The organism is Microbacterium sp. BWR-S6Y (genome assembly GCF_041379845.1).
In the GTDB taxonomy this organism is placed as follows: domain Bacteria; phylum Actinomycetota; class Actinomycetes; order Actinomycetales; family Microbacteriaceae; genus Microbacterium; species Microbacterium hydrothermale.
Genome location: NZ_JBFECV010000002.1, coordinates 340119 through 395474, shown reverse-complemented (window position 1 = coordinate 395474; position 55356 = coordinate 340119). Strand labels below are relative to the sequence as shown.

Annotated in this window: 59 protein-coding genes (2 of these 59 running past the window's edge); 11 read left to right on the top strand and 48 right to left on the bottom strand. The window is 71.3% G+C overall.

All coding sequences use genetic code 11. From position 1 onward, the window contains the following. The 20 genes from AB1K56_RS05725 to infC form a co-directional block, all read right to left on the bottom strand. On the bottom strand, positions 1-249 hold the beginning of the coding sequence (locus AB1K56_RS05725) for a DUF2510 domain-containing protein (RefSeq protein ID WP_371204932.1). It extends 606 nt beyond the left edge of the window; the window shows 249 of its 855 coding nt (coding positions 1-249); the start codon lies at positions 247-249; its stop codon lies off the left edge, out of view. Between the two features lie 49 nt (positions 250-298). After that, positions 299-1048, bottom strand: a complete 750-nt coding sequence (locus AB1K56_RS05720; protein WP_136587812.1) for a hypothetical protein — start codon at positions 1046-1048, stop codon at positions 299-301. Further along, entirely contained in the window at positions 1045-1692 is a 648-nt protein-coding gene (locus tag AB1K56_RS05715) for a SatD family protein (RefSeq protein ID WP_371204931.1), read from the bottom strand. The genes AB1K56_RS05720 and AB1K56_RS05715 overlap by 4 nt, the downstream gene beginning before the upstream one ends. 51 nt (positions 1693-1743) lie before the next feature. Continuing rightward, positions 1744-3174 (bottom strand): argininosuccinate lyase, encoded by a 1431-nt coding sequence (gene argH, locus AB1K56_RS05710; protein WP_371204930.1) that lies wholly within the window; start codon positions 3172-3174, stop codon positions 1744-1746. A 47-nt stretch (positions 3175-3221) separates the two neighbouring features. After that, the gene (locus AB1K56_RS05705) at positions 3222-4262 is read right to left on the bottom strand and encodes a heparan-alpha-glucosaminide N-acetyltransferase domain-containing protein (protein WP_371204929.1); all 1041 of its coding nucleotides are present in this window, start codon (positions 4260-4262) and stop codon (positions 3222-3224) included. Between the two features lie 56 nt (positions 4263-4318). Beyond that, on the bottom strand, positions 4319-5242 hold the full coding sequence (argF, locus tag AB1K56_RS05700; RefSeq protein ID WP_371204928.1) for an ornithine carbamoyltransferase: 924 nt from the start codon (positions 5240-5242) through the stop codon (positions 4319-4321). Further along, on the bottom strand, positions 5239-6459 hold the full coding sequence (locus AB1K56_RS05695) for an acetylornithine transaminase (protein ID WP_371204927.1): 1221 nt from the start codon (positions 6457-6459) through the stop codon (positions 5239-5241). Before AB1K56_RS05695 ends, argF begins: the two co-directional genes overlap by 4 nt. Further along, positions 6456-7358 (bottom strand): acetylglutamate kinase, encoded by a 903-nt coding sequence (gene argB / locus AB1K56_RS05690; protein ID WP_076674785.1) that lies wholly within the window; start codon positions 7356-7358, stop codon positions 6456-6458. The genes AB1K56_RS05695 and argB overlap by 4 nt, the downstream gene beginning before the upstream one ends. Then, positions 7355-8512: a bifunctional glutamate N-acetyltransferase/amino-acid acetyltransferase ArgJ gene (gene argJ / locus AB1K56_RS05685; RefSeq protein ID WP_371204926.1), complete on the bottom strand. Its 1158-nt coding sequence runs from the start codon at positions 8510-8512 to the stop codon at positions 7355-7357. Before argJ ends, argB begins: the two co-directional genes overlap by 4 nt. Next, positions 8509-9558, bottom strand: coding sequence for an N-acetyl-gamma-glutamyl-phosphate reductase (gene argC, locus AB1K56_RS05680; RefSeq protein WP_371204925.1), 1050 nt, complete (start codon positions 9556-9558; stop codon positions 8509-8511). The genes argJ and argC overlap by 4 nt, the downstream gene beginning before the upstream one ends. Before the next feature lie 529 nt (positions 9559-10087). Then, positions 10088-12595, bottom strand: a complete 2508-nt coding sequence (pheT, locus tag AB1K56_RS05675) for a phenylalanine--tRNA ligase subunit beta (protein ID WP_371204924.1) — start codon at positions 12593-12595, stop codon at positions 10088-10090. Further along, positions 12595-13635 carry a phenylalanine--tRNA ligase subunit alpha gene (gene pheS, locus AB1K56_RS05670; RefSeq protein ID WP_136587956.1) on the bottom strand — a complete coding sequence of 347 codons (1041 nt, stop codon included), beginning with the start codon at positions 13633-13635 and terminating at the stop codon, positions 12595-12597. The genes pheT and pheS overlap by 1 nt, the downstream gene beginning before the upstream one ends. 52 nt (positions 13636-13687) lie before the next feature. Further along, positions 13688-14584: an amino acid ABC transporter permease gene (locus AB1K56_RS05665; protein WP_371204923.1), complete on the bottom strand. Its 897-nt coding sequence runs from the start codon at positions 14582-14584 to the stop codon at positions 13688-13690. Next, on the bottom strand, positions 14581-15237 hold the full coding sequence (locus AB1K56_RS05660; RefSeq protein ID WP_371204922.1) for an amino acid ABC transporter permease: 657 nt from the start codon (positions 15235-15237) through the stop codon (positions 14581-14583). The genes AB1K56_RS05665 and AB1K56_RS05660 overlap by 4 nt, the downstream gene beginning before the upstream one ends. 67 nt (positions 15238-15304) lie before the next feature. Then, positions 15305-16207 (bottom strand): glutamate ABC transporter substrate-binding protein, encoded by a 903-nt coding sequence (locus AB1K56_RS05655; RefSeq protein WP_371204921.1) that lies wholly within the window; start codon positions 16205-16207, stop codon positions 15305-15307. Positions 16208-16352: 145 nt separating this feature from the next. Continuing rightward, entirely contained in the window at positions 16353-17114 is a 762-nt protein-coding gene (locus AB1K56_RS05650) for an amino acid ABC transporter ATP-binding protein (protein WP_136587952.1), read from the bottom strand. Positions 17115-17212: 98 nt separating this feature from the next. Further along, entirely contained in the window at positions 17213-18010 is a 798-nt protein-coding gene (locus tag AB1K56_RS05645; RefSeq protein WP_136587951.1) for an RNA methyltransferase, read from the bottom strand. A gap of 104 nt (positions 18011-18114) precedes the next feature. Continuing rightward, the gene (gene rplT, locus AB1K56_RS05640; RefSeq protein ID WP_058232312.1) at positions 18115-18498 is read right to left on the bottom strand and encodes a 50S ribosomal protein L20; all 384 of its coding nucleotides are present in this window, start codon (positions 18496-18498) and stop codon (positions 18115-18117) included. A gap of 29 nt (positions 18499-18527) precedes the next feature. Next, a complete protein-coding gene (gene rpmI / locus AB1K56_RS05635) occupies positions 18528-18722 on the bottom strand; it encodes a 50S ribosomal protein L35 (RefSeq protein WP_013583375.1) in 195 nt (64 codons plus the stop codon). 48 nt (positions 18723-18770) lie between these two features. Then, the gene (gene infC, locus AB1K56_RS05630; RefSeq protein ID WP_136587969.1) at positions 18771-19436 is read right to left on the bottom strand and encodes a translation initiation factor IF-3; all 666 of its coding nucleotides are present in this window, start codon (positions 19434-19436) and stop codon (positions 18771-18773) included. Positions 19437-19643: 207 nt separating this feature from the next. Between infC and AB1K56_RS05625 the strand changes: the two genes are divergently transcribed. Then, on the top strand, positions 19644-20069 hold the full coding sequence (locus AB1K56_RS05625) for a DUF1844 domain-containing protein (protein ID WP_371204920.1): 426 nt from the start codon (positions 19644-19646) through the stop codon (positions 20067-20069). Between the two features lie 228 nt (positions 20070-20297). On the opposite strand, the gene AB1K56_RS05620 is transcribed toward AB1K56_RS05625, so the two are convergent. The 6 genes from AB1K56_RS05620 to AB1K56_RS05595 all read right to left on the bottom strand — a co-directional run bounded on the left by AB1K56_RS05620 (position 20298) and on the right by AB1K56_RS05595 (position 24696). After that, the gene (locus AB1K56_RS05620) at positions 20298-21122 is read right to left on the bottom strand and encodes an SseB family protein (protein ID WP_371204919.1); all 825 of its coding nucleotides are present in this window, start codon (positions 21120-21122) and stop codon (positions 20298-20300) included. Beyond that, positions 21106-21852 carry a bifunctional 1-(5-phosphoribosyl)-5-((5-phosphoribosylamino)methylideneamino)imidazole-4-carboxamide isomerase/phosphoribosylanthranilate isomerase PriA gene (gene priA, locus AB1K56_RS05615; protein WP_013583379.1) on the bottom strand — a complete coding sequence of 249 codons (747 nt, stop codon included), beginning with the start codon at positions 21850-21852 and terminating at the stop codon, positions 21106-21108. Before priA ends, AB1K56_RS05620 begins: the two co-directional genes overlap by 17 nt. Positions 21853-21898: 46 nt before the next feature. Then, positions 21899-22549 (bottom strand): imidazole glycerol phosphate synthase subunit HisH, encoded by a 651-nt coding sequence (hisH, locus tag AB1K56_RS05610; RefSeq protein ID WP_371204918.1) that lies wholly within the window; start codon positions 22547-22549, stop codon positions 21899-21901. Next, positions 22546-23160 (bottom strand): imidazoleglycerol-phosphate dehydratase HisB, encoded by a 615-nt coding sequence (gene hisB / locus AB1K56_RS05605; RefSeq protein ID WP_371204917.1) that lies wholly within the window; start codon positions 23158-23160, stop codon positions 22546-22548. Before hisB ends, hisH begins: the two co-directional genes overlap by 4 nt. After that, positions 23157-24251: a histidinol-phosphate transaminase gene (locus AB1K56_RS05600; RefSeq protein WP_371205062.1), complete on the bottom strand. Its 1095-nt coding sequence runs from the start codon at positions 24249-24251 to the stop codon at positions 23157-23159. The genes hisB and AB1K56_RS05600 overlap by 4 nt, the downstream gene beginning before the upstream one ends. A 94-nt stretch (positions 24252-24345) precedes the next feature. Next, on the bottom strand, positions 24346-24696 hold the full coding sequence (locus AB1K56_RS05595) for a LysM peptidoglycan-binding domain-containing protein (protein ID WP_136587946.1): 351 nt from the start codon (positions 24694-24696) through the stop codon (positions 24346-24348). A 257-nt stretch (positions 24697-24953) separates the two neighbouring features. Here AB1K56_RS05595 and lexA point away from each other — a divergent pair, with 257 nt between their 5' ends. Both lexA and AB1K56_RS05585 read left to right on the top strand, forming a co-directional pair. Further along, positions 24954-25643: a transcriptional repressor LexA gene (lexA, locus tag AB1K56_RS05590; protein ID WP_013583385.1), complete on the top strand. Its 690-nt coding sequence runs from the start codon at positions 24954-24956 to the stop codon at positions 25641-25643. 104 nt (positions 25644-25747) lie between these two features. After that, positions 25748-27634: a prolyl oligopeptidase family serine peptidase gene (locus tag AB1K56_RS05585; RefSeq protein WP_371204915.1), complete on the top strand. Its 1887-nt coding sequence runs from the start codon at positions 25748-25750 to the stop codon at positions 27632-27634. Positions 27635-27862: 228 nt separating this feature from the next. Here the strand turns inward: AB1K56_RS05585 and hflX are convergent, their stop codons facing one another. Beyond that, complete coding sequence (gene hflX, locus AB1K56_RS05580) at positions 27863-29380, bottom strand: GTPase HflX (RefSeq protein ID WP_136587944.1); 1518 nt, start codon at positions 29378-29380, stop codon at positions 27863-27865. Between the two features lie 85 nt (positions 29381-29465). Here hflX and AB1K56_RS05575 point away from each other — a divergent pair, with 85 nt between their 5' ends. Beyond that, positions 29466-30110: a class I SAM-dependent methyltransferase gene (locus AB1K56_RS05575; RefSeq protein ID WP_371204914.1), complete on the top strand. Its 645-nt coding sequence runs from the start codon at positions 29466-29468 to the stop codon at positions 30108-30110. Between the two features lie 101 nt (positions 30111-30211). On the opposite strand, the gene dapF is transcribed toward AB1K56_RS05575, so the two are convergent. The 4 genes from dapF to miaB form a co-directional block, all read right to left on the bottom strand. Then, positions 30212-31066: a diaminopimelate epimerase gene (dapF, locus tag AB1K56_RS05570; protein WP_371204913.1), complete on the bottom strand. Its 855-nt coding sequence runs from the start codon at positions 31064-31066 to the stop codon at positions 30212-30214. 197 nt (positions 31067-31263) lie between these two features. Continuing rightward, positions 31264-31704: a GNAT family acetyltransferase gene (locus tag AB1K56_RS05565; protein WP_371204912.1), complete on the bottom strand. Its 441-nt coding sequence runs from the start codon at positions 31702-31704 to the stop codon at positions 31264-31266. Next, the gene (gene miaA / locus AB1K56_RS05560) at positions 31701-32633 is read right to left on the bottom strand and encodes a tRNA (adenosine(37)-N6)-dimethylallyltransferase MiaA (RefSeq protein ID WP_371204911.1); all 933 of its coding nucleotides are present in this window, start codon (positions 32631-32633) and stop codon (positions 31701-31703) included. Before miaA ends, AB1K56_RS05565 begins: the two co-directional genes overlap by 4 nt. Continuing rightward, positions 32630-34177 carry a tRNA (N6-isopentenyl adenosine(37)-C2)-methylthiotransferase MiaB gene (miaB, locus tag AB1K56_RS05555; protein WP_264630454.1) on the bottom strand — a complete coding sequence of 516 codons (1548 nt, stop codon included), beginning with the start codon at positions 34175-34177 and terminating at the stop codon, positions 32630-32632. The genes miaA and miaB overlap by 4 nt, the downstream gene beginning before the upstream one ends. Positions 34178-34411: 234 nt before the next feature. Between miaB and AB1K56_RS05550 the strand changes: the two genes are divergently transcribed. Then, a complete protein-coding gene (locus AB1K56_RS05550) occupies positions 34412-34879 on the top strand; it encodes an ATP-binding protein (protein ID WP_371204910.1) in 468 nt (155 codons plus the stop codon). After that, positions 34876-36921 carry a LuxR C-terminal-related transcriptional regulator gene (locus tag AB1K56_RS05545; protein ID WP_371204909.1) on the top strand — a complete coding sequence of 682 codons (2046 nt, stop codon included), beginning with the start codon at positions 34876-34878 and terminating at the stop codon, positions 36919-36921. The genes AB1K56_RS05550 and AB1K56_RS05545 overlap by 4 nt, the downstream gene beginning before the upstream one ends. Positions 36922-37106: 185 nt before the next feature. Here the strand turns inward: AB1K56_RS05545 and AB1K56_RS05540 are convergent, their stop codons facing one another. The 10 genes from AB1K56_RS05540 to dapA all read right to left on the bottom strand — a co-directional run bounded on the left by AB1K56_RS05540 (position 37107) and on the right by dapA (position 47706). Continuing rightward, positions 37107-38039 carry a regulatory protein RecX gene (locus AB1K56_RS05540; RefSeq protein ID WP_371204908.1) on the bottom strand — a complete coding sequence of 311 codons (933 nt, stop codon included), beginning with the start codon at positions 38037-38039 and terminating at the stop codon, positions 37107-37109. Positions 38040-38170: 131 nt separating this feature from the next. After that, on the bottom strand, positions 38171-39223 hold the full coding sequence (gene recA / locus AB1K56_RS05535) for a recombinase RecA (RefSeq protein WP_371204907.1): 1053 nt from the start codon (positions 39221-39223) through the stop codon (positions 38171-38173). Positions 39224-39497: 274 nt separating this feature from the next. Then, entirely contained in the window at positions 39498-39722 is a 225-nt protein-coding gene (locus AB1K56_RS05530; protein ID WP_371204906.1) for a DUF3046 domain-containing protein, read from the bottom strand. A gap of 24 nt (positions 39723-39746) precedes the next feature. Further along, positions 39747-40055: a helix-turn-helix domain-containing protein gene (locus AB1K56_RS05525; RefSeq protein ID WP_108319449.1), complete on the bottom strand. Its 309-nt coding sequence runs from the start codon at positions 40053-40055 to the stop codon at positions 39747-39749. Positions 40056-40228: 173 nt separating this feature from the next. Further along, positions 40229-40756, bottom strand: coding sequence for a CinA family protein (locus AB1K56_RS05520; RefSeq protein WP_371204905.1), 528 nt, complete (start codon positions 40754-40756; stop codon positions 40229-40231). After that, the gene (gene pgsA, locus AB1K56_RS05515) at positions 40753-41340 is read right to left on the bottom strand and encodes a CDP-diacylglycerol--glycerol-3-phosphate 3-phosphatidyltransferase (RefSeq protein WP_371204904.1); all 588 of its coding nucleotides are present in this window, start codon (positions 41338-41340) and stop codon (positions 40753-40755) included. Before pgsA ends, AB1K56_RS05520 begins: the two co-directional genes overlap by 4 nt. Beyond that, positions 41340-44066, bottom strand: coding sequence for a DNA translocase FtsK (locus AB1K56_RS05510; RefSeq protein WP_371204903.1), 2727 nt, complete (start codon positions 44064-44066; stop codon positions 41340-41342). The genes pgsA and AB1K56_RS05510 overlap by 1 nt, the downstream gene beginning before the upstream one ends. 82 nt (positions 44067-44148) lie before the next feature. After that, positions 44149-44640 (bottom strand): GNAT family N-acetyltransferase, encoded by a 492-nt coding sequence (locus AB1K56_RS05505; protein ID WP_136587931.1) that lies wholly within the window; start codon positions 44638-44640, stop codon positions 44149-44151. Positions 44641-44944: 304 nt separating this feature from the next. Beyond that, complete coding sequence (locus AB1K56_RS05500) at positions 44945-46621, bottom strand: ribonuclease J (protein WP_371204902.1); 1677 nt, start codon at positions 46619-46621, stop codon at positions 44945-44947. A gap of 107 nt (positions 46622-46728) precedes the next feature. Next, positions 46729-47706: a 4-hydroxy-tetrahydrodipicolinate synthase gene (gene dapA / locus AB1K56_RS05495; protein ID WP_371204901.1), complete on the bottom strand. Its 978-nt coding sequence runs from the start codon at positions 47704-47706 to the stop codon at positions 46729-46731. Between the two features lie 95 nt (positions 47707-47801). Between dapA and AB1K56_RS05490 the strand changes: the two genes are divergently transcribed. Continuing rightward, entirely contained in the window at positions 47802-48338 is a 537-nt protein-coding gene (locus tag AB1K56_RS05490) for an NUDIX domain-containing protein (RefSeq protein WP_371204900.1), read from the top strand. Between the two features lie 43 nt (positions 48339-48381). Here AB1K56_RS05490 and AB1K56_RS05485 read toward each other — a convergent pair whose 3' ends face one another. From AB1K56_RS05485 to AB1K56_RS05475, 3 genes are read right to left on the bottom strand one after another with little or no spacing between them, the layout of a single operon-like run. Then, positions 48382-49137, bottom strand: a complete 756-nt coding sequence (locus AB1K56_RS05485) for an SDR family NAD(P)-dependent oxidoreductase (RefSeq protein ID WP_371204899.1) — start codon at positions 49135-49137, stop codon at positions 48382-48384. A gap of 1 nt (position 49138) precedes the next feature. Continuing rightward, positions 49139-49636, bottom strand: a complete 498-nt coding sequence (locus tag AB1K56_RS05480; protein WP_371204898.1) for a dihydrofolate reductase — start codon at positions 49634-49636, stop codon at positions 49139-49141. After that, positions 49633-50442, bottom strand: coding sequence for a thymidylate synthase (locus AB1K56_RS05475; RefSeq protein ID WP_371204897.1), 810 nt, complete (start codon positions 50440-50442; stop codon positions 49633-49635). Before AB1K56_RS05475 ends, AB1K56_RS05480 begins: the two co-directional genes overlap by 4 nt. Positions 50443-50628: 186 nt before the next feature. Here AB1K56_RS05475 and AB1K56_RS05470 point away from each other — a divergent pair, with 186 nt between their 5' ends. The 4 genes from AB1K56_RS05470 (at position 50629) to AB1K56_RS05455 (ending at position 53031) form a co-directional block, all read left to right on the top strand. Then, positions 50629-51066 (top strand): TlpA family protein disulfide reductase, encoded by a 438-nt coding sequence (locus tag AB1K56_RS05470; protein WP_371204896.1) that lies wholly within the window; start codon positions 50629-50631, stop codon positions 51064-51066. Further along, a complete protein-coding gene (locus AB1K56_RS05465) occupies positions 51059-51589 on the top strand; it encodes a DUF4395 domain-containing protein (RefSeq protein ID WP_371204895.1) in 531 nt (176 codons plus the stop codon). Before AB1K56_RS05470 ends, AB1K56_RS05465 begins: the two co-directional genes overlap by 8 nt. Positions 51590-51698: 109 nt before the next feature. Beyond that, positions 51699-52124 carry an OsmC family peroxiredoxin gene (locus AB1K56_RS05460; RefSeq protein WP_136587923.1) on the top strand — a complete coding sequence of 142 codons (426 nt, stop codon included), beginning with the start codon at positions 51699-51701 and terminating at the stop codon, positions 52122-52124. Continuing rightward, entirely contained in the window at positions 52117-53031 is a 915-nt protein-coding gene (locus AB1K56_RS05455) for a TIGR01777 family oxidoreductase (RefSeq protein WP_371204894.1), read from the top strand. The genes AB1K56_RS05460 and AB1K56_RS05455 overlap by 8 nt, the downstream gene beginning before the upstream one ends. Positions 53032-53056: 25 nt before the next feature. Here AB1K56_RS05455 and AB1K56_RS05450 read toward each other — a convergent pair whose 3' ends face one another. The 4 genes from AB1K56_RS05450 to AB1K56_RS05435 all read right to left on the bottom strand — a co-directional run. Beyond that, positions 53057-53509 carry a hypothetical protein gene (locus AB1K56_RS05450; RefSeq protein ID WP_371204893.1) on the bottom strand — a complete coding sequence of 151 codons (453 nt, stop codon included), beginning with the start codon at positions 53507-53509 and terminating at the stop codon, positions 53057-53059. Continuing rightward, the gene (gene dapB / locus AB1K56_RS05445) at positions 53506-54318 is read right to left on the bottom strand and encodes a 4-hydroxy-tetrahydrodipicolinate reductase (RefSeq protein ID WP_371204892.1); all 813 of its coding nucleotides are present in this window, start codon (positions 54316-54318) and stop codon (positions 53506-53508) included. The genes AB1K56_RS05450 and dapB overlap by 4 nt, the downstream gene beginning before the upstream one ends. A gap of 76 nt (positions 54319-54394) precedes the next feature. After that, a complete protein-coding gene (locus tag AB1K56_RS05440) occupies positions 54395-54997 on the bottom strand; it encodes a histidine phosphatase family protein (protein WP_136587919.1) in 603 nt (200 codons plus the stop codon). A 78-nt stretch (positions 54998-55075) separates the two neighbouring features. Beyond that, positions 55076-55356: the 3' end of an aldo/keto reductase gene (locus tag AB1K56_RS05435; protein ID WP_371204891.1), read on the bottom strand. Its footprint extends 745 nt past the window's final position; only the last 281 of its 1026 coding nucleotides appear in the window; its start codon lies off the right edge, out of view; it ends in the stop codon at positions 55076-55078.

The window sequence follows — 55356 nt, the reverse complement described above, 5'->3', positions numbered from 1 at the left end:
CGCCGCCCCATCGATGCCGACGCGGTCGTTCCGGATGCGACTGGCCGTCCAGACGCGCCCGTCCCACCACCGCACGACGTCGGGTCGAACCCGATACCATCCCGGCCGAGGCCCGACGGCCTCAGCCGCGGCGGGCGCCGGATGCCGCCGCTCGGGCATCGGAGCCTCGTGGGCCGTCCACTGCGTGCCGTCCCACCAGCGCAGCATCCCCGGCCTGTCGGCCTCGTACCATCCCGGTCCCGCGGTCATCGCGCCCCCTCGCCTCCCATCGACCCTACGCGGTCGGATGATGACGACGTCAGCCGGCGTGCACGCCCCACCATACGAGGAACGCGGCCGCGAGCGAGGTCACCCAACTGACCAGGCTGCCGATGAGGAAGTACTCCGCGCGATCCCCGTCGTCGCGGTCGCGCGAGATCTCGGGGAAACGCACGATGCCCTTCGCCGCGAGCACCGCCGCGAGCAGCGTGTAGGCACCGGCGAGGGTGAGCACGAACACGAGGATCCGCTCGAGCGGACCGATCAGGCGGCCGCCCTTCAGCGTCGGGCGCGGGGCCGACGCGGCGCCGTCGTCCGCGGTCGCGGGGCCGGCCGTCGCCGCGGCGTCGAGGCGCCCACCCATCTCGGAGCGCAGGGCGATGCGCACGACGGCGTTGCCGGACTCGAGGAGGAACACGACGCACCCGGCCACGAGCACCACGACGTCGATCGACACGGCCTCACCCGGGCGGTAGGCCGCCCAGATCTGACCGAGCGGCCCAGGTCGCGCGCGCCCCGGAGCGACGATCACGCACGCGGCCGCGGCGAGGGCGAGGAGGGCGACCGGCCAGAGCCCGGCTCGCGCCGGGCCGTCTTCGGGCACGACCCACGTCCAGATCGCGGCCACCGCGACGGCCAGGAACCCGGCGATGACCGCGTCGAGGCCCGCCGACACGACCACGAGCACCACCGCGGCGACGGTGAAGGCGATCCACCGGCGCGTACGGATCATCTGCCGCAGAAGATCGACCCCGCCGACCGCGAGCAGCAGGAGCCCCGCGGCGATCACGACTTCACCCCCGCCACCAGCACCGCGAACCCCTCGACGACCGCAGCCGACCCGGCCGCCGAGAGAGCCTGCGAGACCGCAGACTGGCTGATGCCCTCCCGGTCGGCGAGTTCGCGCTGGGAACGACCCAGGCAGCGACCGTAGGTGAGGCGACGCGTGCGCTCGCTCATCGCCGAGACCGCCTGGTCGCGACTGAGCGCGTAGGCGGTGGCCAGGGCGATGGCTTCGGTCATCTCGGCATCCTCTCCCTCGGCCCGCTCGATCCACGTGCGCACCGCCGGCGCGGCGCGCTGCTGCAGTTTCTCGACCTGCTCGATCGCGGCGCGGGCGGCCCACCAGGCGGGGCCCTCGGGGATCTCGCGTTCTCCGACGGAGATCGGGCGCACGTCGCCCACCCCCACGCCGAAACGGCACTCGACCCCCTCGGGGAGGGCCAGCCGCACGAGCAGCAGGGAGGCGAGGGCTGCCGCGAGCGACGGGTACTCCCCCTGCAGTTCGTCGCCGACGACGGCCGCGAGGGGCTGCGTGGCGACGGGCAGAACTCGTTCGACCTCGGCGACGACGTCGGAGATGGCTTTCTGCGCTCCGGCGCGGTCGGCGAGCAGCCGCGAGGCGACGATGTCGGCGATGACGGCGACGGTCATGTCATAAGCATAACGCTTATGAAACGCATTTGATAAGCGAAAAGCTGATACTCAGTCGACCAGGGTTCGGGCCGCGGACTGCGCCCGCGCGACGAGCTCCTCGCGCTGCTCCCCCACGCGCACCGGCGCGGTGCCGCCGACGCCCGTGCGGCTCGCGACGGAACCCTCGATCGTCAGCACCTCGCGCACCGCCGGGGTGAGCGACGGCGACACCGAGGCGAGCAGAGCGTCGTCGGCGTCTTCGAGGCCGATCCCGCGCTGCTCGCACGCCCGGACGAGCGCCCCGGAGATCTCGTGCGCGTCGCGGAAGGCGACCCCCTGCCGCACGAGCCACTCGGCCACGTCGGTCGCCAGCGAGAACCCCTGCGGGGCGAGCTCGGCCATGCGCTCGGGGTGGAAGCGCAGCGTCGCGATCATGCCCGAGAACGCGGGGAGCACGAGCTCCAGCGTGCGCACGGAGTCGAAAACCGGCTCCTTGTCTTCCTGCAGGTCGCGGTTGTACGCCAGCGGGAGTCCCTTCAGCGTCGCGAGCAGACCCGACAGGTTGCCGATGAGACGTCCCGCCTTGCCGCGCGCGAGCTCGGCGATGTCGGGGTTCTTCTTCTGCGGCATGATGCTCGACCCCGTCGAGTAGGCGTCGTCGAGCGTGACGAACCCGAACTCGCGCGTGTTCCAGAGGATCACGTCTTCGGACAGGCGCGACAGGTCGACGCCGATCATCGCGGTGATGAACGCGAACTCGGCCACCACGTCGCGCGACGCCGTGCCGTCAAGGGAGTTCTCGGACGGCCGCGCGAGACCCAGGCGGTCGGCGACGAGCTGCGGGTCGAGACCGAGGGTGGCCCCGGCGAGCGCTCCCCCGCCGTACGGCGAGACCGAGGCGCGCACCGACCAGTCGCGCAGACGCTCGATGCCGCGGACGAACGCCCAGCCGTAGGCCTGCAGGTGGTGCGCGAGGAGAACGGGCTGGGCGTGCTGGAGGTGCGTGCGCCCGGGCATGATCGCCGACCCGGCGGACTCGGCCTGCGCCACCAGCGCGTCGATCAGGCGGAGGAGCTCGCGGGTGATCGTACGCGCGTGGTCGAGCAGGTAGAGCCGCACGAGCGTCGCGATCTGGTCGTTGCGGCTGCGGCCGGCGCGGAGCTTGCCGCCGAGGGCGGGCCCGACGGTCTCGATGAGCACCCGCTCGAGCGCGCCGTGCACGTCTTCGTCACCGGGGGACGCGACGAGGGAGCCGTCCTTCACGCGAGCGGCGAGGGCGTCGAGTCCCTCGTGCATGGCGCGCGCCTCGTCGGCATCGAGGTAGCCCGCGGCCTCGAGAGCCGCGGTGTGGGCGTGCGAGCCCTGGATGTCGTAGAGGGCGAGGTCCCAGTCGAAGTGGGTCGAGCGGCTCAGCGCCGCGAGCTCGGGAGAGGGCCCGCCCGAGAAACGGGCGCCCCACAGGGCACCCTCGTTCGTCGCCTGACCGGTCTCGCTGCTCATCCCCCCAGCCTACCGAGGGTCGCCGACGTCGCCGGAGCCCGCCCTCATCACCCTGCCGCGGTCGCGGCATCCCGGCCCACGACCGCCGTGACCACCCGGTCGACGAGCATCTCAAGCGGTCCGCGGCCGATGAGGAGCGTCCACGCGGTGCAGAAGACGATCAGTCCGAGCGTGAGCGGGGTGAACAGACCCGCCTCGCGGATGCCGGAGAGGTCGGACGTGTCGCCGAGGAGGGCGAGCGCCACCACGGCCCACACGACGAGTTGAAGGACGTACGCCGTCAGCGGCATCGATCCCACCGCACGGATGGGGATCGCGATCCACCGCAGCGGGGTCCGGCACAGCAGCAGGCACACGCCGATCGCCGCGATCGCGAACCCGCCCGATCCGATGACCTCCCACAGCCCCGACGAGTGGTCCTCGGCGGTCAGCACGGCCGCAAGGTACGCGTCGCCGGCCGCGGCGGGCGCCGTCAGCAGCGCCGCCCCGTACCCGGCGAGCGCGAGAGCCGCGCCCGCGGTCACGAGAAGGAACTGCTCGGGCAGCGCGCGCAGGTCGAGGCGACCGATCCCCATGCCCGCGAGGAGGAAGGCGATCCAGGTCGTGAAGGGATAGTTCCATCCGACCAGGGCCGCGAGCTCCTCGCCGCCGACGCCCGCCCAGACCGGAGCGGCGTCGAGCACGGGCTGGATCCACGGCATCACCAGCGCGAGGGCTCCGGCGGTGAGGAACAGCCCGCGTGCGCGCACGCCGAGGAACGGCAGGGCCAGCACGAACAGCAGCGCGTAGGCGGGGAGGATGACGTACACCGGCACCCCGGTCATCACGAGCAGCACCCCGATGACCCACAGCAGCGCCCCGCGCATCGCCAACCGCGCGGACGCCCGCGGGCGGCGGGCCGGCTCGAGGGGCCGTGTCCCTCCGGTCACGAGCGAGATCGACACCCCGGCGAGGACCGCGAACAGGATCGACGAGCGGCCATTGACGAGGGTGACCCACGTCGTGGGGTCCGGGGTGAGCACGCGCTCGGTGTCGAGCAGGTGCGCGGCCAGCATCCCCAGCACCGCGAATCCGCGGGCCAGATCCACGCCGGCCAGCCGGCTCGGCCCGTCGAATCGGGTCCAGAGCCGGCCGGATCGCGAGGTCAGTCCTGGCGCAGGAGCCACACCAGCAGCGCCTTCTGGGCGTGGAGACGGTTCTCGGCCTCATCCCACACGACGCTCTGCGGGCCGTCGATGACCTCGGCGTCGACCTCGTAGCCGCGGTCGGCGGGGAGGCAGTGGATGAAGATCGCGTCGGAGGCGGCGCGGGTCATCAGCTCGCTCGTGACCTTGTAGCCGCCGAGGTCGCGGATGCGCGCGATCTTCTCCTCCTCCTTGCCCATCGAGACCCAGGTGTCGGTGACGACGACGTCGGCTCCGGATGCCGCGGCCTCGGGGTCGGTGAGCAGCGTCACCGACCCGCCGGTCTCGGCGGCGATGCGCTCGGCATCCGCGATCACGTCAGCACGGGGCGCGTAATCGGCGGGGGCGGCGACGCGCACGTGCATGCCGGCGGTGACGCCCGCGAGCACGTAGGAGTGCGCCATGTTGCTCTGCCCGTCGCCGAAGAACGACAGCGTCAGCCCCTTCAGCTCGCCCTTGTGCTCACGGATCGTGAGCAGGTCGGCGAGGAGCTGGCACGGGTGGAAGTCGTCGCTGAGGGCGTTGACGACCGGCACGCGGGTGCCGCGGGCCATCTCCTCCAGGCCCGCCTGCGCGTAAGTGCGCCACACGATCGCGGCCACCTGGCGCTCGAGCACGCGGGCGGTGTCGGAGGGGGTCTCCTTGCCGCCGAGCTGGCTGTTCGCGGTCGAGATGATCAGCGGCGACCCGCCCAGGTCGGCGATGCCGACGGCGAACGACACGCGCGTGCGCGTGGAGGACTTGTCGAAGATCACCGCGACCGTCTGGGGGCCCGCGAGCGGCTTCAGCGCCCAGCGGTCCTTCTTCAGCTCGATCGCGAGGTCGAGGATCTCGGCCTGCTCGGCCGGGGTCAGGTCGTCGTCGCGCAGCAGGTGGCGGGTCACGCGGGGGCTCCTTCGAGGATCAGGGCATCGGAGACGGTGGCGAGCGCGGCGCCGAACAGGCGCAGGAACTCCTCGACCTCGGCGTCGCCGATCGTCAGCGGCGGGGCGATGCGGATGGTGTCGTCGTTGGTGGCGTTGACGATGAGGCCGTGCTCCTGCGCCGCGGCCACGACGGCCTTGGCGACGGGGCTCGACAGCGCGATGCCGAGCAGCAGGCCCTTGCCGCGCACGCCGGCGACCAGCGGCGAGCCGAGCGCGGCGATGCCCTCGCGCAGCTGCGTCTCGCGCCGGGCGGCGTTGTCGACCAGTCCGGCCGACTCGATCTCCTGCAGCACGGCGCCGCCGACCGCGGTGCCGAGAGCGTTGCCGCCGAAGGTGGAGCCGTGGGTGCCGGGGAAGAAGAGCTCGCTCGCCGCCCCGAAGGTGATGAGCGCGCCGATCGGGAAGCCTCCGCCGATGCCCTTGGCCACCGTGATCGCATCTGGCACGATGCCGGCGTGCTGGAAGCCGAACCAGGCGCCGGTGCGGCCCGCGCCGGTCTGGATCTCGTCGACGATGAGGAGCGCGCCGTGCCGCGCGGTGATCTCGCGCGCGGCGGCGAGGTACCCCTCGGGCAGCTCGACGACGCCGGCCTCGCCCTGGATGGGCTCGACGAGCAGAGCGGCGACGCGTTCGTCCATCGCGGCTTCGAGGGCCTCGACGCTCGCGTCGATGTGCTCGACCCCCGGCACCATGGGCAGGAAGTCGGCCTGCAGAGCGGGCTTGCCGGTGAGCGCGAGGGCGCCCATCGTCCGGCCGTGGAAACCGCCCTTGAGCGTCAGGATGCGGGTGCGGTCGGTGCCGCGGCCGTGCAGGCGCGCGAGCTTGAGCGCGGCCTCGTTCGCCTCGGCGCCGGAGTTGCCGAAGTACACGCGTCCCGACTCCCCCGTGCCGGCCAGACGCTTCAGGCGCGCGGCCATCGCCAGCTGCGGCGGCGTCGCGAAGTAGTTGGAGACGTGCGCGAGGGTCGCCGCCTGCGCGGTGATCGCCTCGACGAACACCGGGTGCGCGTGACCCAGGGCGTTCACGGCGATCCCGGCGAGGAAGTCGAGGTACTTCTTGCCGTCGCCGTCCCACACCCAGGCGCCCTCGCCGCGCACGAACAGCGCCATGCGGTCGCCGAAGCTGCGGACGAGGTCGCGTCCGGCGTCATCCTGCCAACTCGTGTCCGCGTTCACGCGACCACCTCCGTTCCGATTCCTTTGTTGGTGAAGAGTTCGACGAGCACCGAGTGCGGCACGCGTCCGTCGATGATGGCGGCCGTGGGCACACCCCCGTCGACGGCGTCGAGGCACGCCTGCATCTTCGGGATCATCCCCGACTCGAGCGTCGGCACCATGGCTCGCAGTTCGGTCGAGGTCAGGTGCGACACGAGCGAGTCACGGTTCGGCCAGTCGGCGTACAGACCCGGGACGTCGGTGAGCACGACGAGCTTCTTCGCGTTCAGTGCGATCGCGAGGGCCGCCGCGGCCGCATCGGCGTTGACGTTCAGCGAAGTGCCGGGGTGGTCGAGGTCGGGGGCGATGCTCGACACGATCGGCACGCGACCGGCGGCCAGGTGGTCGAGGACCGGCTGGGGGTCCACCGTGACGACGTCGCCCACGCGCCCGAGGTCGTGCTCGACCCCGTCGACGACGACGCCGCGGCGGCGACCGCCGAAGAGACCGGCATCCTCTCCGCTCAGGCCCGTCGCGAGCGGACCGTGCGCGTTGACCTTGGCCACGAGCTGCGGGTTGATCTGCCCGGTGAGCACCATGCGCACGACCCCGATCGCCTCGGTCGAGGTGACGCGGTAGCCACCGCGGAACTCGCTCGGGATGTCGAGGCGGTTGAGCATCGACGAGATCTGCGGCCCCCCGCCGTGCACGACGACCGGCTTCACGCCGACGTAGCGCAGGTAGGCGATGTCGGCGGCGAAGGCGTCCTGCAGCTCGTCGCTGACCATCGCGTTGCCGCCGTACTTCACCACCACCACCTGGTCGCGGTACTTGCGCACCCAGGGAAGGGATTCGACGAGCGTCACGGCCCGTTCACTGGCGGCGGCGGGATCGGTGTCCTGGAGGTCGACGTGGGTCATGAGGAGTAGGCGCTGTTCTCGTGGACGTAATCGTGGGTGAGGTCGTTGGTGCGGATCGTGGCCGCGGCATCGCCGACGCGGAGGTCGACGACGAGGTCGGTCGCCCGCGGCGTCAGGTCGACGTCGTCGCGCGGGCGGTCGGGCCCTCCGGCGGTGCACACGCGCACGCCGTTCATCCACACGTCGACGTCGTAGGGGTCGAAGGCGGCGTCGGTCGTGCCGATCGCGGCGAGAACGCGCCCCCAGTTGGCGTCGTTGCCGAAGATCGCGGCCTTGAAGAGATTGTTGCGGGCGATCGAGCGCCCCACCTCGACGGCGTCGTCTTCGGTCGCGGCGTTCACGACCCGGATGGTGATGTCGTGACTCGCCCCCTCGGCGTCGCCCTGCAGCTGGGCGGCGAGGTCGTCGCACACCGCGGCGAGGGCGGCGGCGAACTCCTCGGCATCCACCCGCACGCCACTGGCTCCGCTGGCCAGGAGCGTCACCTGGTCGTTCGTCGACATGCAACCGTCCGAGTCGAGCCGGTCGAAGCTCACGCGCGTGGCCGCGCGCAGCGCCGCGTCGGCCTCGGCGGCGTCGAGCACGACATCGGTCGTCAGCACGACGAGCATGGTCGCGAGTCCCGGGGCCAGCATTCCGGCGCCCTTGGCCATGCCGCCGATGCTCCAGCCGTCGCCGTGGTGCGCGGCGCGCTTCGGCTTCGAATCGGTGGTCATGATCGCGAGGGAGGCGTCCTCGCCGCCGTCGGCCGAGAGCGCGGCGACCCCCTGGTCGACCCCCTCGAGCACCTTCGCGCGGAAGACCTCGTCGCCGGTGCCGATCAGTCCGGTCGAGCACACGACAACATCGCCCGCCCCCACGCCGAGCAGCTCGGCGGCGCGTTCAGCGGTCTGGTGGGTCGTCTGGAACCCGAAGGCACCGGTGAAGCAGTTCGCTCCCCCGGAGTTCAGCACGACGGCTTCGATCACCCCGTCCTTCACGACCTGCTCCGACCAGAGGATCGGGTTGGCCTTGGCGCGGTTCGAGGTGAACACCGTCGCCCCGACCTTCAGCGGACCGCGGTTGACCACGAGCGCGACGTCGCGCGCTCCGGACGACTTGAGTCCGACGGCGACGCCCGCCGCTTCGAAACCTGCGGGGACGGTCACACTCACGGGGCGACTCCGTTCACGGGAAGGGCGGTGGTCTCGGCGAGGCCCAGCGCGATGTTCAAGGACTGCACGGCGGCTCCCGCCGTGCCTTTGACGAGATTGTCGACGGCGGCGACGACGGTCACGCGGTTCGCCGCGCGATCGATCGCGAGGCCCATCGAGGCGATGTTCGCACCGAGCACGTCGGCCGTGCGCGGGAAGACGCCCGCCGGGAGCAGCTCGACGAAGGTCTCGTCGGCGTAGGCGTCCTCCCACGCGGCCCGGATCTCGGCATCCGTCGCCCCCTCGACGATCGGAGCCGACGAGGTGGCCAGGATGCCGCGCGCCATGGGCACCAGCACGGGGGTGAAGGAGAGTCGGATGCCGTCGCGCGGAGCCCCCGCGGCGGCCAGCGCCTGCCGGATCTCGGGGATGTGGCGATGCGTCCCGCCGACGGCGTAGGGATTCGCGGTGCCGAGGATCTCGCTCGCGAGGAGGTTCGTCTTGGCGGACTTGCCGGCGCCGCTCGGGCCGACCGCGAGGACCGAGACGATGTCGCCCGGGTCGATGACCCCCGCGGCGACCCCCGGGGCGAGGGAGAGGGCGACGGTCGAGGCGTTGCAGCCGGGGGCGGCGATGCGGGTGGCGCCGCGCAGGTGCTCGCGCTGCTTCACCCCGTCGACGGTCAGCTCGGGAACGCCGTAGGCCCACGGCTCGGGGTGCGCTCCCCCGTAGAACGCGGCCCAGTCCTCCGCCGAGGTGAGGCGGTGGTCCGCGCCGGCGTCGATCACGAGCGGGGTGTCGGCGAGGGCGTCGGTGTACTGCGCCGACTGCCCGTGCGGCAGGGCGAGCACGACGATGTCGTGACCGGCGAGCACCTCGGGGGTGGTCGGCTGCAGCTCGAGGTGCGCGAGCGAGCGCAGGTGAGGCTGGTGGGCGACGAGACGCTGGCCGGCGCTGGAGTGCGCGGTGACCGTGCGGATCTCGACGTCGGGGTGATCGGCGAGGAGGCGGAGGATCTCGCCGCCCGCGTAGCCGGAAGCGCCGGAAACGGCGACCGAGAGGGTCATGTATCCACCTTACGAGTCGGGGCTGATGCTGCACGCAGCGTGAAGCGGGGCGGCGACGCCCGTATGCCCGACCGGTGGCGGGTTACGAGGTCGCCGAGAATCGGCGCGCGACCCGACGTCGACGCTCGTCACCGGTGCTCACGAAGAGCTCCTCGGTGCGTGCGGTGGTCGACGACATAGTGGCGAGGGTATCCGCCGTGGGGCCGACAGGGCAAATCCCCCGCGGTAGGGCTCGCTGCGCGGCCGCGCAGCCTGCGCCGTCGAACCGTGTCCCCCAAATGGGGGACAAGAAACAGGTATGCTGAACCGCCTGCCCTCATCGCCGGGTACTTCCGACTGCCCCCTTTCCGGCGATGAGGGCAGTGCTCTGTCCGCGTGCGCCGTGCCGCCGGGGCGCTCCGCGAGCCTCCGCTCGAGCCGGGCGCGCGAACCCCGTCGGGCGGGGGAGGAACTCCGGGCGCGAGAAGAACGCACGACGCCGGAGCGCCGCGCAGCCTGAGCCGCGCGGCGCTCCTGAACGTCCGGCTGATCAGTCGCGGATGGCCGCGCCGAACCGCTCCGCGGCGACCGCGACCCCGGCGAGCTTCGCCTCGGTCGCCTCCGCCGCGGTGAGCGTGCGGTCGTCCGCGCGGAAACGCAGGGCGAAGGTGAGGCTCTTCGTGCCCTCGGCGAGGCCCGGACCGCGGTAGTCGTCGACGAGACGCGCACCCTCGAGCAGAGGCGCTCCCCCGGCGATGAGCGCGGCGCGCACATCGCCCGCGGCGACCTCGAGCGGAACGGTCAGCGACACGTCCTGTGTCGCCGCCGGGAATCCCGACAGGGATGCCGCGACCACGCGCGACTGGGCCAGCTCGAGCATCGCGTCGAGGTCGAGCTCGGCGACGAGCACGCGACCCGGCAGGTCGGCCGCGGCCGACACCGCGGGGAGCAGCTCGCCGACGTAGCCGATGTCCTGGCCCGACGCGAGGACCCGGGCGGTGCGGCCCGGGTGCAGCGCGGCGCGCTGGGCCTGGACGAGCTCGATGTCGAGCCCGGCCGCCGCCGTCAGCACGCGCACCGCATCGACGGCATCCGCGAGGTCGGCGGCCAGGGCGGGCTGCCCGGGCTGCTTGGCGACGGAGTGCCCGGCCAGCAGGATCGCGACGTGACGCCGCTGCGGCGGGATCGACGCGTCGAGCGCGGCGAGGGTGGCGGCGTCCGGGCGCACGGCGAGCGGCGGCACCGACGCGGTTCCGTACTGCACGCCCGGCTTGGGCAGGAAGACCGTCCCCGCTTCGAAGAGCGCCAGGTCGACGATGCCGCGCGAGACGTTGCGGTGCGCCACCTGCAGCAGCGCCGGGATCAGCGAGCGGCGCAGGAACGGCGCGAGACCGTCGAGCGGGTTCGCGAGCTTGACGCTGGGCAGCTTCTCTCCCGAGGGGGAGCCGTGCAGCGCGTTCTGCTCCTCGGTGGTGAAGGGGAACGACGGCGTCTCGACGAAACCCGCGGCCGCGAGGGCGTTGGCGACGCGGCGGCGACCCTGCTGCGCGGAGGTGAGGCCGCGTCCCGACGGCGGCGTCGGCAGGATCGAGGGGATCCGGTCGTACCCGCCGATGCGCGCGACCTCTTCGGCGAGCGTCCACCGGTCCGTGAGGTCGGGGCGCCACGACGGCGGGACGACCAGGCGCTGCGCGCCCTCGTCGAGCACGCGGCATCCGATCTTCTCGAGCGAGGCGACGACCTCGTCGTCGGGGTAGTCGACGCCGATCAGGCCGGAGACGAACCCGTCGGGCAGCACGATGCCGTCGATGTGCACCTCGGTGCGCAGCGCACCGCCCACGGTCGTGTCGAGCGTGCCGCCGGCGTACTCGACCATGAGGTCGGCGACGCGGCGCGCGGCGGCGAACGGGACGTTGGGGTCGACACCGCGCTCGAAACGGCGCGACGCCTCGGAGGGCAGCTTGTGCCGGCGGGCGGTGCGCGCGATCGTCACCGTGTCGAAGACGGCGGCCTCGATGAGCACGTTGCGCGTCGCGTCGGTCATCTCGGTCGTCCCGCCACCCATGACACCCGCCAGGCCGATGGGCCCGGACTCGTCGGTGATCAGGAGGTCTTCGGGATCGAGGGTGCGCACCTTGCCGTCGAGGGTCTCGAGACTCTCTCCGGCGTGCGCGCGGCGGACGGTGATGCCGCCCTGCAGGCGATCGAGGTCGTAGCCGTGGATGGGCTCGCCGAGCTCGAGCATCACGTAGTTGGTGATGTCGATCAGCACGCCGAGGGAGCGGATGCCGGCCAGCGTGAGCCGCGCGATCATCCACGCCGGCGTCGGCTTGGTCGGGTCCACGCCCCGCACGATGCGTGCGACGAACTCCGTCGCGCCGACGCGACCGCGGATGGGCGCCTGATCGTCGACCGCGACCGGGAACCCGGTCCCGGGGTCGAGGTCGCCCCACGCGCGCTCGGCGGGGTCGCGGAAGGCGGCGCCGGTGGCGTGCGAGTACTCGCGGGCCACGCCGCGCAGCGACAGGGCGTAGCCGCGGTCGGGGGTGACGTTGATCTCGATGGCGACGTCGTCGAGCCCGAGGAGCGCGATCGCGTCGGTGCCGACGGGCGCGTCGAGTCCGAGCTCGACGAGACGCAGGATGCCGTTGTGCTCGTCGCCGAGGCCCAGCTCGCGCGCGGAGGCGATCATGCCGTCGGAGACGTGACCGTAGGTCTTGCGCGCGGCGATCGGGAACGGTCCCGGCAGCACCGCACCCGGGAGGGTCACGACGACCTTGTCGCCGGGGAAGAAGTTGCCCGCACCGCAGACGATGCCGCGCACTCCCCCGTGCTCGGCGCCGACGTCGACCTGGCACCAGCGGATGGTCTTGCCGTTGGACTGCGGCTCGGCCTCGAACGAGACGACCTGTCCGACGACGATCGGCCCCTCGAGGTCGAAACGGTGCACGTCCTCTTCTTCGAAGCCGACCCGCACGAGATCGGCGAGCACCTCTTCGGGCGTGACGTGCGTCGGGAGGTCGACGTACTCACGCAGCCACGACAGCGGAACCCGCATCAGACCACCATTCCGAACTGCTCGCTGAAGCGCACATCGCCCTCGGCCATGTCGCGCATGTCTTGGACGTCGCTGCGGAACATGAGCGTGCGCTCGATGCCCATGCCGAAGGCGAAGCCCGAGTACTCCTCGGGGTCGATGCCGGCGGCGCGCAGGACGTTGGGGTTCACCATTCCGCAGCCGCCCCACTCGATCCATCGCGCCCCGCCCTTGAAGGTGGGGTGCCACAGGTCGAGCTCGGCGCTCGGCTCGGTGAAGGGGAAGTAGTTGGCGCGGAACCGCGTCTTGGCCTCGGGTCCGAACAGCACGCGCGCGGCGTGGTCGAGGGTGCCCTTGAGGTGCGCCATGGTGATGCCCTTGTCGACGACGAGGCCCTCGAACTGCGTGAACACCGGCAGGTGAGTCGCGTCGAACTCGTCGGTGCGGTACACCCGCCCCGGGCACAGCACGTAGATGGGAAGGTCGCGCTCGAGCATCGAGCGCACCTGCACCGGGCTCGTGTGGGTGCGCAGCACGAGGTGACGCGCGACCGGGTCGACGAAGAAGGTGTCCTGCATCTGGCGCGCCGGGTGATCGACGTCGAAGTTCAGCGCGTCGAAGTTGAACCACTCGTGCTCGAGTTCGGGTCCCTCGGCGATCTCCCACCCCATGCCGACGAAGATGTCGGACACCTGCTCCTGCAGGAGGGAGATGGGATGCCGCGCCCCGACGCGCGCGCGCTGCGGCAGCGCCGTGACGTCGATGCGTTCGGCCTCGAGCTGCGCGGCGGTCTCGGCTTCGGCGAGCTCGGCCTCGCGAGCGGCGAGCGCCTGGTTGACCTGCCCGCGCGCCTGGCCGACCAGCTTGCCGAACGCGGCCTTCTGGTCGGGGGCGACGTGGCGCATCTGGGCGTTCAGCCGGGCGAGGGAGGACTGCTCCCCCGTGTGGGCGGAACGGGCGGACTTCAGTTCGGCCGTGGTCGCGGCGGCGGCGATGGCGGCGAGCGCCTCATCGACCGCGGAGGCGACGGCCTCGGGGGTGATCTCGGGTGCGTCGGACACGAGATGAGAGTCTACCGACGGGCGGGGACACTCCCCCGCCCGTCGGTGCGACTCAGAGCGCCGATCCGCCTCGCTGGGCGACGATCAGCGAGGTATCGGTCGCGCCCTGCTGAAGGGGCTGGACGGGCGCGGCGACGTCACCGCGCGCCGAGCGCCGCAGGCGCTTCTCCACGACCGTCGCGACGAACGACAGGATCAGGCACAGCGTGATGTAGATCGCCCCCACCACGATGGTCGCGGGCACGATGGGCGAACCGACCGTCGGCTGCGCACCGATGTACTTCGCGTAGAACAGCAGCTCGGGGTACGTGATGATGAAGCCGAGCGCGGTGTCCTTCAGCGTCACCACGAGCTGGGCGATGATGACCGGCATCATCGCGCGGATCGCCTGCGGCAGCAGCACGAGGCGCATCACCCCGGCCTTGCGCAGGCCGATCGCGTACCCGGCCTCGGCCTGACCGCGCGGCAGCGACTCGACGCCCGCGCGGATGACCTCGGCGAGGACCGACCCGTTGTAGCAGACGAGGGCGATGACCACGGCCCAGTACGGCTCCATGCGGATCCCGATGACGGGGAAGCCGTAGTAGAGCAGGAACATGAACACCAGCACCGGGATCGCGCGGAAGACCTCGATGACGGCGGTGAAGGGCCAACGCACCCACCGGTGGTCCGACAGACGCCCGATCGCGAGCACGAAGCCGAGCAGCAGTGCCCCGAGGGCCGCGGCACCGAAGGCCGCGAGCGTGGCCAGCGTGGCATCCAGGATGCTCGTCCACACGTTGGTGTAGGTGAACGCCGACCACTTCTTGGCGGTGAACTGCCCCGTCTCGGCGAGCCGCCAGACGAGGAAGCCCAGGATGCCGACCACGACGACGATCGTGAGCACGCCCAGGAGGCGGTTGCGCAGGATGGCCTTGGGACCGGGGACGTCGTACAGGACGCTGCTCATCGCGCGACCCTCCATCGGTTCTCGAGCGTCCGCTGCACCCACGAGAGCAGGAGCACCAGCGCGACGAAGGTGACCATCACCCAGAGGATGACGACGAACGCGTTCTCACCGCGTTCGCTGAGGTAGTTGCGCACCGACCCGAGGTTGACGATCGAGAAGCCGGCGGCGACGGTGGTGTTCTTCAGCAGGGCGATGAAGACGCTCATCATCGGCGGGATGACCGAGCGGAACGCCTGCGGCAGCACCACGAGCGACATCACCTGACCGAAGCTCAGGCCGAGGGCGCGGGCGGCCTCGGCCTGCCCGACGGGAACGGTGTTCACGCCCGAGCGGATCGCCTCGGCGACGTAGGTCGCCGTGTAGATGCCGAGGGCGCAGATGCCCAATGTCAGCGACACGTCGCCGGTCAGGCGGAGTCCGAGCAGGGGCGGGAGCGCGAACACGAAGGCGAAGAACACCAGCGTGAGCGGGGTGTTGCGGATGGCGCTGACGTAGAACGTGCCGACGCCGCGCGCGATCGGCACGGGCGAGACGCGCATCGCGCCGACGATGATGCCGAGTACGAGCGCGAGAGCGCCGCCGGCGAAGAACAGCACGAGCGTGCCGACGAGCGCTTGGCTCCAGATGTCGAGGTTGTCGGTGATGACACCCATGCGTGGTCCTTATCTCGAAGGAGGAGGGGCGGGGGCGACGCGCGGTAACGCGCCGCCCCCGGACGGATCACTCGTCGGCGGTGGGCTGCTCGCCCTTGATGCCGGCCGGCGCAAGGTTCTTGTCGAACAGCGCGGTCCAGACGTCGCCACCGTCGTTGAAGAGGGTGTTGATGTGGTCCTTCAGCACCGTGTCGCCCTTCGGGAGGCCCACGCCGTAGCGCTCCTCGCTGAAGGTGTCTCCCGCGATCTTGAAGGTCTCGGGCTCCTGGGCCACGTAACCGGCGAGGATCGCCTGGTCGGTCGTGACGGCGTCGACCGAACCCGCGCGCAGCTGCTCGAGGCACTGCGTGTAGGTGTCGTACTCGACGGTGTCGCCAGGGTTGTACTCGTCGCGGATGCGCTGCAGCGGCGTCGAACCGGTCACCGAGCAGACGATCTTGCCGGCGAGGTCGTTCGGGCCCGTGATGTCTTCGTCGTCGGCGGCGACCAGCAGGCCCTGACCGGTGATGAGGTAGGGACCGGCGAAGTCGATCTGCGCCTTGCGCTTGTCGGTGATCGAGTAGGTGCCGACGTAGTAGTCGATGTTGCCGTTGACCAGCTCCTGCTCGCGGTTCGCGGAGGGGATGGTCTTGTACTCGATCTTGTCGGCGTCGAAGCCGAGCGAAGCCGCGATCCACTGCGCGATCTCGACGTCGAAGCCGCCGCGCTCGTCGCTGATCGGGTCCTTGAAGCCGAGGCCCGGCTGGTCCTCCTTGACGCCGACGACGACCTTGTCGGCCGCGACCATGCGCTCGTAGGTGGGGCTGCCGTCGAGCGAGACGTCGGAGGCGACCTCCCACAGCTGCGTGGTGTCGGCCGAGTCGCCCTCGGCACCGGGGGCCGCACCGGGGGTGCCGCTGTTGCAGGCCGTCAGGGCCAGCAGGCCGGCGGCGATGATGCTCGCGCCGGCGAGAAAACGTGTCTTACGCATGTGATGTCTCCTTGGTTACGTGTGCTGTGCTGTGCGGGAAAGGGTCTTCGGTGACGGCGCGCTGCATCGCCCTGCGGGTGCGGCGATGCGATGCGATGATGTCGGCGGGGAACCTCCTCGTTCGTCGCCGTCGGGAAGCGCGCTGTCAGTGCGTGATGAGCTTCGAGAGGAAGTCCTTGGCGCGGTCGGACTCGGGACGGGTGAAGAACTGCTCGGGCGCGGCCTGCTCGACGATCTGGCCGTCGGCCATGAACACCACGCGGTTCGCCGCCTTGCGCGCGAAGCCCATCTCGTGCGTGACGACGATCATGGTCATGCCGTCCTTGGCGAGACCGACCATCACGTCGAGCACCTCGTTGATCATCTCGGGGTCGAGGGCCGAGGTCGGCTCGTCGAAGAGCATGACCTTGGGCTTCATCGCGAGAGCGCGGGCGATCGCGACGCGCTGCTGCTGGCCGCCGGAGAGCTGCGCGGGGAGCTTGTCGGCCTGATGCCCGACGCCCACGCGCTCGAGCAGCGCACGCGCCTCCTTCTCGGCATCCGCCTTCTTCATCTTGCGCACCTTGATCGGGCCCAGCGTGACGTTCTCGAGGATCGTCAGGTGCGCGAAGAGGTTGAACGACTGAAAGACCATGCCGACGTCGGCACGCAGTTCGGCCAGGCCCTTCCCCTCTTTGGGAAGCTCCTTGCCGTCGATCGTGATCGACCCGCTCGTGATGGTCTCGAGACGGTTGATCGTGCGGCACAGCGTCGACTTGCCCGACCCGGACGGGCCGATCACGACGACCACCTCACCGCGGTCGACGGTGAGATCGATGTCTTTCAGCGCCTGGAACTGGCCGTAGTGCTTCTGCACATCGGAGACGACGACAAGGGGCGCAGAGCCCGCCGGGGGAACGGATGCCATGTGTTCACCCTATGAGGATGTTGTGCGGGCGACCACATTCCCGCACAGGCCTTAACCGTTCTGTAACAGCGGGGAACGCGCTCGGGCACTCTCGCGGGTCAGCGGGCGCGCTGGGCGAAAGCGGTCTCGTAGAGGCAGACGCTCGCCGCGGTGGCGAGGTTGAGCGACTCCGCGCGGCCGTAGATCGGCAGGCGCAGCGAGAGGTCGGCGTGCGCGAGGGCGTCGTCGTCGAGACCGCGCGCCTCGTTTCCGAAGAGCCACGCGGTGGGCTCCGCGAGACGGTCGCGGGATGCGAGGAAGTCCTCGCCCTCGACGTCGGCGGCGACGACGCGCAGACCCGTCTCGTGCATACGGGCGACGACGTCCGCGAGCTCGAGGTCCACCGCCACCGGCACGTGGAAGAGCGAGCCCGTCGTGGAGCGGACGACCTTGGGGTTGTAGGGATCGACGGTGCGCCCGGTGAGGATGACGGCATCCGCCCCGGCCGCGTCGGCGGCGCGGATGATGGTGCCGAGGTTGCCGGGGTCGCGCACCTCTTCGCAGATCGCGACGAGGCGGGGTCCGGCCGCGAGGATGTCCTTCAGCGCGGTCGGCGACTGCCGAGCCACGGCGACGATGCCCTGCGGGGTGACCGTGTCGGCCATCGCGTCGAGCACCGCCTCGGTCGTGTACTGCAGATCCACCTCGGCGCGCTCGGCCGCGTCGCGCACGTCGGTGTGCCGCTCCATCGCCGAGGGGGTCGCGTACAACTCGAGGACGGTATCGGGGGCCCACGCGAGGGCCTCGCGCGCGGCCTGCGGACCCTCGAGGAGGAACAGACCGGTCTCTTGCCGGGCGGCGCGTTTGCTGAGCTTGGCCACGGCGCGCACCCGCGGCGAACGGGGGTTCTCCAGCACGTGACCAGTGTATGGCGCTGAGGGCATGGAGCCGGGGATGCCGCGCACGAACGACGGAACGGGCGCCCTCCGAAGAGGACGCCCGTTCCGGGAGAAGTCGCGACTTACGCGGACTTCGGAGCGTTGACGTCGCTGGGCAGGGCCGCCTTGGCGGTCTGCACGAGCGAGGCGAACACGGCCGGCTCGTTCACGGCGAGCTCCGCGAGCATGCGACGGTCGACCTGCACACCCGCGAGGCCGAGGCCCTGGATGAAGCGGTTGTACGTGAGGCCGTTCTGACGGGATGCCGCGTTGATGCGCTGGATCCACAGACGACGGAAGTCGCCCTTGCGCTTGCGACGGTCACGGTACGCGTAGACGAGCGAGTGGGTGACCTGCTCCTTGGCCTTGCGGTACAGGCGCGAACGCTGACCGCGGTAACCGGAGGCGCGCTCGAGGATGACGCGACGCTTCTTGTGGGCGTTTACTGCCCGCTTGACTCTAGCCATTTCTGTTTCTTCCTAACGTGCGTCGGCGCTCAGAGACCGAGGAGCTTCTTGGCGACCTTCGAGTCACCCTTGGCCAGGACCTGCTCCTGGTTCAGGCGGCGGGTGCGCTTCGAGGCCTTGCCTTCGAGGTTGTGGCGCATACCGGCCTGCTGCTTCATGAGCTTGCCGCTACCGGTCAGCTTGAAGCGCTTCTTGGCACCCGAGTGGGTCTTCTGCTTCGGCATCTGTCTTCCTTCGTTGGTCTTCCCGGCGAAGCGGGAGTCTGGGGAGCTTTACTCGGCGGGGGCCGAGGTGGGCGTTGCTTCCGGGGCCGCCTCGCCGCGGGCCGCGCTGCGCGCCGCCTCGCGGTTCGCCGCGCGCTGCGCGTTCTGCTCGGTCTTGACCTCGGACTTGTTCTTGTGAGGAGCGACCACCATCACCATGTTGCGGCCGTCGATCGTGGGGTTCGACTCGACGGTGCCGAACTCGGCGACGTCTTCGGCGAACTTGCGGAGCAGGCGCACACCCTGCTCGGGACGCGACTGCTCACGACCACGGAACAGGATCATGGCCTTCACCTTGTCGCCCGCCTGGAGGAAGCCCTCGGCGCGCTTGAGCTTGGTGATGTAGTCGTGGGCCTCGATCTTCAGGCGGAATCGGACCTCTTTGAGGACCGTGTTCGCCTGGTTACGACGCGTTTCCTTGGCCTTCTGAGCGGCCTCGTACTTGAACTTGCCGTAATCCATGATCTTGACCACGGGCGGCTTCGAGCTCGGCGCAACCTCGACCAGGTCGAGGTCCGCTTCCTGGGCCAGGCGCAGCGCAGCTTCGATTCGGACGATGCCGACCTGCTCGCCGTTGGGTCCGACGAGACGGACCTCCGGGACTCGGATGCGCTCGTTGGTGCGGGGATCGCTGATGCGGAACTCCTCTTGTGTGCGGGTGGTGGCCGCCGCGATCCGATCGGACCACGGGCGAAGAGGAGCACACACGCCACCCGGCACGGTGCTGTCAGCACCGGCTTCTGCACCCAGACGACCCCGTGCGAAACGGAGCGGAGTGCGGGAACCCGGTAGCCTGGAGCGGCAAGCGCGGGTGGGATGTGATCCTCTTTCGTACGGAGTGAAACACTCCGAAGCCCGCCATAGTCTAGCAGAGAGATTCACGTGGACACGATCCCCTCCGACCAGCCCGCCGACGACCACGCCGCACACCGTCACGGAGGCGAAGACGAGCGTCTCGCTCGCTGGGAGGAGCAGGAGCGCGCGGCATCCTCCGCCACCCGCGACATCGCCGACGTTCCCGCCGTGGAGGTCATCACCACCGCCGCCGTGCACCTCATGAGCGCCGCGGCCGTCAAGACGGGACTCGCCGACGACCCCGCGCAGCAGCTCGACCTCGACGAGGCCCGCAAGCTCATCAACGCCCTCGCGGGCCTCATCACCGCCGGCGCGCCCGAGATCAGCGACATGCACGCCCGGTCGCTGCGCGACGGACTGCGCTCCCTGCAGCTCGCGTTCCGCGAGGCCTCGACCATCCCCGACCCGATCGGCAAGGGGCCGGGCGAGAAGTGGACGGGTCCCGTCACGTAAGTCGTTCGGGCTGGGGCACCCCTTCGCCTCTGCCGCAGGGTCGCTCGTCCGTGACACCGGCACACGTGTCGCGCGCGAGCCGGTCCGGACCGCGGACCCGCGGCATCCGGCCCGTGAGCGGCGCGCAGGAACAGGGGATGCCACGAGAACAGGACGCGCGGCGCGGCACCGTCCTGTGCGCGGACGATCGCCTATCGCGACGCGGCCGCGCTCCGATCGCGGCGCCTGTCAGGCGGCGGTACCGCGGTGGAGCTTGACCGTCAGCGAGTCGACCAGCACGGCGATGCGGTCGTCCGCCGACCACCGGCGGGCGATGCGGGCGAGGACGGCGTCGAGCTCCTCCTGCTCCAGCCCCGACATCAGCTGCAGGTGCACGACGAGCTCGGGGCCGCGCAGGCGACCGGTGGGATCCCCCGACTCGACGGCGAGGTCGAGCACCGCCAGCTCGCCCGAGATGCTCTCCTGGAGCCCCGTGAAGATCGTCGGCGAGGTGTGCGCGGGTTCCCACGCCTCCCCCTGCGCGATGGCCCACACGGCGGGACGACGGATGACGAACTCGGTCTCGGAGGCGGGATCGATCACGATGAGCTCGGTGTCTTCGGACGCCGCGGCGAGAGCGGTGCGGCGACCGTCCGCGGGGACGGGGCGGGCCTTGGCATCCCACGTCTGCAACGCCGTGACCGAGGTGAAGACGGGGAGCACCTTGCGGCCGTCGGGGGCGGCGACGGTCACGATCGACAGCTCCTGCGTCTTGTCGACCTCGAGGCCGTGGGCGCCGACGCCGTGGTCGCCCTTCTCGGCGACGAGCGGGATCAGCAGGCGCGCGTCGCGGTAGGCGTCGACGACGGCACGGGCGTCGCCCTCACCGGCGCGGAAGGCCACGAGGGCGGCCAGCAGGGCCGCGTCGGCCGACCCGTCGTCACCGGAGTGCGGGTTCGACTCGAACCGGCGCCCCTCCCACGGGACACCCGCCGAATCGGCGTGATGGCCGTGATCGTGGGGACCGCCGGCGTGCGGGCCGCCGGCGTGGGGACCGTCAGTGTCCGGCGACATCCAGCGCCTCAGCGAGGGTGAACTGCCCCGCGTACAGGGCCTTGCCGACGATCGCGCCCTCGACGCCGAGCGGCACGAGCTCGCGCAGCGCGGCGATGTCGTCGAGGCTCGACACGCCGCCCGAGGCGACGATCGGCTTGGGGGTGCGCTGGGTCATCTCGCGCAGGAGCTCGATGTTGGGGCCGCGCAGCGTGCCGTCCTTCGTCACATCGGTGACGACGTAGCGGCTGCAACCGGCGTCTTCGAGGCGCTCGAGCACGGTCCACAGGTCGCCGCCGTCGCGGGTCCAGCCGCGGGCGGCGAGCGTCGTGCCGCGCACGTCGAGACCGACCGCGATCGCCTCGCCGTAGCGGTTGATGACGTCGGCGGCCCACTCGGGGTTCTCGAGCGCGGCGGTGCCGAGGTTGATGCGGCTCGCGCCGCTCTCAAGGGCCGCCTCGAGCGAACGGTCGTCGCGGATGCCGCCCGACAGCTCGACCTGCACACCCTTGACCTGCTTGATGACCTTGCGCATGACGTTCGCGTTGCTCCCGCGTCCGAAAGCGGCGTCGAGGTCGACGAGGTGAATCCACTGCGCGCCCTGGCGGGCGAAGTCTGCGGCGGCGTCGACGGGATCGCCGTAGCTGGTCTCGGTGCCCGCCTCCCCCTGCGTCAGACGGACGGCCTTGCCGTCGGCCACATCGACCGCGGGAAGAAGGACAAGCTCGGGCGTGGACGCGAAATCGTTCATGGCTCCTCGTGCCGGCAGGCGCCTCTCGCCAGCCCCAGGCACGAGGTCACACAGTAGTCGTGCGCAGCCCGTCGATCCAATTGGCGAGCAGCCGGATGCCGGCCTCCCCCGACTTCTCGGGGTGGAACTGCGTCGCCGCGAGAGGACCGTTCTCCACCGCCGCGATGAACGGCGCGCCGTAGGTGCACCACGTCACGGCGGGCTGCGGGAAGGGAGGGGTCACCTCGAGCGACCACTCCTGCGCGGCGTACGAGTGCACGAAGTAGAAGCGCTCGCGTTCGATCCCCTCGAACAGTCGAGACCCCTCGCCGGCGGTGACGGTGTTCCAGCCCATGTGCGGCAGCACCGGGGCGGCGAGCTCGTCGACCGTCCCGGGCCACTCCCCCAGTCCGGGCGTGTCGGTCCCGCGCTCGATCCCCCGTTCGAACATGACCTGCATGCCCACGCAGATGCCCAGCACCGGGCGGCCGCCGGCCAGTCGACGGTCGATGATCTCGCCGCCGCGACTGGCGTTCAGGGCCTCCATGACCGCGCTGAACGCCCCCACTCCGGGAACGAGGAGCCCGTCGGCATCCATCAGCAACGATCGATCGGAGGTCAACCGGGCGTCGGCACCGGCCTCGACGAGCGCCTTGACCGCCGAGTGGACGTTGCCCGATCCGTAATCGAGGACGGCGACGACCGGCTTGGCCGTCATAGCGCGCCCTTGGTGCTGGGGATGCCGTCGACGAGGGGGTCGAGGGCCTTCGCCTGGCGGAACGCGCGCGCGAGGGCCTTGTACTCGGCCTCGGCGATGTGGTGGGGATCGCGTCCCCCGACCACGCGCACGTGGACCGTGAGGCCGGCGTGAATGGAGATCGCCTCGAACGAGTGACGCACGAGAGAGCCCGTGAAGTGGCCGCCGATGAGGTGGTGCTCGAACCCGGCCGGCTCTCCGGTGTGCACGAGGTAGGGCCGACCGCTGATGTCGACGACGGCCTGCGCGAGCGCCTCGTCGAGCGGCACGAGGGCGTCGCCGTATCGAGCGATGCCGGACTTGTCGCCGAGGGCCTGCCGGATGGCCTGGCCGAGGACGATCGAGGTGTCTTCGACGGTGTGGTGGGCGTCGATGTGGGTGTCGCCGGTTGCGCGCACGCGCAGGTCGGTCAGCGAGTGCTTCGCGAACGCGGTGAGCATGTGGTCGAAGAACGGCACGCTCGTCGAGATGTCGCTGGCACCGCGCCCGTCGAGATCGAGCTCGAGCTCGACGCGCGACTCGCTCGTCTCACGGGTGATCGAGGCGGTGCGGGGCGTGGCGGGGCCGGTCATGCTCGGGATCCTATCGAGGCGAGGGCGTCGAGGAACGCGGTGGTCTCGTCGGCCGTTCCGGCCGAGACGCGGAGGTGGTGGGGGATGCCGACGTCGCGGATGAGGACGCCGTGGTCGTACAGCGCCTTCCACGTCGCCGCGGGGTCGTCGACCCCGCCGAAGAGCACGAAGTTGGTCCACGACTCGTGCGCGGTGTACCCCAGAGCGGAGACGGTCGCGGAGATGCGGTCGCGCTGCGCGACGATCTCGTCGACCATCGCGAGCATGGTGTCGGCGTGCCCGAGCGCCGCGGTCGCGGCGGCCTGCGTGAGCGCGCTCAGGTGGTACGGCAGGCGGACGAGGCGCAGGGCGTCGACGAAGACCGGGTCGGCCGCGAGGTAGCCCACGCGGGCGCCGGCGAAGGCGAAGGCTTTGCTCATCGTGCGCGAGACGACCAAGCGGGGGCGCCCCGGCAGCAGCGACACCGCGGACGGCTCGTCGCGCGGTGCGAATTCTTCGTATGCCTCGTCGACGATGACCACACCGTCGAACGCGTCGTAGACGGCCTCGACCACGTCGAGACGAAGGGGCGTTCCCGTCGGGTTGTTCGGGGCGCACAGGAAGACGATGTCGGGGCGCTGCTCGCGCACCTGGGCCGCCGCCGACGCGGGCGTGAGCGTGAAGTCGTGCTCCCGCTCCCCCGCGATCCATCGGGCACCGGTGGCGCGCGTGAGGATCGGGTACATCGAGTACGTGGGAGCGAAGCCCATGGCGGTGCGCCCGGGCCCGCCGAAGGCCTGCAGGATGTGCTGCAGCACCTCGTTGGAGCCGTTGGCCGCCCAGATCTGGTCAGGGTTCAGTCCGTGCCCCAGGTACTGCGCGAAGGCCTCGCGAAGCGTCGTGAACTCGCGGTCGGGATAGCGGTTCACGTCGCGCAGGGCGCGTGCCACGGCATCCAGGATGTCGTCGGCGACCTCGGATGGAACGGGATGCGTGTTCTCGTTCACGTTCAGCGCCACGGGGAGCGCGGCCTGCGGTGCTCCGTAGGGCGTCATGCCCCGGAGATCGTCGCGAAGCGGGAGGTCGTCGAGGCGTACGTTCACCTCACCCATCGTAGGCGGCGGCGACATGTGCGGCTCACGCGCCCGCTCGGCCGAACGACACCTCTCGGAGCCTTCGCGTCGGCGGGTTCGCGTCGGCCGGAGATCAGTCGGCGGGGGCGTACTCGGCGGGGATGGCGATGCGCTGACCCGCGGTGACGGATCCACCCGAGAGGGCGTTCAGACGCGTGATCTGCGCGACGACGTCGCGAGGGTCGGCCGCGGGGGCGAGATCTTCGGCGATCGACCACAGCGTGTCTCCGCTCATGACGGTGATCTCGGCGAACGAGCCTGCGGCGGCTCCCTCTTCGTTCGAGGCGAGCGCGGCTCCGCCCCCGACGATGGCGACTCCGAGCGCGATGACGAGGGGAAGGGAGACCAGGAACGCGACGACGCGGCGTCCGCGCGCGGTGATGCGCAGGCGGGTGGTCGGGGCGGTGACGGCGATGCTGCTCATGATGTGCTCCTCGGTGGGGAGAGATTCGCACCCCGCCCTCGGCCGGGAGGGCGGTGGTGCGAACCTGTATTCCGAATCTATCTTCGATACTTTCGATGTGTCAAGACCGGCTGTATCGGAGACGGATCGAACGCGACACGCGAGAGGTTCCATGTCTTCGAGGCCGTCCACCGGATACGGTTTCGACACGGAGACCTCATCACCAACCTCCGACATTCGAATTTCCGCCGCCCTTCCGCGGCGCGAGGGGAGCACAGATGACCGACGCGACGACCGCCGCCGGCCGCGAACGGCCGCAGACCCGGCGACGCAAGAACCTCAGCGACAAGCAGCTCGCGATCCTCGAGGTCATCCAGCGGTCCATCGCGCGGCACGGCTACCCGCCGAGCATGCGCGAGATCGGCGACGCCGTCGGACTGAAGTCCCTTTCGAGCGTGACCCACCAGCTCAATCAGCTCGAGCTGAGCGGCTACCTGCGACGCGATCCCGGCAAGACGCGGGCCATGGAGGTGCTGATCGACCTGCCCGGCGCCGCCGCCGAGAACCCCGCCGACACGGCCCCCGCCCTGGGCGACGCCGCCCTCGTGCCCCTCGTCGGTCGTATCGCCGCCGGCGTGCCCATCACCGCCGACCAGCAGGTGGAGGAGATCTTCCCCCTCCCCCGCCAGCTCGTGGGCAAGGGCGAGCTGTTCATGCTCAAGGTGTCGGGCGACTCCATGATCGATGCGGCGATCTGCGACGGCGACTGGGTGGTCGTGCGCTCCCAGGCCACCGCCGAGAACGGCGAGATCGTCGCCGCGATGCTCGACGGAGAGGCGACGGTCAAGACGTTCCGCCGCCGCGACGGTCACACGTGGCTGCTCCCCCGCAACAGCGCGTTCGAACCGATCCTCGGCGACGAGGCCGTGGTGCTCGGCCGCGTCGTCGCCGTCCTGCGCGCGGTCTGACCCACGACACGAGAGGCCGGATGTCCGCCGCGCGGCGGCTTCCGGCCTCTCGTGCGTCCGGAGGCCCCGGGGTGGATGTCGGCGGCCCTGCCTAGGCTGGGGTCATGGCTGACACCCTCCCGTACGGTTCCTGGCCCTCGCCCCTCACCCCCGAGTCCGTCGCGCAGGCGTCGCCGCGGGTCGACGGCGCCCGACTCGTCGGCGACGAGGTGTGGTGGGGCGAGTCCGTCCCGCACGAGGCCGGTCGCGTCGCGGTGAAGCGTCGCCGGGCCGACGGCTCGGTCGAGACCGTGCTCCCCGCGCCCGCCAACGCCCGCTCGAGCGTCCACGAGTACGGCGGGGGTGCGTGGACGGCGTCCGACGACGGCGAGCTGTATTACGTCGAGAAGACCGATCAGCGCGTGTACGCGCTGCGCCCCGGCGAGACCGCGCGCCCGCTGACCCCGGCCGATGACGCCGTGCGCCACGGCGGGCTGCGCTGGGAGCACGGCGCGCTGCTCGCCGTCCGCGAGACCCACGGCTCGTCCCGCGTCCCGCTCCGCGCGATCGTGTGCATTTCCCTCGACGGCGAGGTCGAGGTGCTCGCCGAGGGAAGCGATTTCCTCGCGCAGCCCGCCCTCTCGCCCGACGGCCGCCACCTGGCCTGGGTGGCGTGGAACCACCCCGACATGCCCTGGGATGCGACGACCCTCCGTGTCGTCGACCTCGGGACCCGCATCGTCCGCGACCTGTCCGGGGGTGAGCGGCGCTCTCCCCTCCAGCCCGTGTGGATCGCCGACGACGAGCTGCTCTACGCCGACGACCCCGACGGACGCTGGAACCTCTTCCGTCGTCCGCTCGACGGCGAAGCCCAGGCGCTGGCTCCCGCCGACGCCGACACCGGCGGCGGTCTGTGGGTGCTCGGCACCCGGTGGTTCGGAGCCGCCTCCGAGGGCCGCGTGGTCGCCGTCCGCACCGACGGGGCCGACGAGATCGTCGAAATCGCCCCGAGCGGCGTGCGCCCCCTCGACGTCCCCGCCGTGGCCGGGGCCGCGATCGACGATGTCCGCGGCGCACGCGCGCTCGTGTCCGGATCCGACGCCGGCGGGCGATCGGGCCTCTGGCTGGTCGACCTCGACGCCGCAACCGTCGAACTGGTCACGGGAGGGTCCGGCGCATGGGGCGACGAGTGGATGCCGCCCGCCCGCGCCCTGACCACCGACGGGCCCCACGGGCCCGTGCACGCCTTCGCCTACGCCCCCACCAATCCGCACGTCATCCCGGTCGCGGGCGAGCGCCCGCCCTACGTCGTCCTCGTCCACGGCGGACCCACCTCGCACGTGGGACCCGCGCCCTCAGCGAAGACGGCCTTCTTCACCAGCCGCGGCATCGGCGTGCTCGACGTCAACTACGGCGGCTCCACCGGGTACGGGCGGGCCTACCGGGATCGCCTCACGGGCCAGTGGGGCGTGGTCGACGTCGACGACGTCGCGGCCGCGGCATCCGCCCTCGCCGAGGCGGGTCTCGCCGACCCCGACCGCCTCGCCATCGCGGGCGGCTCGGCCGGCGGCTGGACGGTTCTCGCCGCCGTGACGAGGACCGACGTGTTCTCGGCCGGCATCTCCCGCTACGGCGTGGGCGACGCCCGCGCCCTCGCGGAAGACACCCACGACTTCGAGGCGCGCTACCTCGACGGGCTCATCGGTCCCCTGCCCGAGGCCGAGGCCGTGTACGTCGAGCGCTCGCCCCTGGGGCGTCCGGAGCTGTTCCGCGTCCCGCTGTTGATCCTGCAGGGCTCTGAGGACCGCGTCGTCCCCCCGTCGCAGGCCGAGGCGATCCGTGACGCCCTGACCGCGCACGGGGTGCCGCACGCGTACGTCCTGTACGAGGGCGAGGGGCACGGGTTCCGCCGGTCGGAGACGGTGATCGACTCCCTCGAACGCGAGCTGGGCTTCCTCGGTGCCGTGTTCGGATTCGAGGCCCCGGGCATCCCGCCCCTCGCGCTCGACTGAGGCGCGCGCGGCGCGGAGGGCGCGCGCGGCCCGTCCTCGCGCCGCGGGCCTCGCCGTGCACGCGCGAGGGCACCGGCAGCTCGTCCTCCCGCAGCGGGTCGCACCGTGCACGCGCGAAGGCGCGAAGGCGCAGCGGACACGCCGGTAACGAGAATCGAAGAAGACGCGCCACCCGCGTGAAGCGACGGGCCCCAAGCCGAGGCGTGGGGCCCGTCATCCATCCGAGGCTCAGGCCTCGAACGCCGCCAATTCGGCCGCGAGACGCGCGCCCACGTGAGCGTGCAGGAAGGTTCCGCTCTCGCGGTGCTCCTGCGCCACGATGAGTCCGCTCTCGTGCACGGCCGAGACGAGGTCTCCCCGGTCGTACGGAACGACCGCCTGCACCTCGACGGCCGGCAGGGGCAGCGCTTCCTCGATCGCGGCGCGCAGCTCGTCGATGCCCTCGCCGGTGCGCGACGACACGAACTTCGCGTTCGGGGCGAGACCCCGCAGCACGAGCCGGTCGTCCTCGCTCACCAGATCGGCCTTGTTGAAGACGACGATCTCCTGACCGAAGTTCGCGTCCACGTCGCCCATCACGTCGCGCACCGTCATCAGCTGCGCGGCCGGGTCGGGGTGCGAGGCGTCCACGACGTGCAGGATGACGTCGGCGTCGCCGACCTCCTCGAGCGTCGAGCGGAACGCCTCGACCAGCTGGTGCGGGAGGTTGCGCACGAAACCGACCGTGTCGGTGAGCGTGTACACGCGCCCGTCCGTCGTCTCGGAGCGGCGCACCGTGGCATCCAGGGTCGCGAAGAGCGCGTTCTCGACGAGCACCCCGGCGCTGGTCAGGCGGTTGAGCAGACTCGACTTGCCGGCGTTGGTGTACCCGGCGATCGCGACCGAGGGGATCGTGTGGCGCTTGCGCTCGGCGCGCTTCGCCTCGCGCGCGGGAGCGAAGTCGCGCAGCTGCTTGCGCAACTGCGCCATACGCGTGCGGATGCGACGACGGTCGAGCTCGATCTTCGTCTCACCCGGTCCGCGCGAGCCCATGCCCGCGCCGCCTGCGCCGACCTGTCCACCCGCCTGACGCGACATCGAGTCACCCCATCCGCGCAGACGCGGAAGGAGGTACTCGAGCTGAGCGAGCTCGACCTGGGCCTTGCCCTCCCGGCTCTTCGCGTGCTGGCTGAAGATGTCGAGGATCACGGTGGTGCGGTCGATCACCTTCACCTTCACGACGTCTTCGAGCGCGCGCCGCTGGCTGGGGGCGAGCTCGGTGTCGGCGATCACGGTGTCGGCTCCCACGGCGGCGACGATGTCGCGCAGCTCGGCGGCCTTGCCGCGTCCGACGTAGGTCGCCGGATCGGGGTGGGGGCGCCGCTGCAGAACGCCGTCGAGCACCACCGCGCCGGCCGTCTCGGCGAGGGCGGAGAGCTCCCGGAGCGAGTTCTCGGCATCCGTCTGCTCGCCCTGCGGGTGGACGCCGACGAGCACGACGTTCTCGAGGCGCAGCTGACGGTACTCGACCTCGGTGACGTCTTCGAGCTCGGTCGAGAGCCCGACGACGCGGCGCAGGGCCGCGCGTTCCTCGCGATCCCACTGGTCGCCGTCGCTGTCGCCGCCGTACGCGGTGGTGCTGTCTTGGAGGGCCTGAGCGGCACCGAAGACCCGGACCCCGCGGTGCGCATCGGCGCGCGCGAGCACACGGTCGACCGGATCCACGGCAGACGCGTCGGTGCTCGGGGGTGTGGTCTGTTCGGTCATGGGTTCCTCTCGTGCGCGTGAACGCGCGTGTTCTGGCACTTTATCCGCCCCGGCGGCCGGAGCCCCGGTCGGATATCCTGTGCAGATGGGGAGCGAGCACTACTTCAGCGCGTCGCCGTCGAGTCCCGAGCAGCTCCGCCGCATCCGCGTCACGCTGGCCGGTCGTGAACTCGAGGTGGTCACGGCGGGCGGCGTCTTCAGTCCCGATCACGTGGATGCGGGGACCTCGGTGCTCTTCGCCAACACGCCTCCCCCGCCCGCCGGTGGGAACTTCCTCGACCTGGGGTGCGGCTGGGGTCCGATCTCGCTGTCGCTGGCGCTCGCGTCACCGCACGCGACCGTGTGGGCGGTCGACGTCAACGAGCGTGCTCTCGATCTCGTGAGGCGCAATGCCGAATCTCTCGGCCTCACGAACATCAACGCGGTGCGCCCCGAGGATGTTCCCGACGACGTGACCTTCCGCACCATCCGCTCGAACCCGCCCATCCGGGTCGGCAAGAACGAGCTGCACGGCATGCTGCAGCACTGGATCCCCCGCCTGCAGGAACGCAGCGACGGATGGTTCGTCGTGCAGCGCAACCTCGGCTCCGACTCCCTGCAGCGCTGGCTCGCGGCGACGTTCCCCGAGGGCTACGGCGTGCAGCGCGCCGCCACCGGCCGCGGGTACCGCGTGCTGCGTGTGCGACGGCACGGGTCTCCCCCGAGCGAGCTCATCGACGTCGTCGGCTGAGTCGGCGACATCCGCTCCGCGTACAGAGCGGGGCGTACTCCGGGCGTGGCCTTCCCCCGGACCGCGCGAGCGTACGGAGACCGCGGGCCAGCGGCATCCGCTCAGGCCAGGGCGACCTCGCCCGTGAACACCAGCGACGCCGGACCCGACAGGAAGACGCGACCCTCGTCGACACGCACGCCCAGGGTCCCGCCCGGGGTGTCGACGATCCAGTGGTCGGGAGCGGCCGCACCCGCCCAGTGCCGCACGGCGAGCGCCGCCGCGGCCACGCCCGTGCCGCAGCTGAGGGTCTCGCCGACGCCGCGCTCGAACACGCGCAGGCGGATCGCCCCGACGCCGTCGCGCACGAGCGGATCGGCCGGGACGACGAACTCGACGTTCGCGCCGTGGCGGGGCGCGGGGTCGAGCACGGGCTGGAAGGTCAGGTCGAGCCCCTCGAGCTCGGCATCCGACGACAGGGCGACGACCACGTGCGGGTTGCCCACGTCGATGCCCACACCCGGACGCGCGACGCTGAGACCCTTCGCCCGCACGAGCGTCTCGTCGGCCTCGACGGCGAACGCGCCCAGGTCGACCTCGAAGCCGCGCTCGCTGCGCGTGAGGGTCTTCACGCCCGCCCGCGTGCCGATGCGCAGCCCCTCGTCGATCGACGCGAGGCCCGTGTCGGTGAGGTAGCGCGCGAAGACGCGCGTGCCGTTGCCGCACATCTCGGCCGCGGATCCGTCGGCGTTGCGGTAGTCCATGAACCACTCGGCCCCGGATGCCGCGGCCTCGGTTCCCTCGCGGATCGCGGCCGAGCGCACGACGCGCAGCAGCCCGTCGGCGCCGATGCCGAAGTGCCGGTCGCACAGCGCGGCGACCTGGGCGTCGGAGAGGTCGAGCTCGCCGTCGGGATCGGCCACCACCACGAAGTCGTTGCCGGTGCCGTGACCCTTGGTGAACGCGAGAGAGGACATGCCGTCAGTCTACGGAGGACCCGCGGTCGACTCTCCCTGCCCGGGCTCCGATCCCACGCCCCGCCCCACCCCGCCGTCCCGCGGAGTCCCCGCCCCACACGCCGTGCCACGGCATCCGGAACCGGCCTGTCGACGCCGGACTCCGCACGACGGCACACGCCGTCCGGCGCGCACGCCCGGCACCCGCCCGGGGAGCCTCAGGCGGGTCGGCCCGGTCCGTCGACGATCAGGCGCTTGCCGGTCGCCCACGTCTCGAACGGCTCGTACGCGAGCGCGTCGTAGAAGCCGCGGGCCCCGGCGTTGTCGGGGCGCACCATCAGCTGCACCTTGGGGCAGCCCATCTGCTCGAGCAGCCTCTCGGCCTCGGCCACGAGCGCGCGCCCCACTCCCCGCCCCCGGTGCGACGCCGCCGAGGCGAGGTAGTACAGCCACCCCCGGTGGCCGTCGTACCCGGCCATGACGCTCCCGACGACGGTGTCGTCATCGACCGCGACGAGGAAGAGTTCGGGCTGCACGGTCAGCTTGCGACGGATGTCGGCACGCGGATCGTTCCAGGGGCGCGTCAGACCCGCCTGCTCCCACAGCGCCACGACGGCGTCCTCGTCGGCCGGCGCGAACGCCCGGATGCCGATGGTCATGCGTCCTCGCCCTCCGCCGCGCGCACGAGCTGCGCGGCATCCGTCGTCCGCACATCGATCGCGCGCGCGTCGGCGTAGCGCCGGAACCACGACACCTGGCGCCGCGCGTAGCGCCGCGTGAGCGCCTGCGTCTGCGCCACGGCGTCGTCGCGCGTGATCTCGCCCTTCAGCTGGGCGAGCGCCTGGGCGTAGCCGATCGCCCGCGAAGCCGTGACTCCACTCTCGAGGCCCTCGCCGCGCAGGCGCTCGACCTCGTCGACCAGTCCCGCCGCCCACATGTCCTCGACGCGCGCGTCCAGCATCTCGACCAGCTGCGCGCGCTCGACCTGCGTCGCGAGGATGCGCGTCGCCGGATACCAGGACGCGGGCGCCTCGGGAAGGGCACCGCCGTGGGTCTCGCCGCCCTGGTCCAGTACCTCGAGGGCGCGGACCACGCGCCGCCCGTTGCGCGGGTCGATGTTCGCCGCCGCCACGGGATCCGCTGCACGGAGCCGTTGGAAGAGCGCGCCCGCGCCCGCGCTGTCGAGCTCGGCCTCGAGCCGTGCGCGCAGTTCCTCGTTCCTCGGGGGGAAGCGGAAATCCCACAGCACACCAGAGACGTACAGTCCCGATCCCCCGACCAGGATCGCGTCGGCGCCCCGGGCGTGGATCTCGGCGATCGCTGCGCGGGCGGCATCCTGATACCAGGCCACCGCGGCCTCGTCGGTCACCTCGAGGGCGTCGAAGAGGTGGTGCGGGATGCCGCGCCGCTCATCGATCGGGAGCTTGGCGGTACCGATGTCCATCCCGCGGTACAGCTGCATCGCGTCGGCGTTGACGATCTCGGCGGATCGCCCCTCGGTCGCGAGAGCCTCGGCGAGGTCGAGCGAGAGCTGCGTCTTGCCGGTGCCGGTGGCCCCGACGACGGCCCAGAGAGTGGGGCCCCTCACACGCCGACGCGGAGCGTGGGCAGACCGAGCGAGACGGCGCGAGGAGCACCGGCCTCGCCCGCGGGCGTCGGCACGCCGCACGACTCGGCCTGCGAGCGGTCCCACGCATCGCCGGCACGCGTCCGGCGGATGCGCAGCGGCGCCCCGTCGACGGCGTCGGCGAGGAGGTGGAAGGGCGCGGCGTGCGTCACGGTCACCGACACCACGTCTCCCGGCCGGGGCACGGCCGAGCCGGCGGGCAGCTCGAAGTGCACGAGGCGGTTGTCTTCGGCGCGACCGGTGAGGCGGTGGGTCTCGGCATCCTTCTTGCCCTCGCCCGTCGAGACGAGCACCTCGAGCGTGCGGCCGAGCTGCTTCTGATTCTCCTCGGCCGAGATGCGGTCCTGAAGGGCGATGAGGCGCTCGAAGCGCTCCTGCACGACGGCCTTGGGAACCTGATCGGCCATGGTGGCCGCGGGTGTGCCCTCGCGGATCGAGTACTGGAACGTGAAGGCGCTCGAGAAGCGCGACGCCTCGACCACGCGCATGGTCTCGGCGAAGTCCTCCTCCGTCTCACCGGGGAAGCCGACGATGATGTCGGTCGTGATCGCCGCGTTCGGGATCCGCTCGCGCACCCGATCGAGGATGCCGAGGAACTTCTCGCTCCGATACGACCGGCGCATCGCCTTGAGGATGCGGTCGGAACCGGACTGCAGCGGCATGTGCAGCTGCGGCATGACCGCGGGGGTCTCGGCCATCGCGGCGATGACGTCGTCGGTGAAGGCGGCCGGGTGGGGGCTGGTGAAGCGGATGCGCTCGAGACCCTCGATCTCACCCGCGGCGCGCAGCAGCTTTCCGAAGGCCAGCCGATCGCCGAACTCGACGCCGTAGGAGTTCACGTTCTGGCCGAGGAGGGTGACCTCGATCGCGCCGTCGTCGACGAGCAGACGGATCTCGTTGAGGATGTCGCCGGGTCGGCGGTCCTTCTCCTTGCCGCGCAGGCTCGGCACGATGCAGAACGTGCAGGTGTTGTTGCAGCCGACCGAGATCGACACCCACCCGCTGTGAACCGAATCGCGCTTCGTGGGAAGAGTGGAGGGGAAGATCTCGAGCGACTCGAGGATCTCGAGCTCCGCCTCGCCGTTGTGACGCGCGCGCTCGAGCATGCCGGGCAGGGACCCCATGTTGTGCGTGCCGAAGACGACGTCGACCCACGGCGCCTTCTGCTGGACGGCGTCCTTGTCCATCTGCGCGAGGCAACCGCCGACGGCGATCTGCATGCCCGCGTGCGCGTCCTTGCGCGACTTGAGGTGGCCGAGCGTGCCGTAGAGCTTCCCGGCGGCGTTGTCGCGAACCGCGCAGGTGTTGATGACGACGACGTCGGCCTCGACGCCCGCCTCGGCGCGCACGTAGCCGGCGCTCTCGAGCGAGCCGCTCAGACGCTCGGAATCGTGCACGTTCATCTGGCACCCGAAGGTGCGGACCTCGTAGGTGCGCGCTCCCGCCTCTCCCTGTGCGGCGGCGGAGGGCGCGATGAGCGTCGGTGTGGAGACGGGGGTGGTCATGATGCGAGCAATTCTAAAGCCCGCGCCCTCGAGCGGCGTCCCGGGGGCCCGTGGACCGCCGTCGACGCTGCGAGTGCCTTCCCGTAAGGGCCTGGCGGCATTCATAGCTCGTCGATAGGGTGTCGCTCACGCTGACCCGTCCGCCTGCGGGTATCCGGGGGGAGAAGTATGCGGACAGAACGAGCGACGTCATGGTCGCAGGGACTGATCGGATCCGACAGGGATGCCGCTCGCTTGACTCTTCACGCGCTCGAAGGCGTCTCGATGGTCGTGGCGGGACCTCGCGGTAGCGGTCGGAGCTATCTGCTGCGGGCCGTCGCAGCGGAGCTGGAGCGACGGGGAGCCGTCGTGATGAGCATCCGCCCGGCGACGACGTTGTCATCCCTTCCCTTCGGTGCACTGCGCGCGAGCGGGCATGCCGCCCTGCACGAACTGAGCGAGGGCACGCCCTCGACGATCGAGGGCATCCTGATGATCGACGACGTCGATGCGCTCGACCCCGCGTCGGCGCGGGCCATTGCGCAGGCGGTCGCGACGCGCCGTCTGACCGTGGTCGCCGGGCTGCGCACCGCCCGTGCCCGGTCGCGGCATCGACCCGACGACGCCGATGAGGTGCGCCGAACCTTCCTGGACCTCTGGATGGACCGCCTCGCACGCCGCATCGATCTGTCGGAGCTCACCGAGGCGACGCGGAACGGATGATCGATCTGTTCCCCGACGCGGAGCTGTTGGACATGCCGACCCGCGCCGGCCTCGCCTGGCGGGCGGACGGATCGCGGACCTTGCTGCGGCATCTCGTCCTGGAAGCCATACGAGCCGCCCGCGGCGGTCGTGACCCTCTGCTGGCGACCAGCTCCGTGGCCCGCGACAGCCGGCTGGCGGTGGCGCTCGAACGCCACGTCGCCGACTTCCTCCCGGAGGATCTGGAATGCCTGGCCGGCATCCGTCGGCTTCCGCATCTCGAACTCGCCGTGGCGACGCGCCTTTTCGACCCCGAGGCGGTGGGCGCCCTGCGCACGGCCGGACTGCTGCACGCCGACGCGTCCGCGGAACGACGGCTGACCTCCAACGACCTCCTGGCGGCGGAGGCGCACCGCCAGCTCGGAACCGCCGCCGTCGACGCCCTCGCCGAGCGCGCCGGCCACCGGATGCTCGCCGAAAGCGACTTGTGGTGGAGCCCGACGATCGCGATCGACGTCTCCGCACGATGGCACCGCCTCGGCGCCGAGGCCTCCGGCGAGCTCGCCTACCGCCCCGAGATCCGCACGCGCGTGGCCTTGGCAGCCGCTCGCGACGCGAACGACCGGGGAGATTTCGCGCACGCCGCCGCCCACGCGGCACGCGGTCTGGCCGCGGCGGACGATGCCGCATTGAGGGTCGAGGCCGCTCTGGCGCGGGAGTGGGCGGACGAGGCCGAGGATCCAGAGAGCACCTCGGTCTTCTCCTCCCGATGCCGTCTGGCGCGGGGGCGCACCCACCGAGCGGCCGAGGGGACGATCACGTCCGGGGAGCCCGATCGCGCCAGCGCGGAAGCGGAAGCCGATGCCCGGGTGGAACACCTCCTGGCCGCTGCCACCCGTGCCGGGAACCGGCTCGACGCGGAGGAGGCATGTTCGATGATCGACCTGGCGCTGTCGGTCCCCGACGCATCGCCGCTCGAGCGACTGCAAGCCCTCACCGCGGCCGGCATGTGGCAGGCGGTGCGCGGGCGCTGGGCGGTCGCGCGTGGACACTACCGTGACGCGGTCCGCCTGCTCGACGCGCGCCCGCACCCCCACGGCATCTCCGCCCGCGAGCGGCTCTCCGCGCTTCTGTTCCTTCTGTCGGGCCACCAGGTCGCGGGCGCCGACGGAACAGCGGCGCAACACCGCCTGGAACGCGAACTCAGCCCGGCCGCGCGGGAGGGAGGCGCCCCCGAGCTCACCGTCGCCGGCATCGCGGCATCCGTGGCCTTCGCCGGCTCGGGTCACCCCGAGCAATCGCATCGCGAGTGGCTCTCCGCCATGGGCCGCGACCCCTCCGCACTCAGCGACCCCACGACCGCGATGATGAGGCTCAACGTCGCGGAGGAGCTGGCGCTGGCCGGGCGGCTCGACGAGGCTCGTGCACTGCTCGTCCCCGTCGACGAGGACGGGCCCCTCATCGTGCGCCGCAGCCGCCTCTACGTGGAGACGACGATTCTCGTCGCCGAGGGCAGAGTGCCGCAGGCTCGGGAGACCGCGCGCGCGGCCGCGGCCTTCACCCGGGGCAGCACGGCGGCGGCGCTCCGTATTCGCGATCTCTATCGCCTCGTGACGCTCGACATCGCGGACGCCGACGAGGTCGACGAACTGGTGCAGCTGGCGGCGACGACGGACCTCCCCCTCGCGGCCGAGGCCGTCCGACGCGCATCGGCGCGATCCTCCGGCAGCGAGGACGCGATGCCGATCGATGAATTGCGCTTGCACGCGCTGTGGTCGAGGTCGGACCCAGCGCCGGTCGCGCCCACGCCCGCACCGGTTCGTCGTGGTGCCGCCACTCCACCCGCTCCCGAAGACCTCACTGCCCGGGAGCGCGAGATCGCTCTCCTCGCCGATCAGGGTCTCACCAACCGTGAGATCGCGACGCGCCTGTTCCTCTCGGTGCGGACGGTCGAGTCGCACGTGTACCAGGCGCGCTTGAAGCTCGGTGCCGCATCACGACGGGAACTCGCGCGTGTGGTCGCGGCGGAGGCCACCTCGACGGGGCCCGCAACGGCGACCTGACCGCGAGCGCGATGCGTGCCGGGTGCAGCGGATCGAGAACGCATGCCGCCCGTCCTCGTCGGGCGCGGGACGGACGCCCGACGCCCTATGCCGCCCCTCAGTTGACGAGCGTGAACGGACGCCCGAGCCCGGATATCGCCGGTCAGTCAGGCGTGAAACGGATGCCCGAGCCCGGATGCCGCCGGTCAGTCGTCGGGCGTGAAACGCACGCCCGAGGCGGGGCGGGAGAACGGTCGCGAGCGGCCGAGGCCGGCCTCCGAGAGCGCAGTCCGCGCGGCCGTCAGGGCGACGGACGACGGGTACCCGCGTCGCGCCAGCTGCCCCGCCAGCCGCCGGAGCGACGCTTCATAGTCTTTGCCCTCGACACCACGGACCTTGGACCGGGCGAAGTCGAGCGCGCGCTCGGCGTCGTCGTCGGGAAGCTCGTCGAGGGTGGCGTCCACGATCTCGCGCGGAATCCCGCGCTTGCGCAGCGTCTCGGCCACGGCACGTCGACCGTCTCCGCGACGCTCCACCGCCGACATCGCGAGCTGCTCGGCGAAGGCCGCGTCATCGAGGTAGCCCAGATCGACGAATCGGGCGATCAGATCTTCGACGACGGTCTCGTCGACGCCCTCGACGCCCCTGATCACCGTGCGAGCCTCGGACAGGGACAGCGATCTCGACCGGAGCTTGCGCAACAGCAGGGCCTCGGCGCGCTCGGCGGCAGCTTCGACGTCGGTGGCGGTGTCGATGTCGTCGGACTCGACGTCGGGTCCAGCGGATGCCGCGTCGCCCGCACGGGTGAGGGAGCCGCCTCCGAAGCGTCCGGCGCCCGCCCCACGGCGGGCACCGGCGGCGCGACCCCGCGACAGGTCGGCGCCCGGAACGGTCCACTCCGCTGCCGACGTCTCGTCCGCGACGGGGTCCGTCCTCAGCGCTCTCAGCCGCGGACGCCCCGCGGGTGGGTCCGCCGCGGGCTCAGCGCCCGTGGCCTCGGTGGCCGTCCGCCGTCGAGACGGATGCGAGGTCTCCGCGACACGATCGGATCGCGCCGTGTCGGACCGGCCGAACAGCGGGATGACGGGGGCGAGATCCGCGTCGACTGCACGCAGCGCCCCGGTGCGGGGCGCGCTCACGTCGCTCGAGCCGGGGTCCGACGCATCGGTCCGGGAGACATCACCGGCGCGGTCTCCCGAGGCCGAGGAACTCCGGTCGCCCTCACCGCCGACGGCGGGCGGGCGACCGGAGCCCCGCGTGTCGTCGATCATCAGGCCGGACGGCGGGCAGCCAGCTCGTCGTCGGCGGGCGCCACGGCAGCCGGAGCTCCACCGATTCCGAGCTTCGCCTTGATCTTGGACTCGATCTCGGCGGCGATGTCGGGGTTCTTGATGAGGAAGTTGCGGGCGTTCTCTTTGCCCTGCCCGAGCTGCTCGCCCTCGTACGTGTACCAAGCACCGGACTTCTTCACGATCGCGTGCTCGACGCCGAAGTCGATCAGACTGCCCTCGCGGGAGATGCCCACGCCGTAGAGGATGTCGAACTCCGCCTGCTTGAAGGGCGGCGCCATCTTGTTCTTGACGACCTTGACGCGGGTGCGGTTTCCGACGGCTTCGGTACCGTCTTTGAGCGTCTCGATACGACGGATGTCGAGGCGGACGGAGGCGTAGAACTTCAGCGCCTTTCCACCGGCCGTCGTCTCGGGCGATCCGAAGAACACGCCGATCTTCTCGCGGAGCTGGTTGATGAAGATGGCCGTGGTCTTGGTGGTGTTCAACCCACCGGTGAGCTTTCGCAGTGCCTGCGACATCAGGCGGGCCTGCAGGCCGACGTGCGAGTCGCCCATCTCGCCCTTGATCTCGGCCTCGGGGACGAGGGCGGCGACGGAGTCGATGACGACCAGGTCGATGGCGCCGGAGCGGATCAGCATGTCGGCGATCTCGAGGGCCTGCTCACCGGTGTCGGGCTGCGACACGAGCAGAGCGTCGATGTCGACGCCGAGCTTCTTGGCGTACTCGGGATCGAGGGCGTGCTCCGCGTCGATGAAGGCGGCGATGCCGCCGGCCCGCTGGGCGTTGGCGATCGCGTGGAGGGTCAGGGTCGTCTTTCCCGACGATTCGGGACCGTAGATCTCGATGATGCGGCCGCGCGGCAGACCGCCGATGCCGAGGGCCACGTCGAGGGCGACGGACCCGGTGGGGATGGTCTCGATCGGTGCGCGGTCGTCGCTGCCCAGTCGCATGACCGAGCCCTTTCCGAACTGCCGGTCGATCTGCGCCAGGGCCGATTCGAGGGCCTTTTCGCGCTCTGCGGGTGAGGGCATGACGTCTTCTTTCTGCTCGCGTTCCGGTCGCCTGTAGGCTGTCGCGCCCCCCATCGACGATGGGGGCACCCGACAAGGCGTTCAGGGTGTCGTTCGACGTGATCCACGTTAGGGAGGGCCTCCGACATTGATGTCGGAGGACGACCCTTCTGGGGATGAATGGCTCACGAACCCCGTTGTGGAGGAGCCTACGCCTCAATCGAACGTACATTCGACGACACGCCGGAAACACAGGCTCGAGTCCCGAAGGCTGCCCCCGACAGCGGCAGCGAGGTCAGCCGCGTCGGGGCTCGATCCGGCCGACACCGTAACGACGGTTCTCGGGGACGTCGGTTTCGGCGCAGAGCGCCAGCCACACGTCTCGAGGGTCGACGCCGGCGGCGAGGGCGTCGACGCTCGTCCGTCCGCCGACGGCGGACAGAACGAGGTCGGTCAACAGCGACCCTCCGCGCACGCCGAACTCATCGGCGACAGCGCGATCGAACTCACTGCGACGCATGGGGCGAACGCGTCGGTGTCGACGTCAACGAAGCGAGAGCTCGGGCTCGACCGCGGCGACGAGCTCGTCGGGCACCACGTCGGGGAAGGTCTGCAGGCCCTCCAGCACAGAGAGCCGATCGCCCACCTGACGCATGATCGTGGAGATGGGCACATCGAGCGCCTCGGCGACGGACGCGAGGATCTCGCTCGACGCCTCTTTCTGACCGCGCTCGACCTCGCTGAGGTAACCGAGGGCGACGCTCGCGCGGCTCGCGACCTGACGGAGGGTGCGCCCCTTCTGCTGGCGGAGGTCACGCAGGACTTCGCCGATCTCTTGACGAACCAGGATCATTTGGGGGCCCTCCTCACTGCTGATTCCGTCGCTGCCCGGATGGACAACTGTAAAACACCATCTGTGGTCACCCTAATGCCGCGCGCTGTGCACCGGATGGGAATCGCTGGACGAAACCGGAGTGTGCGATCATTTGTTCCCGCATCCGCCGTCGATACCTCACCGGCGAGGAATCACAGGGCGGCGAGCACCCGACGAATGGCCAGATGGGCCGTCTCACGGCGGATGCGATCGCGATCGCCGGCGATCACGAGGGAGTCCACGCGCGTGCCCAGCGGCGTCGACACCGCGATGTGCACGGTCCCCACCGCCTGACCGTCCTGTTCGTCGGGACCCGCCACCCCGGTCGTCGCCACCCCGACGTCGGCCGGGGAGCCGTCGGCACCGAGGGCGTCTCGCACCCCGCGCGCCATCTGCCGGGCAACGCGGGGGTGCACGGCACCGTGGGCGTCGAGCAACGCCTGGTCGACGCCGAGCACGCTGTGCTTGAGATCGGTCGCGTAGGCGACCACTCCCCCGCGCACGACGCGGGACGCTCCCGGGACGTCGACCAGGGACGACACGACGAGGCCGCCGGTGAGGGACTCGGCGATCGCGATCGTCCACCCGAGCTCGGCGAGGCGGTCGAGCAGCACCGCGGCGCTCTCGCGCGGATCGCGGACGAGGGTCTCGTCGAGGTCGTCGGGGACGCCGTCGATCATCGGGCGCCCCGCGTCCTGCGGGCGGCGCGCGCCTCGGTCACGACGTAGTCGAGGCCCGAGGCGATCGTGAGGACCACGGCGATCGTCATGGTGATGACCGAGACCCACCACACGGTGTCGCGCCAGACGGCTGCGTCGGAGAGACCCGCGAACGGGATCAGGGCGATCGAGAGCGCGATCGCCTGGAAGACGGTTTTGAGCTTGCCCATCCAGGCCGCGGCGAGGACGTGGTCGCTGACGACGATGAAGCGGTAGACGGTGATGCCGATCTCTCGGACCAGGACGACGATCGTCACCCACCAGTGCAACTCGCCGAGGAGGGACAGACCGACGAACGCGACCCCCGTGAGCGCCTTGTCGGCGATCGGGTCGAGGAGCTTGCCCAGGTCGCTGACGATGTCGTAGCGGCGGGCGATGTACCCGTCGACGCCGTCGGTCGCGATGGCCACGATGAACAGGATCGCCGCCGCCCAGCGCAGCGCGCCGCCACTGCCCGCGTCGACGAGGAGGAGCACGAGGAACACCGGGGCGCACAGGATGCGCGCGATCGTGATCGCATTGGGCAGCTGCGGGTGAACGGCCATCAGTCGCGCCCCGTCAGCTGCCAGGCGTCTTCGGAGCCCTCGTCGTCTTCGACGACGGGCAGGCCCTCGAACTGCGCCTCGATGGGGTCGTCGCCGTAGCGGTCGTCATCGGCGGCGGCTGCCGGCGCGGGTGGGGCTTCGTCTCCGCGCAGACGCGCCATGACCGCGGGCAGCTGCTCGTTGGTCACGAGCACGTCGCGCGCCTTCGAGCCCTCCGAGGGCCCGACGATCTCGCGCGACTCGAGCAGGTCCATCAGGCGACCCGCCTTCGCGAAGCCGACGCGCAGCTTCCGCTGCAGCATCGACGTCGAGCCGAACTGGGTCGAGACCACGAGCTCTGCGGCCGCGAGCAGCAGCTCGAGATCGTCTCCGATGTCGGCGTCGATCTCCTTCTTCTCCGCCGCGGCCTGCACGTCGGCGCGGTATTCGGGGCGCGCCTGCTGCGTGACGTGGGCGACGACCTTCTCGATCTCCTGCTCGCTCACCCAGGCGCCCTGCACGCGGACCGCCTTGGACGCGCCCATGGGCAGGAACAGACCGTCGCCCTGACCGATGAGGCGGTCGGCTCCGGGCTGATCGAGGATGACGCGGGAGTCGGTGACGCTGGTCACCGCGAAGGCCAGGCGCGACGGCACGTTGGCCTTGATGAGACCGGTGACGACGTCGACGGAGGGGCGCTGCGTCGCGAGCACCAGATGGATGCCGCTCGCCCGGGCGAGCTGGGTGATGCGGACGATCGAGTCCTCCACGTCGCGCGGTGCGACCATCATGAGATCCGCGAGCTCGTCGACCACGACCAGGAGGTAGGGGTAGGGCTTGAGCACCCTCTCGCTCCCGGCCGGGAGCTGGATCTCGCCCGCCACGACGGCCTTGTTGAAGTCGTCGATGTGACGGAAGCCGAACGACGCGAGGTCGTCGTAGCGCATGTCCATCTCTTTCACGACCCACTGCAGGGCCTCTGCGGCCTTCTTCGGGTTCGTGATGATCGGCGTGATGAGGTGCGGGACGCCCGCGTACGAGGTCAGCTCCACGCGCTTGGGGTCGATCAGCACCATGCGCACGTCGGACGGCTTCGCGCGCATGAGCAGGCTCGTGATCATCGAGTTGACGAAGCTCGACTTGCCCGACCCCGTGGAGCCGGCCACCAGGAGGTGGGGCATCTTGGCGAGGTTGGCCACGACGAACCCGCCGCCCACGTCTTTGCCGACGCCGATGGTCATGGGGTGCGTCGACGAGGTGGCGGCATCCGACCGGAGGATGTCGCCGAGCGTCACGATCTCGCGGTCGGCGTTGGGGATCTCGACGCCGATCGCGCTCTTGCCGGGAATGGGCGCGAGGATGCGCACTTCGTTGGAGGCGACGGCGTAGGCGATGTTGTTGGTCAGCGCGGTGATGCGCTCGACCTTGACTCCGGGTCCGACCTCGATCTCGTACTGCGTGACCGTCGGCCCGCGCGAGAACCCGGTCACGCGCGCGTCGACCTTGAACTGCTCCATCACGCTCTCGATGGCGGCCACGACCGCGTCGTTGGCGGCCGAGCGGGCCTTCGGCGGCGTTCCCGTGGCGAGCGCCGTCACGGCGGGCAGACGGTAGCTGGCGGCGGGCGGTGCGCCCGCGCTGTCGCCACCGAGCCCGGAGATGCCCGGGAGGTCGTCGTCGCCGCCGATGTCGAGGGGCGAGTCGTCGTGCAGGCCGCGCCCGGACGCCGCGCCCGCGAGGGCGCTCGCATCGAACACCTCGGTGAGAGCGTCGGGTGCGGGCGGCAGCGGCGGAGGCGTCGGCGCCTTCGCGCGCGGCGCGACGGGTTCGGGCTCGACCATCGCGGACTCGAATCCGCCCTGCGTCGTTCCCGGCGAGAGCAGCGTCGTGAGGTCGTCGGAGCCGAGGGAACCATCGACGTCTTCTTCGCGTCCCGACTTGTTGCGACGCCACCAGGGCAGCGACTTCTCACCGCGCTCGTCGTCGGCGTCGCCGTCGCTCGTGTCGACGGGGAGCACCTTCGTCGCCGGGTCGGGGCGCTCGGCGCGATCGACCCCGAACATCCAGGCGTAGAGGTCGCCGAGCCGACGTCCGATGCGGTTCGGCGGCGTCTTGGTGAGGATCAGCACGCTGAGGACCGCGAGAAGCGACAGCGCGATGTAGGCGCCGATGTCGGTGAAGGCGAAGGCGAGCGGCTCGCCCACGATCCACCCCGAGATGCCGCCCGCCGGGCTCAGCGCCGGCAGACCGCCGGCGTTGGGCACCGGGCGTCCGCCGGCGACGTGGCAGAACCCGGCGAGGGCCACGACGAACAGACCGAAGCCGATACCCACGCGACCGTTGTCGTGCACCGAGGCCGGGTGGCGGAAGAGCCAGCCGGCCAGGAGCAGGAGGAGGACGGGCAGCACGAAGGCCACGCGACCGAACAGCGCACCGAAGCTGTAGGCGCTGATGAGCGCGGCCGCCTCGGTGCCGATGAAGAACCATTCCACGACGGCGCCGATGACGGCGAGCACGACGAGGAAGAAGGGGAACCCGTCACGGCGCTGATCGCGCTCGAGGTTCTCGGGCCCGAAGGCGCGGAACATGCCGCCCACGCCGTGGGCGACCGCCATCCAGGCGCGGGCGGCGACGGGGGGCTTCTCGGGCTCGTCGACGTAGCGCTTCGGCGCCGGGGCCGAGGCTTTCGATCGCGACGACCCCTTCGCGGGGGCGCGACCGCCGGACGGGGACGAGGTACGAGCCATTCCTCCACGGTAGGCGCGACCTGCGACATTCGCACGGACCGACGCGGGGTTGCGCCCAGCCCGACGGGCGCCGCGACCCGCCTCAGCGCAGGCGCTTGACCATCACGTCGCGCCCCATCCCCTTCCGGACCACGGCGAAGCCCTCGGACCGGTACAGCGACACCGCGAAATTGTCGCGCTCGACGCTCAGACTGATGCGCGCGTACCCCTCGCCGCGGGCGTGGTCGACGAGGCGCTGCAGCAGCGCGCGCCCGGTGCCGTGGGCGCGCCAGACGGGCCGCACGCCGATGATGAGCTCGGGCACCCCCGTGCCGACCCAGCCGAACCCGGGCTCGTCGCGCGGGAGCATCCGGTACCAGGCCGCACCGATGGGTTCCCCCGTCGGCGACTCGGCGACGAACCCCGCGTCGCCGGGGCGCAGCCAGCCGGCGATGTAGCGCCGGTGCTCGGGGCTGCTGAGCACTTCGTGGCGGGGGCGGGCGCCGCCGGCGCGCCAGTTGGCGGCCTCGACGGTCATGTCGGCGAGGAAGGCGCCGTCGGAACGGAGCGCCGCACGGATCGGGAGACCGGGCATGCCCGCATGATAGCGAGCACGCGACGCCCCCGCGCAGGCCCGCGCTCCCCCGGCCGGGGCCGGACGCCCCGCGGCCGCCCTCCCGCAGCAGTCCGGCACGCGACATCACCGCGCCCGCTCGAGCCACAGCAGGCCGGCACGCGACATCACCGCCCAGCCCGCACGCCCCGGCCGGCACGCGCCGCCGGCGCGCAACCGGCCACTCCCCGCGGACCGCGCCCGGCTTCGTCCGCGCGACCATCCGCCGGAACGACGAAGCGCCGCGGGGTATCCCCGCGACGCTTCCTCGACGCTTCCTCGACGCTCAGGCCTCGATGACCATCGGCACGATCATCGGACGACGACGCAGCGACTGGTTCACCCAGCGCCCGATCGTTCGACGCACGACCTGCGAGAGCGCGTGGTTGTCGCGGACTCCCGACTTCGCCGCCTCGGCCAGGGCCGCCGCGATCTTGGGCTTCACACTGTCGAAGACCTTGTCGTCCTCCGCGACACCGCGCGCGTGGATCTCGGGGCCGGACACGACCTTGCCGGTCGCGGAATCGACGACGACGATGACCGAGATGAAGCCCTCCTCGCCCAGGATGCGGCGGTCCTTCAGGTCGGCATCCGTGATCTCGCCCACCGACGACCCGTCGACGTAGACGAAGCCGATGTCGACCTGTCCCACGACCTCGGCGACGCCGTCGCGCAGGTCGACGACCGTGCCGTTCTCGCCGAGGATCGTGTTCTTCTCGGGGATGCCGGTCTCGCGCGCGAGCTTGGCGTTGGCCATCAGGTGGCGGTACTCGCCGTGCACGGGCAGCACGTTCTTGGGCTTGAGGATGTTGTAGCAGTAGAGCAGTTCGCCGGCCGCGGCGTGACCCGAGACGTGCACCTTCGCGTTGCCCTTGTGCACGACCGTCGCGCCGAGCTTCGTCAGCCCGTCGATGACGCGGTAGATCGCGTTCTCGTTCCCGGGGATCTGGCTGGATGCCAGGATGATCGTGTCACCCTCGCCCGGCTCGATCGCGTGGTCGAGGTTGGCCATGCGACTGAGCACGGCCATCGGCTCGCCCTGCGAACCGGTCGACATGTAGACGATCTTGTCGTCGGGGAGGTCGCGCGCCTTCTTGTAGTCGATCAGCACGCCGTCGGGCACGTTCAGGTAGCCGAGGTCGGCGGCGATGCCCATGTTGCGCACCATGCTGCGCCCGAGGAGCGCGACGCGACGCCCGTTCGCGTGCGCGGCGTCGAGCACCTGCTGCACGCGGTGAACGTGGCTCGAGAAGCTCGCGACCACGACGCGGCGGGGCGCCTTGGCGATCACCTGGTCGAGCACGGGTCCGATGCCGCGCTCGGTCGGCGTGAAGCCGGGGACGTCGGCGTTCGTGGAGTCGACGAGGAAGAGGTCGACGCCCTCTTCGCCGAGGCGCGCGAACGCCCGCAGGTCGGTGATGCGCCCGTCGAGGGGCAGCTGGTCCATCTTGAAGTCGCCCGTGGCCAGCACGAGACCCGCGGGCGTGCGGATCGCGACCGCGAGGGCGTCGGGGATGGAGTGATTGACGGCCACGAACTCGAGGTCGAAGGGGCCGACCTGCTCGCGCTGCCCTTCCTGCACGGTGAGCGTGTAGGGACGGATGCGGTGCTCTTTGAGCTTCGCCTCGATGAGGGCGAGGGTCAGACCCGAGCCGATGAGGGGGATGTCGCCCTTGAGCTTCAGCAGGTACGGCACGGCGCCGATGTGGTCTTCGTGCCCGTGGGTGAGCACGACGCCGACGATGTCGTCGAGGCGGTGCCTGATCGGCTCGAAGTCGGGCAGGATCAGGTCGACGCCGGGCTGGTGCTCCTCGGGGAACAGCACGCCGCAGTCGACGACGAGGAGCTTGCCCTCGTACTCGAACACGGTCATGTTGCGGCCGACCTCGCCGAGGCCGCCGAGCGGGATGACGCGGAGGGTGCCGGGCGCGAGCTCCGGCGGATCATAGACGGTCGTGGGCATGTGAGCCTCCTCGGATGCCGCCTCGCGGCATCCCTCTTCGTTTCGGATGCCGTCTCGCGGCATCCTTCTCGTGGCGTCCCTGGCCGCGGATCGGCGGACGCCGATGCTTATCTCGTCGTGCCGTGCACCTTCGGCAGCGCGCCGCCGGCGGCCGCGTTGCGGTCGGGGCGGAAGTTGGAGAAGTCGGCACCGGCCACGTTCTTCACGAGAGCCAGTTCGTCTTCGATGACGGCGGCCTCCCACTCCTCCGGCCCCACGAGGGGCAGGCGGACGCGCGGGCTGCCGATGCGGCCGAGGCCGTGCAGGATGTACTTCGCCGCGACCGTGCCGGGCACGTGCGTCATGACGGCGCGCACGAGGGGCTCGAGGCTCTTGTGCGCGGCCGTGGCGGATGCCAGATCGCCGGCGTTCACGGCATCCACGATCGTCCGATAGGGTGCGGCGGCGATGTTCGCGGTGACGCCGATGAGGCCGGACGCCCCGATCGACAGGTGCGGCAGCACGTTGGCGTCGTCGCCGGAGAAGTACATCAGGTCGGTCTGGTTGAGCACGCGGCTGACCTCGCTGAAGTCGCCCTTGGCGTCTTTGATCGCGAGGATGTTGGGGTGCTTGGCCAGGCGCAGGATCGTCTCGTACTTGATCGGCACACCGGTGCGACCGGGGATGTCGTAGAGGATCACCGGGAGGTCGGTCGCGTCGGCGACGAGACGGAAGTGCGTCAGGATGCCGGCCTGCGTGGGCTTGTTGTAGTACGGCGTGACGATCATGATGCCGTCGGCGCCGGCCTTCTCACTGGCCTTGTACAGCTCGATCGCGTGGGCGGTCTCATTCGAGCCGCCGCCGGTGATGATCTTGGCGCGACCGGCCGAGACGCTCTTGCCGACCTCGACGAGGCGGAGCTTCTCGGGGTCGGTGAGGGTCGAGGTCTCGCCCGTGGTCCCGGTGACGACGATGCCGTCGGCTCCGGCGGTGATGACGTCGTCGATGTGCTTCTCGGTGGCGGGCCAGTCGACCTCGCCGTCGGCGGTCATCGGGGTGATGAGCGCGACGAGCACCTGACCGAAGGGATTGCCGGAGTGCGTCATGCTCCCAGGTTATCGGTTCGCCGGGCCCCTCCCCCGGCCTGCGTCGGTCTCGGTGTGAACAATGCGTGACGACGGCCGCGCCGTAGGGTGGCGAGGTGAGCTGGACGACGCGCGCGACGCGCACCGTGTACGAGAACCCCTGGATCCACGTCCGCGAGGACGAGGTGACCGGACCGCACGGCGACGGCATCTACGGCGTCGTGCGGATGCAGCATCCCGCGGTCTTCGTGGTGGCTCTCGACGCCGACGAGCGCATCTGCTTCGTCGAGCTCGAGCGCTACACCACCGGCCGGTCGCTGGAGATCCCCGCGGGAGGTTCCGACAGCGAGGACCCCCTCGTCGCGGCGCAGCGCGAACTGCTCGAGGAGGCCGGGGTGACGGCATCCGAGTGGCAGAATCTGGGACGCATGAACGCCCTCAACGGCATCGCCGACGCCCCCGAGCACGTCTTCCTCGCCCGCGGACTGTCGATCACGGATGCCACCCGCTCCCAGCACGAGGAGGGGATCGACGCGGTGCGGTGGATCCCGTTCCCCGACGCCCTCGCGCTGATCGCCGACGGCGGCATCACCGACGGCGAGACGATCGGCGCGCTCGCGTTCGCCGGGATCCGGCTCGGCCGATTCCGCTGAGCGGCCCGGGCGGCTCCCGGGATCGTGGACCGCGCGGCGATCGTCAGCGGCCGCGCGCGGCGGCGCGCACGACCAGCGCGTCGGGCAAGAGGCGCGAGGCGGCGACGAGGGCCTTGTACCGCCACGACGGAACCGAGACGGAGCGTCCGCGCGCGGCGTCGCGGAGGCCCTCGCGCACGACCGTCGGGGCGTCGAGCCACATGCGGTCGGGCACTCCCTCCTGGCCGGGCGGCAGTCCGAGGCGCTCGTGGAAGTTCGTGTGGACGAAGCCGGGGCACACGGCCGTCACGGACACGCCGCGCGGGCGGTAGGCGACGTTGGCCCACCGGCTGAAGGAGATGAGCCAGCCCTTGGCGGCGCCGTAGGTTCCGCGCGGCACGAAGCCCGCGACCGAGGCGACGTTGACGATTCGGCCGCTCCCCCGCGCGAGCATCGACGGCAGGGCCGCGTGCGCGAGCCGCATCGCCGCCTCGACGTGCAGGCGCAGGTGGCGCACCTCGGCCTCGACGTCGTTGCGCTCGAAGGCGAGGTCGAGGCCGAAGCCGGCGTTGTTGACGAGCACGTCGACGCCACCCGCCAGGCGCGCCTCGACGGCCGCGAGCGCGTCGGGATCGAGAAGGTCGGCCGGGAGCACCTCGACGGCGACCGTGTACCGCTCCTCGATCTCGGCGGCGACGGCGGCGAGTGCGGCCCCGTCGCGCGCGACGAGCACGAGGTCGGCCCCGCGCGCGGCGAGCTGTCGGGCGAACTCGGCCCCGAGGCCGGAACTCGCCCCCGTGATCACCGCGGTGCGTGCCATGTCAGCCCTCTCGCCGGTACGTCTCGAAGCGGTAGCGGATGCCGCTGCGCGAGGTGTGCCAGCCCTCGGCGGGGTCGGCCGAGACCCGGCGCCAGCCGTCGGTCGAGGGGGCGCGCGTGTCGCCGTCCACGGCGAGGTCGAGGCGCGTGACCTCGAGGACGTCGGCGAGGCCGATGGCCTCGGCGTAGAGCATCCCACCCCCGATGACCCAGACCTCGGCGCCCGCGGACAGCCGCAGGGCGTCATCGAGGGACGCCGCCCGATCGGCGCCCTCGGCCGCCCACTCGGTCGACCGCGAAACCACGATGTTGCGCCGACCCGGCAGGGGCCGGAAGCGGGGCGGGAGCGACTCCCACGTGCGCCGCCCCATGATGACGTCGTGCGAGGCCGTGACCGCGCGGAAGTGCGCCATGTCTTCGGGGACGTGCCACGGCATCCCCCCGTCGGCCCCGATGACGCCGTCGTGCGCCTCGGCCCAGACGAGACCGACCGAGGTCATACCGCGACGGCCGCGCGGATCGCGGGGTGGTGCTGATAGCCCTCTACGACGATGTCGTCGAAGGTGTAGTCGAGGATCGACTCCGGCGTGCGCGCGAAGCGGAGCGTCGGGTACGGGAACGGCTCGCGCGAGAGCTGCTCGGCGACCTGCTCGCGGTGGTTGTCGTAGACGTGGCAGTCGCCGCCGGTCCAGACGAACTCGCCGGGCTCGAGCCCCGTCTGCTGAGCCACCATGAGCGTCAGCAGCGCGTACGAGGCGATGTTGAAGGGTACGCCGAGGAACATGTCGGCGCTGCGCTGGTACAGCTGGCACGAGAGCTTGCCGTCGGCGACGTAGAACTGGAAGAGCGCGTGGCAGGGCGCGAGCGCCATGTCGGGGATGTCGGCGGGGTTCCAGGCCGAGACGATGAGGCGACGCGAGTCGGGGTCGCGACGGATCTGCTCGATCACCTGGGTGATCTGGTCGATCGTGCCGCCGTCGGCGGTCGGCCACGACCGCCACTGCACGCCGTAGACGGGCCCGAGCTCGCCGTCGGCGTCGGCCCACTCGTCCCAGATGGTGACGCCGTTCTGCTGGAGCCACCCGACGTTCGACTCGCCGCGCAAAAACCACAGCAGTTCGTACACGATCGACTTCAGGTGCACGCGCTTGGTCGTGATGAGGGGGAAGCCCGCGGCGAGGTCGAAGCGGATCTGCCGCCCGAAGACGCTCGTGGTGCCGGTGCCGGTGCGGTCGGACTTGTGCACGCCCGTGGCGAGCACGTCGCGGAGGAGGTCTTCGTAGGGCGTCGGGATCTCGGCGGTCACGGGGTTCACGATACCCGGGGCACCCGGAGGGAGGGGGCGGCCGGCACCACCCGTGGACCATCCGCGCCTGGGGAGGAGAGACGCGCGCGGATGCCGCGGGCTCCGGCCCGTGAGATCGCTGGGCGTCACCGTCATGCAGCGACTCATCGGCCCCTCCTCCCCTCGCGCGCATTAGCCTTTCCTGTCGTGGACCTGACCTTCGCCGTGATCGCCGTCGTGGCCCTCGTCGTCGTGACGACGGCTGCGGGCCTGCTGCTGCGCCGTCGCGACGGCCGCGCCCGCGGGGTCGATTCGGCCGAGATCGTCGACCCCCGTCGTCTCGGGGCCGACGCCCTCGGCGAGGAGGCGACCCTCCTGCAGTTCAGCACCGAGATGTGCGCGCGCTGCCCGGGCGTGCACCGGATGCTGTCCGAGGTCGCCGACGCCCGCGAGGGCGTGCGCCACCTCGACGTGGACCTCACGCACCGCCCCGACATCGCTCAGCACTTCCGTGTGCTCCAGACCCCCACGACCCTCGTCCTGGACCGGCGCGGCGTTGTGCGCACGCGCTTCGGCGGCACCCCCGGTCGCGCGGTCGTCGAACTCGAGCTGGACACCCTGCAGAAGGAGACCACCCGTGCCTGACATCACGCGCATCGACGCCCGCGGACCGCGCTTCGCGGCATCCGTCACCGCGGTGCTGCTGCTGGTGGCGACGTTGCTGAGCCTGGTGGGGATCTCGACGGGCCGTGACGACGCGTCCGGCGCGTGGGTCCTCGCGACCGCCTCGTTCACCGACCGGCTCGCCGACCCCGGCTTCCTGCTCGTGCTCGTGATCGCCCTGCTGTTCGTGTGGGGCGTCGCGTCTCCGCGGACCGCCCCCTGGGGCGTGCTCTACCGGCGGGTCGTGCAGCCGCGCCTGTCGGCGCCCACCGAGTTCGAAGACCCCCGTCCTCCGCGCTTCGCGCAGGGAGTCGGCCTGTTCGTCACCGCGGTCGGTCTCGTGCTGCACCTCGCGGGCGTGCCGTGGGCGCTGCCGATCGCCGCCGCGATGGCCTTCGTCGCCGCTTTCCTCAATGCCGTGTTCGGACTGTGCCTCGGATGCCAGCTGTACCTCGTCCTGCAGCGCGCCGGGCTTATCGGGCGTCGCGGTCCTGCCGCCGCCTGACGCATCCGCTGCGCCGGGGCTGTCAAGTCCCGCACCATGTCGGACCCCCTCGTTAGGCTGGCCGCGTCGCGGTCGCCCCTGACCGCGCCGACACAAATGGAGGTTCCCCATGGCCGTCACGAGCGAAGCCACCACCGCCTGGAAGGGCAGCCTGTTCGAGGGATCGGGTGAGGTCACCTTCACCTCTTCGGGCATCGGCACGTTCGACGTCAACTGGAAGGCCCGCAGCGAAGGCTCGGACTCGGTCACCACGCCCGAGGAGCTCCTCGCCGGAGCGCACTCGGCGTGCTTCAGCATGGCGCTGTCGAACGCCCTCGCCGACAACGGCACCCCGCCCACCTCGGTCGACACCACGGCATCCATCACCTTCAAGCCGGGCACCGGCATCTCGGGCAGCCACCTCAACGTCAACGCGGTCGTCCCCGGCCTCGACGACGAGACGTTCCAGAAGATCGCCGCCGACGCCAAGGCGAACTGCCCGGTGTCGCAGGCGCTCGCGGGCATCGACATCACCCTCGAGGCCACGCTTGGCTGAGACCCCCGCCCGACGCGTCGTCATCGCCGGCGCGTCGGGCCTCATCGGCTCGGCCCTCATCGACTCTCTCCGCGGCGACGGCGTCGACGTCGTCTCACTCGTGCGTCACGCGCCCTCGGCGCCGCACGAGCGGCAGTGGCTGCAGGATGCCACCCCGCTCGACCCCGAGGTGATCGCCGGGGCCGACGCCGTGGTGTGCCTGAACGGCGCGTCGATCGGCAGATTCCCGTGGACGCCGTCGTACAAGAGCACGCTGCTGTGGTCGCGTGTCACCCCGACGCGCACGCTCGCCGCCGCCGTCCGCGCCCTCGGGCGCGACGCCCCCGCCCTCGTGAACGCGAGCGCGACGGGCTTCTACGGCTCGCAGCCGGGCGTCGAGCTCACCGAGTCCTCGGGCCGCGGCACGGGCCTGCTCGCCGACATCTGCGTGGAGTGGGAGTCCGCCGCACGTGACGCGGGCGAGAACGCCCGGGTGGCCCTGCTGCGCACGGCCCCGGTCGTGCACGAGCAGGGCGTGCTCAAGCCGCTTCTGCTGCTGACCAAGCTCGGGATCTCGGGCCCCATCGGACGCGGAACGCAGGTCTGGCCCTGGATCTCGCTCGACGACGAGGTGCGCGCCATTCGTCACGTGATCGACTCCGAGATCGATGGGCCGGTCAACCTCACCGGGCCGACGCGGGCGACCGCGAACGACCTCGGGTTCGCCCTGGCACGCCGCATGAACCGTCCCTACGTGCTGCGGGCGCCGATCTGGGGCGTCAAGCTGGCGCTCGGAACGGATGCCACCGAGGCCCTCCTCACCTCCGACGCCGACGTACGGCCCGCCGTGCTCGGCGACAGCGGCTTCGCTTTCCGCCACTCCACGGTGGAGGACGCGGTCGCCGCCGCCGTGCCCGCGGCGACCTGACCCCTCCGCGGCGGAACGGACGGCGTCAGCGCGCGCGCCGTTCCGCCGCCTCGAGGCGGATCGCGGCGCGGACGGATTCGCGCGCCCGACGACGGTCTCCCGCGGCGTCGTACGCGAGCGCCAGCCGGTACCGGGCGCGCCAGTCGGAGGGATCGGCTTCGACCTCGGCGCGGTAGCGCGGGAAGAGGGCGTCACCGTCGGCGCGTTCGATGCGGCCACTGGGACGGACCGGGAGGTCTTCGTCGGGCAGACCGCCCTCGGCGTCGAGTCGCTCGCCGATCTGCTGCGCGCGCACCCCGAACCACAGCTCGCGTCCGATGGCCCAGAGCGCCAGCAGCGGGAGAACGATGAGCGCGAGCCCCATGACGACCCCGACCGTCTCTCCGCTGGAGAGCAGCACGAGGGCGCGCTGACCCGCCAGAACGACGTACAGCAGCAGCAGGACCGTCATGACGGCGACGGCGATGCGGACCCTCATGCGCTGGTGGCGCTCGCGACCTGCCCCGACACGTCGCCGTCGGCAACGGGCGCACCGGCTTCGACCGGCCGCGTGCGCACGCCGATGTCGATGAAGCTGTCGAGACCGATCGTCACTCCGCGCGCCTCGCGCGCCGCCGCGAGGGCGATGCGGATGCCGGGCGCGTAGGCGGTGGCCGGATCGATCGTGTCGTGCACGAGGGTGAGCGACTCCCCCGCCCCCGAGAGCACGGTCTCCTGCCGGGCGATGACGCCCGGACGCCGCAGGGAGTGGATGGGGACGGATGCCACGCGTTGACCCCGCGCGCGCTGGTCGACGTGGGGGGACTCGACCGGACCGACCTCGGCCCGTGCCGCCGCGATGAGCTCCGCCGTGCGCACGGCGGTGCCGCTCGGCGAGTCGACCTTGGTGTCGCGGTGCGCCTCGACGATCTCGATCGACGGGAAGAACGGGGCGGCCGCGGCGGCGAGGGCGCTGCCGATCACCGACCCCAGCGAGAAGTTGGGGATGAACACGACGCCCGTGCCCGCGGCCTCGGCCAGGGGGCGCACGAGGGCGATGCGCTCATTCGACCAGCCCGACGTGCCGACGAGCACGTTGAGGCCGCGATCGATCGCGGCCCGCACCACGTCGATGGACACCGCGGGAGTCGAGGCGTCGACGACGAGGTCGGCTCCGTCGAGCTCGGCGAGGTCGGACTGCGAGCCGAGCACGGCGGCGACCTCGTACCCGTCCTCGGCCTCGACGACCTCGCGGATCACCCCGCCGAGTTTTCCGGTTCCGCCCACGATGGCTACGCGTGTGGTCATGCCCCCAGCCTAGGCGGCGACGCCCCCGCGAGTCGGGCGTCGTCCACAGACGCGCCGCGCGGGCGGCATCCGGGGATCAGACGGGAAGGGGGTCGACGAGCCCGGTGCGCAGCTCGACCGGCAGGTGGGCCAGGTCGTTGTGCGACAGCAGCGTCCAGGGGCGGCCCTTCTTCTGCGCGATGACCGTGAGCCCGCAGTTGGCCTGGTTGATGGTCATCCACCGCCACTCGGGCGCCTGCAGCACCTCGCGCACGAACCACGAGATGACGAAGTTGTGGGTGATCAGCAGCTCGTGCACCTCACCGGCCTTGCGGGCGAGAAACTCCGCGGTCGCATCGGCCATCTGGGCGCGACCCGCATCGATCTCGGCCTCGGTCACCGCTCCGAAGAAGGGCTCGTACGCGGCGGGCGTCTCGGGGGTCATCCCCGTTGGGACGCAGTCGAACAGCAGCGCCGACGACTCCGGCGAGACCGAGGGGAGCCGATCGGCCACGGCGCGGGCGGTCTGCGCCGCGCGCTCGAGGGGCGAGTGCCAGACCGCGTCGAGCGGGAGTCCCGACAGCCGGTCGGCGAGCAGTGCCGCCTGACGCTGGCCGCGCGGAGACAGGGGTCCGTCCGCGAGCCCGTGCTCGGCATCCTGGTGTTCGCCGTGGCGCACCAGGTAGATGTAGTGCGTCACGTCAGCTCACCCCGTTGTCGATCTGCCGTCCCCCGGCCGGTCCCTCCAGCCTACGTCACACGTCGGCGGGGGCGGTCGTCACTCGGCGGCGCGTGCGATGTCGGAGAGCTGAGCGCGACTGAGACGCACCCCCACGGCGCGCATGCACTCGACGACGTGGCGCGGGGCGAAGGCGTTCACGATGGGGGCGGTGACGATTTTCTGCGCCAGCAGCCAGGCGACGGCTACCGCGGCATCCGGGATGCCGAGCTCGCTGCCCACGGCGTCGAGCGCGCGGAGCACGCGCGACCCGCGGCGGTTCAGGTGAGCGGCGACCTGCGAGCCGCGCACCGACTGCGTCGACTGCCCGCGCGTGCGCG

What these genes read in the sequence shown, in the direction of transcription:
- AB1K56_RS05715 (WP_371204931.1), bottom strand. Translation starts at nt 1,692, where the DNA reads ATGACCGTCGCCGTCATCGCCGACATCGTCGCCTCGCGGCTGCTCGCC.
- argH (WP_371204930.1), bottom strand. Translation starts at nt 3,174, where the DNA reads ATGAGCAGCGAGACCGGTCAGGCGACGAACGAGGGTGCCCTGTGGGGC.
- argB (WP_076674785.1), bottom strand. Translation starts at nt 7,358, where the DNA reads ATGACCCACGTCGACCTCCAGGACACCGATCCCGCCGCCGCCAGTGAA.
- argC (WP_371204925.1), bottom strand. Translation starts at nt 9,558, where the DNA reads ATGACCCTCTCGGTCGCCGTTTCCGGCGCTTCCGGCTACGCGGGCGGC.
- pheT (WP_371204924.1), bottom strand. Translation starts at nt 12,595, where the DNA reads ATGCGGGTTCCGCTGTCGTGGCTGCGTGAGTACGTCGACCTCCCGACG.
- AB1K56_RS05665 (WP_371204923.1), bottom strand. Translation starts at nt 14,584, where the DNA reads ATGAGCAGCGTCCTGTACGACGTCCCCGGTCCCAAGGCCATCCTGCGC.
- AB1K56_RS05660 (WP_371204922.1), bottom strand. Translation starts at nt 15,237, where the DNA reads ATGGGTGTCATCACCGACAACCTCGACATCTGGAGCCAAGCGCTCGTC.
- AB1K56_RS05655 (WP_371204921.1), bottom strand. Translation starts at nt 16,207, where the DNA reads ATGCGTAAGACACGTTTTCTCGCCGGCGCGAGCATCATCGCCGCCGGC.
- AB1K56_RS05650 (WP_136587952.1), bottom strand. Translation starts at nt 17,114, where the DNA reads ATGGCATCCGTTCCCCCGGCGGGCTCTGCGCCCCTTGTCGTCGTCTCC.
- rplT (WP_058232312.1), bottom strand. Translation starts at nt 18,498, where the DNA reads ATGGCTAGAGTCAAGCGGGCAGTAAACGCCCACAAGAAGCGTCGCGTC.
- rpmI (WP_013583375.1), bottom strand. Translation starts at nt 18,722, where the DNA reads ATGCCGAAGCAGAAGACCCACTCGGGTGCCAAGAAGCGCTTCAAGCTG.
- AB1K56_RS05620 (WP_371204919.1), bottom strand. Translation starts at nt 21,122, where the DNA reads ATGTCGCCGGACACTGACGGTCCCCACGCCGGCGGCCCGCACGCCGGC.
- priA (WP_013583379.1), bottom strand. Translation starts at nt 21,852, where the DNA reads ATGAACGATTTCGCGTCCACGCCCGAGCTTGTCCTTCTTCCCGCGGTC.
- hisH (WP_371204918.1), bottom strand. Translation starts at nt 22,549, where the DNA reads ATGACGGCCAAGCCGGTCGTCGCCGTCCTCGATTACGGATCGGGCAAC.
- hisB (WP_371204917.1), bottom strand. Translation starts at nt 23,160, where the DNA reads ATGACCGGCCCCGCCACGCCCCGCACCGCCTCGATCACCCGTGAGACG.
- AB1K56_RS05600 (WP_371205062.1), bottom strand. Translation starts at nt 24,251, where the DNA reads ATGGGTGAGGTGAACGTACGCCTCGACGACCTCCCGCTTCGCGACGAT.
- AB1K56_RS05595 (WP_136587946.1), bottom strand. Translation starts at nt 24,696, where the DNA reads ATGAGCAGCATCGCCGTCACCGCCCCGACCACCCGCCTGCGCATCACC.
- lexA (WP_013583385.1), top strand. Translation starts at nt 24,954, where the DNA reads ATGACCGACGCGACGACCGCCGCCGGCCGCGAACGGCCGCAGACCCGG.
- AB1K56_RS05585 (WP_371204915.1), top strand. Translation starts at nt 25,748, where the DNA reads ATGGCTGACACCCTCCCGTACGGTTCCTGGCCCTCGCCCCTCACCCCC.
- hflX (WP_136587944.1), bottom strand. Translation starts at nt 29,380, where the DNA reads ATGACCGAACAGACCACACCCCCGAGCACCGACGCGTCTGCCGTGGAT.
- AB1K56_RS05575 (WP_371204914.1), top strand. Translation starts at nt 29,466, where the DNA reads ATGGGGAGCGAGCACTACTTCAGCGCGTCGCCGTCGAGTCCCGAGCAG.
- dapF (WP_371204913.1), bottom strand. Translation starts at nt 31,066, where the DNA reads ATGTCCTCTCTCGCGTTCACCAAGGGTCACGGCACCGGCAACGACTTC.
- AB1K56_RS05565 (WP_371204912.1), bottom strand. Translation starts at nt 31,704, where the DNA reads ATGACCATCGGCATCCGGGCGTTCGCGCCGGCCGACGAGGACGCCGTC.
- miaB (WP_264630454.1), bottom strand. Translation starts at nt 34,177, where the DNA reads ATGACCACCCCCGTCTCCACACCGACGCTCATCGCGCCCTCCGCCGCC.
- AB1K56_RS05545 (WP_371204909.1), top strand. Translation starts at nt 34,876, where the DNA reads ATGATCGATCTGTTCCCCGACGCGGAGCTGTTGGACATGCCGACCCGC.
- recA (WP_371204907.1), bottom strand. Translation starts at nt 39,223, where the DNA reads ATGCCCTCACCCGCAGAGCGCGAAAAGGCCCTCGAATCGGCCCTGGCG.
- AB1K56_RS05530 (WP_371204906.1), bottom strand. Translation starts at nt 39,722, where the DNA reads ATGCGTCGCAGTGAGTTCGATCGCGCTGTCGCCGATGAGTTCGGCGTG.
- AB1K56_RS05525 (WP_108319449.1), bottom strand. Translation starts at nt 40,055, where the DNA reads ATGATCCTGGTTCGTCAAGAGATCGGCGAAGTCCTGCGTGACCTCCGC.
- AB1K56_RS05520 (WP_371204905.1), bottom strand. Translation starts at nt 40,756, where the DNA reads ATGATCGACGGCGTCCCCGACGACCTCGACGAGACCCTCGTCCGCGAT.
- pgsA (WP_371204904.1), bottom strand. Translation starts at nt 41,340, where the DNA reads ATGGCCGTTCACCCGCAGCTGCCCAATGCGATCACGATCGCGCGCATC.
- AB1K56_RS05510 (WP_371204903.1), bottom strand. Translation starts at nt 44,066, where the DNA reads ATGGCTCGTACCTCGTCCCCGTCCGGCGGTCGCGCCCCCGCGAAGGGG.
- AB1K56_RS05505 (WP_136587931.1), bottom strand. Translation starts at nt 44,640, where the DNA reads ATGCCCGGTCTCCCGATCCGTGCGGCGCTCCGTTCCGACGGCGCCTTC.
- AB1K56_RS05500 (WP_371204902.1), bottom strand. Translation starts at nt 46,621, where the DNA reads ATGCCCACGACCGTCTATGATCCGCCGGAGCTCGCGCCCGGCACCCTC.
- dapA (WP_371204901.1), bottom strand. Translation starts at nt 47,706, where the DNA reads ATGACGCACTCCGGCAATCCCTTCGGTCAGGTGCTCGTCGCGCTCATC.
- AB1K56_RS05485 (WP_371204899.1), bottom strand. Translation starts at nt 49,137, where the DNA reads ATGGCACGCACCGCGGTGATCACGGGGGCGAGTTCCGGCCTCGGGGCC.
- AB1K56_RS05480 (WP_371204898.1), bottom strand. Translation starts at nt 49,636, where the DNA reads ATGACCTCGGTCGGTCTCGTCTGGGCCGAGGCGCACGACGGCGTCATC.
- AB1K56_RS05460 (WP_136587923.1), top strand. Translation starts at nt 51,699, where the DNA reads ATGGCCGTCACGAGCGAAGCCACCACCGCCTGGAAGGGCAGCCTGTTC.
- AB1K56_RS05450 (WP_371204893.1), bottom strand. Translation starts at nt 53,509, where the DNA reads ATGAGGGTCCGCATCGCCGTCGCCGTCATGACGGTCCTGCTGCTGCTG.
- dapB (WP_371204892.1), bottom strand. Translation starts at nt 54,318, where the DNA reads ATGACCACACGCGTAGCCATCGTGGGCGGAACCGGAAAACTCGGCGGG.